This is a genomic window from Kitasatospora sp. NPDC005748 (genome assembly GCF_040630735.1).
GTDB lineage: Bacteria > Actinomycetota > Actinomycetes > Streptomycetales > Streptomycetaceae > Kitasatospora.
In genome coordinates, this window is sequence record NZ_JBEXYD010000063.1 from 1 (window position 1) to 44,504 (window position 44,504).

Annotated in this window: 39 protein-coding genes, 1 rRNA gene and 1 pseudogene; 15 read left to right on the forward strand and 26 right to left on the reverse strand. The window is 73.9% G+C overall.

The features are described 5' to 3' along the window. A 16S ribosomal RNA gene (locus ABZ495_RS30535) occupies positions 1-90 on the reverse strand; the annotation flags it as partial. A 571-nt stretch (positions 91-661) separates the two neighbouring features. Further along, the gene (locus ABZ495_RS30540; RefSeq protein ID WP_359810236.1) at positions 662-1,666 is read right to left on the reverse strand and encodes a stage II sporulation protein M; all 1,005 of its coding nucleotides are present in this window, start codon (positions 1,664-1,666) and stop codon (positions 662-664) included. Positions 1,667-1,896: 230 nt separating this feature from the next. Here ABZ495_RS30540 and ABZ495_RS30545 point away from each other — a divergent pair, with 230 nt between their 5' ends. Continuing rightward, positions 1,897-2,835 (forward strand): RDD family protein, encoded by a 939-nt coding sequence (locus ABZ495_RS30545; protein WP_359810233.1) that lies wholly within the window; start codon positions 1,897-1,899, stop codon positions 2,833-2,835. A gap of 28 nt (positions 2,836-2,863) precedes the next feature. On the opposite strand, the gene ABZ495_RS30550 is transcribed toward ABZ495_RS30545, so the two are convergent. After that, positions 2,864-3,502 (reverse strand): hypothetical protein, encoded by a 639-nt coding sequence (locus ABZ495_RS30550; RefSeq protein WP_329487912.1) that lies wholly within the window; start codon positions 3,500-3,502, stop codon positions 2,864-2,866. A gap of 119 nt (positions 3,503-3,621) precedes the next feature. On the opposite strand from ABZ495_RS30550, the gene ABZ495_RS30555 reads away from it, so the two are divergent. Together ABZ495_RS30555 and ABZ495_RS30560 are read left to right on the forward strand one after the other, a co-directional pair. Further along, the gene (locus tag ABZ495_RS30555) at positions 3,622-4,134 is read left to right on the forward strand and encodes a SigE family RNA polymerase sigma factor (RefSeq protein WP_359810227.1); all 513 of its coding nucleotides are present in this window, start codon (positions 3,622-3,624) and stop codon (positions 4,132-4,134) included. Beyond that, positions 4,131-5,171, forward strand: coding sequence for a hypothetical protein (locus ABZ495_RS30560; RefSeq protein ID WP_359839113.1), 1,041 nt, complete (start codon positions 4,131-4,133; stop codon positions 5,169-5,171). The genes ABZ495_RS30555 and ABZ495_RS30560 overlap by 4 nt, the downstream gene beginning before the upstream one ends. A 66-nt stretch (positions 5,172-5,237) precedes the next feature. Here ABZ495_RS30560 and ahcY read toward each other — a convergent pair whose 3' ends face one another. From ahcY to ABZ495_RS30590, 6 genes are all read right to left on the reverse strand, one after another. Then, positions 5,238-6,686, reverse strand: a complete 1,449-nt coding sequence (ahcY, locus tag ABZ495_RS30565; protein WP_329487915.1) for an adenosylhomocysteinase — start codon at positions 6,684-6,686, stop codon at positions 5,238-5,240. A 319-nt stretch (positions 6,687-7,005) separates the two neighbouring features. Continuing rightward, complete coding sequence (locus ABZ495_RS30570; protein WP_359810220.1) at positions 7,006-7,980, reverse strand: cation diffusion facilitator family transporter; 975 nt, start codon at positions 7,978-7,980, stop codon at positions 7,006-7,008. A 181-nt stretch (positions 7,981-8,161) separates the two neighbouring features. After that, positions 8,162-9,412, reverse strand: a complete 1,251-nt coding sequence (locus ABZ495_RS30575) for an SIS domain-containing protein (protein WP_329487917.1) — start codon at positions 9,410-9,412, stop codon at positions 8,162-8,164. A gap of 86 nt (positions 9,413-9,498) precedes the next feature. Continuing rightward, the gene (locus tag ABZ495_RS30580) at positions 9,499-9,681 is read right to left on the reverse strand and encodes a Trm112 family protein (protein WP_329487918.1); all 183 of its coding nucleotides are present in this window, start codon (positions 9,679-9,681) and stop codon (positions 9,499-9,501) included. 148 nt (positions 9,682-9,829) lie between these two features. Then, positions 9,830-11,215: a phosphomannomutase/phosphoglucomutase gene (locus ABZ495_RS30585; RefSeq protein WP_352289032.1), complete on the reverse strand. Its 1,386-nt coding sequence runs from the start codon at positions 11,213-11,215 to the stop codon at positions 9,830-9,832. Positions 11,216-11,378: 163 nt separating this feature from the next. After that, positions 11,379-11,744, reverse strand: a complete 366-nt coding sequence (locus ABZ495_RS30590) for a DUF3499 domain-containing protein (RefSeq protein ID WP_329487920.1) — start codon at positions 11,742-11,744, stop codon at positions 11,379-11,381. A 162-nt stretch (positions 11,745-11,906) separates the two neighbouring features. On the opposite strand from ABZ495_RS30590, the gene ABZ495_RS30595 reads away from it, so the two are divergent. After that, positions 11,907-12,359: a metallopeptidase family protein gene (locus ABZ495_RS30595; RefSeq protein WP_329487921.1), complete on the forward strand. Its 453-nt coding sequence runs from the start codon at positions 11,907-11,909 to the stop codon at positions 12,357-12,359. 54 nt (positions 12,360-12,413) lie between these two features. On the opposite strand, the gene ABZ495_RS30600 is transcribed toward ABZ495_RS30595, so the two are convergent. The 3 genes from ABZ495_RS30600 to ABZ495_RS30610 all read right to left on the reverse strand — a co-directional run bounded on the left by ABZ495_RS30600 (position 12,414) and on the right by ABZ495_RS30610 (position 18,522). Next, positions 12,414-14,105 carry a DUF5719 family protein gene (locus ABZ495_RS30600; protein ID WP_359839117.1) on the reverse strand — a complete coding sequence of 564 codons (1,692 nt, stop codon included), beginning with the start codon at positions 14,103-14,105 and terminating at the stop codon, positions 12,414-12,416. A 6-nt stretch (positions 14,106-14,111) separates the two neighbouring features. Continuing rightward, a complete protein-coding gene (locus ABZ495_RS30605; RefSeq protein WP_359839119.1) occupies positions 14,112-18,023 on the reverse strand; it encodes a glycosyltransferase family 2 protein in 3,912 nt (1,303 codons plus the stop codon). Positions 18,024-18,249: 226 nt separating this feature from the next. Next, complete coding sequence (locus ABZ495_RS30610; protein WP_148644569.1) at positions 18,250-18,522, reverse strand: WhiB family transcriptional regulator; 273 nt, start codon at positions 18,520-18,522, stop codon at positions 18,250-18,252. A 606-nt stretch (positions 18,523-19,128) separates the two neighbouring features. Here ABZ495_RS30610 and ABZ495_RS30615 point away from each other — a divergent pair. From ABZ495_RS30615 to ABZ495_RS30625, 3 genes are all read left to right on the forward strand, one after another. Then, positions 19,129-19,767, forward strand: coding sequence for a cysteine dioxygenase family protein (locus ABZ495_RS30615; RefSeq protein ID WP_352289044.1), 639 nt, complete (start codon positions 19,129-19,131; stop codon positions 19,765-19,767). Between the two features lie 64 nt (positions 19,768-19,831). Continuing rightward, on the forward strand, positions 19,832-20,791 hold the full coding sequence (cofD, locus tag ABZ495_RS30620) for a 2-phospho-L-lactate transferase (protein WP_329487925.1): 960 nt from the start codon (positions 19,832-19,834) through the stop codon (positions 20,789-20,791). Then, complete coding sequence (locus tag ABZ495_RS30625) at positions 20,788-22,080, forward strand: coenzyme F420-0:L-glutamate ligase (protein ID WP_359839121.1); 1,293 nt, start codon at positions 20,788-20,790, stop codon at positions 22,078-22,080. Before cofD ends, ABZ495_RS30625 begins: the two co-directional genes overlap by 4 nt. A 3-nt stretch (positions 22,081-22,083) precedes the next feature. Here ABZ495_RS30625 and ABZ495_RS30630 read toward each other — a convergent pair. Beyond that, positions 22,084-22,272, reverse strand: a pseudogene (locus tag ABZ495_RS30630) (VapC toxin family PIN domain ribonuclease); the annotation flags it as partial. Between the two features lie 287 nt (positions 22,273-22,559). Then, positions 22,560-23,492 carry a DNA-3-methyladenine glycosylase 2 family protein gene (locus ABZ495_RS30635; RefSeq protein WP_359839123.1) on the reverse strand — a complete coding sequence of 311 codons (933 nt, stop codon included), beginning with the start codon at positions 23,490-23,492 and terminating at the stop codon, positions 22,560-22,562. 54 nt (positions 23,493-23,546) lie between these two features. Here ABZ495_RS30635 and ABZ495_RS30640 point away from each other — a divergent pair, with 54 nt between their 5' ends. Beyond that, positions 23,547-24,038, forward strand: a complete 492-nt coding sequence (locus tag ABZ495_RS30640) for an SgcJ/EcaC family oxidoreductase (RefSeq protein ID WP_359810194.1) — start codon at positions 23,547-23,549, stop codon at positions 24,036-24,038. A gap of 17 nt (positions 24,039-24,055) precedes the next feature. Here ABZ495_RS30640 and ABZ495_RS30645 read toward each other — a convergent pair whose 3' ends face one another. Next, positions 24,056-25,192 carry a peptidoglycan recognition protein gene (locus tag ABZ495_RS30645; protein ID WP_359810191.1) on the reverse strand — a complete coding sequence of 379 codons (1,137 nt, stop codon included), beginning with the start codon at positions 25,190-25,192 and terminating at the stop codon, positions 24,056-24,058. A gap of 104 nt (positions 25,193-25,296) precedes the next feature. Between ABZ495_RS30645 and ABZ495_RS30650 the strand changes: the two genes are divergently transcribed. The 3 genes from ABZ495_RS30650 to ABZ495_RS30660 all read left to right on the forward strand — a co-directional run bounded on the left by ABZ495_RS30650 (position 25,297) and on the right by ABZ495_RS30660 (position 29,268). After that, entirely contained in the window at positions 25,297-26,088 is a 792-nt protein-coding gene (locus tag ABZ495_RS30650; RefSeq protein WP_352289068.1) for a TIGR03089 family protein, read from the forward strand. Between the two features lie 36 nt (positions 26,089-26,124). Then, positions 26,125-27,426 carry an LCP family protein gene (locus ABZ495_RS30655; RefSeq protein ID WP_359810188.1) on the forward strand — a complete coding sequence of 434 codons (1,302 nt, stop codon included), beginning with the start codon at positions 26,125-26,127 and terminating at the stop codon, positions 27,424-27,426. Positions 27,427-27,639: 213 nt separating this feature from the next. After that, entirely contained in the window at positions 27,640-29,268 is a 1,629-nt protein-coding gene (locus tag ABZ495_RS30660; protein ID WP_359839125.1) for an LCP family protein, read from the forward strand. 3 nt (positions 29,269-29,271) lie between these two features. On the opposite strand, the gene ABZ495_RS30665 is transcribed toward ABZ495_RS30660, so the two are convergent. Both ABZ495_RS30665 and ABZ495_RS30670 read right to left on the reverse strand, forming a co-directional pair. Further along, positions 29,272-29,889 carry an acyltransferase gene (locus ABZ495_RS30665; RefSeq protein ID WP_329487934.1) on the reverse strand — a complete coding sequence of 206 codons (618 nt, stop codon included), beginning with the start codon at positions 29,887-29,889 and terminating at the stop codon, positions 29,272-29,274. Positions 29,890-29,954: 65 nt separating this feature from the next. Then, positions 29,955-30,995 (reverse strand): glycosyltransferase, encoded by a 1,041-nt coding sequence (locus ABZ495_RS30670; RefSeq protein WP_329487935.1) that lies wholly within the window; start codon positions 30,993-30,995, stop codon positions 29,955-29,957. 164 nt (positions 30,996-31,159) lie between these two features. Between ABZ495_RS30670 and ABZ495_RS30675 the strand changes: the two genes are divergently transcribed. Further along, the gene (locus ABZ495_RS30675) at positions 31,160-32,719 is read left to right on the forward strand and encodes an LCP family protein (protein WP_359839127.1); all 1,560 of its coding nucleotides are present in this window, start codon (positions 31,160-31,162) and stop codon (positions 32,717-32,719) included. A gap of 112 nt (positions 32,720-32,831) precedes the next feature. On the opposite strand, the gene ABZ495_RS30680 is transcribed toward ABZ495_RS30675, so the two are convergent. The 4 genes from ABZ495_RS30680 to ABZ495_RS30695 form a co-directional block, all read right to left on the reverse strand. Further along, the gene (locus ABZ495_RS30680) at positions 32,832-35,402 is read right to left on the reverse strand and encodes an FtsX-like permease family protein (protein ID WP_359839129.1); all 2,571 of its coding nucleotides are present in this window, start codon (positions 35,400-35,402) and stop codon (positions 32,832-32,834) included. Positions 35,403-35,416: 14 nt separating this feature from the next. Next, entirely contained in the window at positions 35,417-36,199 is a 783-nt protein-coding gene (locus ABZ495_RS30685) for an ABC transporter ATP-binding protein (RefSeq protein WP_359810173.1), read from the reverse strand. A 324-nt stretch (positions 36,200-36,523) separates the two neighbouring features. Beyond that, complete coding sequence (gene ssuE / locus ABZ495_RS30690; protein WP_329487938.1) at positions 36,524-37,078, reverse strand: NADPH-dependent FMN reductase; 555 nt, start codon at positions 37,076-37,078, stop codon at positions 36,524-36,526. Positions 37,079-37,196: 118 nt separating this feature from the next. Beyond that, positions 37,197-37,283 (reverse strand): putative leader peptide, encoded by an 87-nt coding sequence (locus ABZ495_RS30695; protein WP_352297720.1) that lies wholly within the window; start codon positions 37,281-37,283, stop codon positions 37,197-37,199. Between the two features lie 285 nt (positions 37,284-37,568). Between ABZ495_RS30695 and ABZ495_RS30700 the strand changes: the two genes are divergently transcribed. Next, complete coding sequence (locus tag ABZ495_RS30700; protein WP_359839131.1) at positions 37,569-38,915, forward strand: LCP family protein; 1,347 nt, start codon at positions 37,569-37,571, stop codon at positions 38,913-38,915. 143 nt (positions 38,916-39,058) lie between these two features. Here the strand turns inward: ABZ495_RS30700 and ABZ495_RS30705 are convergent, their stop codons facing one another. Continuing rightward, positions 39,059-39,886 (reverse strand): arylamine N-acetyltransferase, encoded by an 828-nt coding sequence (locus ABZ495_RS30705; protein WP_359839133.1) that lies wholly within the window; start codon positions 39,884-39,886, stop codon positions 39,059-39,061. A gap of 155 nt (positions 39,887-40,041) precedes the next feature. Beyond that, on the reverse strand, positions 40,042-40,536 hold the full coding sequence (locus ABZ495_RS30710) for a peptidylprolyl isomerase (protein ID WP_329487941.1): 495 nt from the start codon (positions 40,534-40,536) through the stop codon (positions 40,042-40,044). Positions 40,537-40,759: 223 nt separating this feature from the next. Between ABZ495_RS30710 and ABZ495_RS30715 the strand changes: the two genes are divergently transcribed. Beyond that, positions 40,760-41,374 carry an NAD(P)H-dependent oxidoreductase gene (locus ABZ495_RS30715; protein ID WP_359839134.1) on the forward strand — a complete coding sequence of 205 codons (615 nt, stop codon included), beginning with the start codon at positions 40,760-40,762 and terminating at the stop codon, positions 41,372-41,374. Between the two features lie 179 nt (positions 41,375-41,553). Then, positions 41,554-42,162, forward strand: a complete 609-nt coding sequence (locus ABZ495_RS30720) for a hypothetical protein (RefSeq protein ID WP_359839136.1) — start codon at positions 41,554-41,556, stop codon at positions 42,160-42,162. Between the two features lie 144 nt (positions 42,163-42,306). Here ABZ495_RS30720 and ABZ495_RS30725 read toward each other — a convergent pair whose 3' ends face one another. From ABZ495_RS30725 to ABZ495_RS30735, 3 genes are all read right to left on the reverse strand, one after another. Further along, positions 42,307-42,807 carry a GNAT family N-acetyltransferase gene (locus ABZ495_RS30725; protein WP_359839138.1) on the reverse strand — a complete coding sequence of 167 codons (501 nt, stop codon included), beginning with the start codon at positions 42,805-42,807 and terminating at the stop codon, positions 42,307-42,309. Between the two features lie 100 nt (positions 42,808-42,907). Next, entirely contained in the window at positions 42,908-44,131 is a 1,224-nt protein-coding gene (locus tag ABZ495_RS30730; RefSeq protein ID WP_359810157.1) for a beta-ketoacyl-ACP synthase II, read from the reverse strand. A 276-nt stretch (positions 44,132-44,407) separates the two neighbouring features. Beyond that, positions 44,408-44,504 (reverse strand): acyl-CoA dehydrogenase family protein (locus tag ABZ495_RS30735; RefSeq protein WP_157849844.1); only part of this gene is annotated, 97 nt, incomplete at its 5' end.

Here is a 44,504-nt window from a genome sequence, read left to right on the forward strand (position 1 = left end):
GATCCACCCCGAAGGGCTTCACCGTTCGACTTGCATGTGTTAAGCACGCCGCCAGCGTTCGTCCTGAGCCAGGATCAAACTCTCCGTGAATGTCTGCTCGTAATCGAGCCGCACTCGCGTCGAGCGGCACGGCAACCACCGGAATGGGGCGGCCCCGCGCACTGCGTCCTCGCTAGTGTTTACTTCATAAAGGAATCTCCAACCCCGATCAGACGATCAAGGCCGGGGATGTCAACATATCTGGCGTTGACTTTTGGCACGCTGTTGAGTTCTCAAGGAACGGACACTTCCTTCGGACCGCCTTCCAGCGGGCCCTCCGGGCGCTTCGTTCTTTCGTGTTTCCAGCTTATCAGATCCTCGCGGCCGTTCTTACCGGCGCTTGTTTCTCTGAATTCCCGCTGGGGGGATTTCCCTCGACTTCGCTCCGAAGCTTATCAAAGCTTTTGGTGTGCTCAGTTCCGGGGTTTACCTCGTCAAAGGGCGCGCACTTCGTGAAATGCGATCGCCCTGATTCGGCGGTGTCGTAGACACTAACGCCTCGGACCGGATGTTGTCCAACCAGTCCCAACCGTTGAAACCTACTAGCCCGCTCGTGCCACGTCAATGGTTTGACCGGGATGCGAGAAGAGTAGCAGGTCAGCGGCATGTCGATCACATCGGCTCAGGCCGCGACGGGCTGAAGGTCCGCCCGATCGGCCGCGTCCAGATCACCGGTCTCGCCGTTCGCCGCGGCCTTCCGGCCCAGGACGAGGGCGTAGAACAGGAATGCGACCTCGGCCAGCGCTCCGATCGTGATGCGGGCCCAGGTGGGCAGGCCGGAGGGAGTGACGAAGGCTTCCAGGACACCGGAGACTCCCAGCACCGTCGCGAGGCCGATGGCCATGCCGATGATGGACCGGCCCTGTTCCGCCAGGGCCGTCCCCCGGGTCCGCGGGCCGGGGTCGATGATGGTCCAGCCCAGGCGCAGGCCCAGCCCGCCGGCCACGAAGACGGCGGTGAGCTCCAGCAGACCGTGCGGAATGAGCAGACCGAGGAAGACATCGAGCCGGCCGGCCGAGGCCATCAGCCCGACCCCGAGGCCGAGGTTGAGGACGTTGCTCCACAGCACGAAGAGCACCGGAATGCCCAGCGCGATCCCGAACAGCAGGCACTGCACGGCGATCCAGGCGTTGTTCGTCCAGACCTGGGCCGCGAACGAGCTCGCCGGGCGGTCCGAGTAGTACGCCTCGTACTCGCCGCCGGGCCTGGTCATCTCCCGGAGCGTGTCCGGCGTGGCCAGACTGTTCCGGACCTCCGGGTGGGTCGCGACCCACCACGCGATCACGGCGGTGGCGAGCAGCGAGAGCACGGCCACCGGCAGCCACCAGCGGCGCGAGCGGTAGAGCGCGGCCGGGAAGCTCACGCTGTAGTAGCGCGCGACGTCCCGCCAGCCGCTGGTGCGAGTGCCCGTGACGGCGTCGCGGGCCCGCGAGACCAGGCTGGTGAGCCGGCCCTCCAGGGTGGGGTCGGGCGCGGCGGCCTGCACCTTGGCCAGGTGACCGGTGACGCGCTGGTAGAGGGTGACCAGCTCGTCCGCCTCCTCGCCGGTGAGCCGGCGGTTCTTGGCGAGGGCGTCCAGCCGTGCCCACTCCCCCTGGTGGGTGGCGACGAAGACGTCCAGGTCCATGCGGCAGCTCCATGGTCGGCGCGGGGCGCGCGGGCAGGCGGGGTGCGGACAAGTGGGCCCAGCATGCCAGGGGCGGCGGCCACCCGGGCCGCCGGGACCTCCCTTCCCGAGCGGGTCCGCGGCCCCGTATGTTGACGACTGCAGATCACGGGGTCGTGGGGGCCGATCCGACGGCCTTCCCTCCCCGCGGACCGCGGACCATGAACCACCGACGGGAACGGACGGGTGTCTTGAGCGACCTGGTGACGGGCGAGGCGGTCGTCCTCGGCCTGCGCACGGCGAAGCTTCCGAGCCGGGCGCTGGCGACCGGGCTGGACCTGCTCGTACAGGGCGCCGCACTGGTGGTGACGTCCCTGGTACTGAGCTTCGCCCTGGTCGACCTCGACGGTGCGGCCCTCGCCGCCATCCTGCTCGGGCTGATGGTGTTCTTCCTGGTCGGCCTGCCCGTCATGGTCGAGACCCTCACCCGGGGGCGCTCTCTCGGAAAGGCCGCGCTGGGCCTGCGGGTGGTGCGCAGCGACGGCGGACCGGTGCGGTTCCGGCACTCGCTGGTGCGCGGGCTGGTCGGCTTCTTCGAGATCATCGTGCTGAGCGGGGTGCCGGCGGCGATCTGTTCGGCGGTCTCGGCCGACGGCAAGCGGCTGGGCGACGTCTTCGCGGGGACCCTGGTGGTCCGCGAGCGGGTGCCCGGGGGCGGCGGTGCGGCGAACGCGCTGCCGCCGGTGCACCCGCAGCTGCTGCAGGCGATCGGCGGCGAGCTGGTCGCCCTGGACCTCTCCGCCGTGCCGGAGCCGCTCTGGCTGGCGATCCGCCAGCTGCTCGGCCGGATCGGCGAGCTGGACCCGGCGGTGGCGCACCGGATGTCCGCCCGGCTCGCCGACGACCTCGCCGCGCGCACCGGCCACCCCGTCCCGTACGGGCTGCACCCGGCGGCGTACCTCGGCGCGGTGCTGACCGAGCGCCAGCGGCGGGAGTGGACCAGGGCCCAGGGCTACGGACTTCAGCACCAGCCGCGGCCCCACGTCCAGCCGCCCACGGCACCGGCCGCACCCGCACCCGCGATGCCCACGACACCCCCGGTACAAGCCCAGCCCCAGGCCCGACCCCAGCCCCAGCCGGCCCCCGCCCCGCAGCCGGCCCCCGGCACCGGATTCGCCCCGCCCGCCTGACCCGCGGGACAACCCGGGCGACCGCCCGCTACCGGCCGTCGAACTCGACCGGCCAGGCGTTCGGCGGCGACTCCAACTCCTCCAGCTCCACCCCCGCCGCGGCCAGCACCACGTCCCCCGCCAGGTGCACCACCTGCTGCTCGCCCGTCTCCAGGTCCGCCACCTGGTAGCGCTCGACCAGCAGCGGCCCCGAGTCCGTCGCGTGCGTCTCCACCGCCTCCAGCAGCCAGCCCTGGTCGAAGGTGCGCGGCGCCAGCACCGGCTCGGTGAACGCGACCAGCCGCACCTTGGCGCTCGCCCCCTCCCGCAGCCGCAGCAGCCGGGCGGTGGCGACCAGGAAGGCCGGCGAGCGCCCGGCGAAGCCGTGGGCCCGGTCGTGCCCCTCCACCGCATGCTCCCCGGCCGGGTCGGCCGGGTCGGTGCGCACCCAGGCCACCCCGTCGACCGCCCCGCCGCGGACCTGCCAGCCGCCCGCCTTCAGCTCCGTCCGCAGCGGCCGGGCCCGGGAGTCCAGCGTGAGGTCGAGGGTGCCGAGAACCCGGCCCTCCGGCCCGTACGTCTTGGAGACGTACCGCCAGCCGGCCGGACCGGGCGCGCAGCTGAACCGCTCCTCGCCGAGCAGGACGTGGTCATGGGTGTCGTGGAGCGAGTACCGGCCATTGGGCATGCCCGAGAGCCTACGTGGACGATCACGGTCGTCCGGCATGCAACGTTCGGCGGGGGTGCCCGCATTAGGGGGTGGACGGCGCGGTTCGGCGCCGTCGGTACTACGGAAGGGGGGCAGGGATGGCGAAGACGGCACGCGAAGCGGAGTTCACCGAGTACGTGGCGTCCAGGAGCGGCTGGCTGCGCAAGGTCGCCTACTTGCTGTGCGGGGACTGGCACCGCGCGGACGACCTGGTCCAGGAGAGCATCACCAAGCTCTACGTGAACTGGCCACGGGCCGGACGGGTCGAGAACGTCGACGGCTACGCCCGCAAGGTGCTGGTCAACACGTTCCTCGCCGAGCAGCGGTCACCCTGGTGGCGGCGGACGACGCGCAACGGCACGGCGCCCGACACGGCGAGCGTGGGCGTCGACCTCGACGCCTCCCTCGACCTGCGCGAGGCGCTGGCCGCGCTGCCGCCGCGGCAGCGGGCCACCGTGGTGCTCCGGTACTACTGCGACCTGACGATCGACCAGGCCGCCGAGGTGCTGGGCTGCTCGTCCGGCAACGTCAAGAGCCAGACCTCGCGCGGTCTGGAGGCGCTCCGCGTCTCCCTCGCCGCCCGCCCCGCCACCGCAGAGAGGACGTCATGACGAACAACGAGTACCAGAACCTCACGGGGCGGTTGAGCTCGCTGGCCGACGAGCCCGCCCCGCCGTCCGCCGTCGACACCGCCTGGGCCGTCGTCCGCGGCCGGTCGCGGCTTCGCCGCCGGCGCGGGGCCGCGTGGGGCGCGGCGGCGGCGGTGACGGCGGCGGCGGTCCTGGGCGGTTCGCTGCTGACCCGGCCGGCCGGCGGGACCGCCACGCCGGAGGCGCCGGGCACGCTCGTCGCCGCGAGCTCCCCCCAGGTCTCGTCCGCCGCGCGCACGGGCACCGACCCCTTCTTCACCGAGGCGCGGTTCGGCTGGCTGCCGGACTCGCTGAACGCGGCGGGCGGCATCGGCTACGGCTACGCCGACGCGCTGGGCGCCGAGCACACGTCCGCCAAGGTGTGGACGAAGGGGCAGTCCACGCCGAACCTCTCGCTGTCGCTCGCGCCGGGGAACGCCGAGCCCGCGCACGTCGGCCGGCACACGGTGCCGGCTCCCCCGGTCGACGGGCGTTCGGCCCACTGGCTGGTCTCCGACAACCCGCTGCCGGTCGACCCGGTGACCCTGTCCTGGGAGACGGCCTCGGGCCGGTGGGCGCAGCTGGACGCCTACGCGCCGAAGGAGGCCAAGCCGGAGGAGACGCTGCTGCGGATCGCGGCCGGGGCCCGCTTCGGGCGGACCGACCTCCCGCTGCCGGTCTACCTGACGGGGCTTCCGGCGGCGTTCAAGGTGTCGGCGGTGTCGTTGCTCCGGCCCTCGGCCGTCATCGACGAGCCCTGGCGGGTCAGCCTGGCGCTCACCGCCGAGAAGCTCTCGGTCGACGTCATGGTCCAGCCGGAGACCGCCGAGCCCGCGGTGGCTCCGCCGGGCGCCGACCCGCGGGAGTGTGAGGTGGACAAGGGCGTGCGGATCTGCGTGTCGACCCGCTCCGGGGCGAACCCGGCGCTGGAGGCGATCGGCGGGCTCCCCGGGCTGCTGGCGAAGATCAGGTCCGCGGGTGCCGACGAGGGCGCCTGGACGGTCGACGTCCTGCGCTGACCGGGCCCGGACGCGGCCGTGGCCGGCGTCCCGCGAAGGGGCGCCGGCCACGGCCGTGTCACCTGATCAGTAGCGGTACTGGTCCGCCTTGTACGGGCCCTCGACCGGGACGCCGATGTAGTCGGCCTGGTCCTTGGTCAGGGTGGTCAGCTTCACGCCCAGCGCGTCGAGGTGCAGACGGGCGACCTTCTCGTCCAGGTGCTTCGGCAGCACGTAGACGCCGATCGGGTACTGCTCGGTCTTCGTGAACAGCTCGATCTGCGCGATCGTCTGGTTGGCGAAGGAGTTGGACATCACGAACGACGGGTGGCCGGTCGCGTTGCCCAGGTTCAGCAGGCGGCCCTCGGAGAGGACGATGATGGTGCGGCCGTCCTCCTTGCGCCACTCGTGGACCTGCGGCTTGACCTCGGTCTTCACGACACCCGGCAGCTGGGCCAGGCCGGCCATGTCGATCTCGTTGTCGAAGTGGCCGATGTTGCCGACGATGGCCTGGTGCTTCATCCGGGCCATGTGCGAGGCCATGATGATGTCCTTGTTGCCGGTCGTCGTGATGAAGATGTCGGCCGTCTCCACGACGTCGTCCAGGGTCGCGACCTGGTAGCCGTCCATCGCCGCCTGGAGCGCGCAGATCGGGTCGATCTCGGTGACGATGACGCGGGCGCCCTGGCCGCGCAGCGACTCGGCGCAGCCCTTGCCCACGTCGCCGTAGCCGGCGACGACGGCGACCTTGCCGCCGATCAGCACGTCGGTGGCACGGTTGATGCCGTCGATCAGCGAGTGGCGGCAGCCGTACTTGTTGTCGAACTTCGACTTGGTGACCGAGTCGTTGACGTTGATCGCCGGGAACAGCAGCTTGCCGTCGCGGTGCATCTCGTACAGGCGGTGGACACCGGTGGTGGTCTCCTCGGTCACGCCCTTGATGGTGGCGGCGACCTCGGTCCACTTGTTCGGGGTCTCGACCAGGGTGCGGTTGAGCAGCTCCAGGATGATCCGGAACTCGTCGTTGTCCGCGGTCGACGGGTCCGGCGCGGAGCCGGCCTTCTCGAACTCGACACCCTTGTGGATCAGCAGGGTGGCGTCGCCGCCGTCGTCCAGGATCATGTTCGGGGTCTGGCCGTTCGGCCACGTCAGCGCCTGCTCGGTGCACCACCAGTACTCGTCCAGCGTCTCGCCCTTCCAGGCGAAGACCGGCACACCCTGCGGGTTCTCGGGGGTGCCCTCCGGGCCGACCGCGATGGCGGCGGCGGCGTGGTCCTGGGTGGAGAAGATGTTGCAGGAGCACCAGCGGACCTCGGCACCGAGGGCGGTGAGGGTCTCGATCAGCACGGCGGTCTGCACGGTCATGTGCAGCGAGCCGGTGATGCGGGCGCCGGCGAGCGGCTGCGAGGCGGCGTACTCGGCGCGGATCGTCATCAGGCCGGGCATCTCGTGCTCGGCCAGCTGGATCTCCTTGCGGCCGAACGGCGCCAGGGAAAGGTCGGCGACCTTGAAGTCACCGGTGATGTCGGTCGACATGCGTCTGCTCCTCGCTGATGGGGATGGGGCAAGGCCAAAGGTCCTGGGTGTGCGTCGCGGCACGGCGGGGACGCACGGGTGCGCGGCAACGCCGGGGCCACCGGATCCGCGGCGGGACCGGTTCCCTGCTGCTCAGCACAAACCGTCGGAGGACCTCTCTCCCTCGACCGGTACGCGCCCCCAGGGGACGGACCACCGATCGACCGCCATCAGCAGCGACGTTCTGGCTCTGGTGACGAATCTACACCGGCGGGCCCGGACGGCGGCTCGCTATGACCGTTTTTCAGCCCGCGCACCGCCGCCCCGGGGGTGCGGGTGCTCAGTGCGCGCCGGGCACCGGTCCACCGGGCGTGGCGTACGGGTCGTCGCCCTGCGCCTCCTTCTCGGCGCTGTACACGTCGGGCTCCAGGTAGATCGCCCGGGCGATCGGGACGGCCCGGCGGACGCGGATCTCGGCGGCGTCGATGGCCTGCGCCACCTGCGCGGCGGAGTCCTCCGCGTTGACCGCGATCTTGGCGGCGACCAGCAGTTCCTCCGGGCCGAGGTGCAGGGTCCGCATGTGGATCACGCGGGTGACGGAGTCGTGGTCGACCAGCGCGTCGCGGATCTCGGCCACCACCTCCGGGTGGGCGGACTCGCCGATCAGCAGCGACCTGGTCTCCGACGCCAGCACGAGGGCGATCACGATCAGCAGCAGGCCGATCGCCAGGGTGCCGATACCGTCCCAGACGCCGTCCCCGGTGATCACGGTCAGGCCGACGCCGAAGAGCGCCAGCACCAGACCGATCAGCGCGCCGGTGTCCTCCAGCAGGACGACCGGCAGCTCCGGCGCCTTGGCCCGGCGGATGTAGGCGGGCCAGCCGTGCGCGCCCTTGTCCTTGACGGCTTCGCGGTAGGCGGTGAAGAAGGACCACGCCTCCAGCCCGACCGCCAGCACCAGCACGCCGATCGGCCAGTACCAGTTGTCCAGCTCGTGCGGGTGGGCGATCTTCTCGTAGCCCTCGTAGACGGCGAACATGCCACCGACGCTGAACAGCACGATGGAGACCAGGAACGCGTAGATGTAGCGCTCGCGCCCGTAGCCGAACGGGTGCTCCTGGGTGGCCGCCCGCTGCGAGCGCTTGCCGCCGACCAGCAGCAGCACCTGGTTGCCCGAGTCGGCCAGCGAGTGGACGCCCTCGGCCAGCATCGAGGAGGAGCCGGAGAACGCGAAGGCCACGAACTTGCTGACCGCGATGCCCAGGTTCGCCGCCAGGGCCGCGACCAGGGCCTTGGTACCGCCTTCGGTGCTCATGCCGGTGTGGATCCCTCCGCCGGGGGCCGCTCGGGCGGCCCGCGCTCTGCTCTGTCGGGTGCTGCCTCGGCCGGGTCGCGCCCCGGCCGAGTCCGTCGAGCGCATACGGTACCGGGCCCGCCGCGCCGCGGGGTCGGGACGGCGCCCCGGCCCCGGCCCGGGAGGGCGCCGCGCCGCGGGCTCAGGACTGCGCCGCGAGCCCCAGGTAGACGGCGGCGAAGTCGGTCAGCGCGATCAGGTCGGCCAGCGCGTGCAGCGGGTCGGGCCGGGTGGTGGCGTACTCGGTGAGCCGGACGTCGTGGGCGGCGGCCAGCCGCTGCCCCCGGGTGACCGGGTAGCTGCGCGGACGCTCGTCGTCGGCCGGGACCTCGGCCGGGCCCCGGTCCTCCTCGCCGGGGGCCGGCGTGCCCGGGAGGTGCCGCAGCACCAGCACCTGGAGGTGCAGCGGGTCGGGCTCGTCGACCCGGTCGCGGAAGAAGTCGTCGGGGTCGGCCCCCGCGCCGAGCTGGCCGGCGAACATGCCGCGGTGCGCGGTCAGCACCTGCGGCAGCAGGCCGGCCGGCGCCGGGCGGCCGGCCCGCTCGGCGAGCTGGGTGGTGAACCGGGCGGCGGCCGCGCCGGCCACCGGCCCCTCGGCCCAGAGCAGCGGCACGGTACCGGCCAGCCGGGCGGCCAGGCTCTTGGCGGGGTTGGTGTACGCGGCCGCGTCCGGCCGGCAGCGCACGGCGGCCTCGTCCAGCAGGTCCGCGGTGGCGGCCGGCGCGTCGTAGGGCAGCTGGGTGACGCCGAGCTTCTGGGCCAGCGCCAGCAGCGGGGCGAGGTGGGCCCAGAGCGCGGCCGGGTCCTCGGCCGGGAGGTCGGGCTCGGCCCCCGGGCCGGCCGGGGGCGTGCCGTCGTCGGGCAGGTTGGACGGCACGTAGGGCAGCGGCAGCGCGCGGACCTGGAGGGCGGCCTCGGCCAGCCGGCTGCCGGCGGGGGCGGTGACGACGATGGCGCAGCCGCGCGCGTAGGCCTGTTCGGCGAGGGCGACCAGGCCCTGCTCGCCGCCGTCGGCGGAGCTGATCACCAGCAGGTCGAGCGGTCCGGCCCAGCCCGGGAGCTGCCAGGCCAGCCCGTCGGCGAACACCGGCGGCGCGCTGGCCCGGTCGGTGCGCGGCGGCGCCGCCGCGTCGGTGGGCGGCAGCGGCGCGATCAGGCTGGCGGTGCCGGCCAGCGCGGCGAGGATCTCGCCCGCCGTCAGCGCGCTGCCGTGGCCCGCCACCAGCACGGCGCGCGGTCGGCCGTCGGGGCGCAGCCGGTCCAGGCCGGCCGCGTCGGCGAGCCGCAGGGCGGTGCGGACCCGTGCGCCGGCGCCGGCCAGGGCCAGCAGCGCGCGGTCGCGGTCGGCGCGCTGGAGGGCGGCCGGGTCGTCGAGCAGGGTGTCGTCGAGCATGCGGCGGGCCTCCGGCTGCTGGCAGGGCGCTGGGGTGGCGGGGGCGGGTACGGGTCCGTGCCCCCTGCGGGTCTTGGCCCCAAGGATCAGGCCGGGCGGCGGGCCTCGTCCACCAGCAGGACCGGAATGCCGTCCCGGACGGGGTAGGCGAGGCCGCAGCCCTCACCGGTGCAGAGCAGCTCGGGGTGCTCCTCGCTGCCGCCTTCGGTGAGCGCGGCCCGGCACTGCGGGCAGACCAGGATCTCCAGCAGGAAGGATTCGAGCTTCATGGGGTGTCGGGCTCCAGATCTCGGGGGTGGCACGGCGGTGCCCCGGCCAGGAGGAAACCCTACCGGCCGGGGCACAGGCGGCGTGCGTCAGGCGCGTGCGTCGGGCGCACGCCTCGGGACGCCCGCCGGGGCGTGCGTCGGGCGGGTGTCAGCCGCGGACGATGGCGAGCACGCCGTCGCGCAGCTCCGCCATCCGCGCCGGGTCCTTGGCCTCGACGTTGAGGCGCAGCAGCGGCTCGGTGTTGGAGGCGCGCAGGTTGAACCACCAGTCCGGCCCGGCGACGGTGAGGCCGTCCAGCTCGTCCACGGTGGTGCCCTCCAGGCCGGCGTACGCGGCGCGGACGGCGGCGGAGCGGTCGGCCTGGTCGGCGACGGTGCTGTTGATCTCGCCGGAGGCGGCGTAGCGGTCGTACTCGGCGGTGAGCGCGGAGAGCGTGCCGTCCTGCCCGCCGAGGGCGGCCAGCACGTGGAGCGCGGCCAGCATGCCGGTGTCGGCGCGCCAGAAGTCGCGGAAGTAGTAGTGCGCGGAGTGCTCGCCGCCGAAGACCGCGTCGGTGACGGCCATCTCCTGCTTGATGAAGGAGTGGCCGACCCGGGTGCGGACCGGCTTGCCGCCGAGCTCGCGGACCACCTCGGGGACGGTCCAGGAGGTGATCAGGTTGTGGATGACGGTCGGCTCGTCCTCGCCGGCCGCCTTGGCCCGGGCGATCTCGCGGACCGCGACCAGGGCGGTGATGGCGGACGGGGAGACCGGCTCGCCGCGCTCGTCGACCACGAAGCAGCGGTCGGCGTCGCCGTCGAAGGCGAGCCCGAGGTCGGCGCCGACCTCGCGGACCTTGGCCTGCAGGTCGACGAGGTTCTTCGGGTCGAGCGGGTTGGCCTCGTGGTTGGGGAAGGTGCCGTCCAGCTCGAAGTACATCGGGACGAGCTCGATCGGCAGGCCGTCGAAGACGGTCGGCACGGTGTGGCCGCCCATCCCGTTGCCGGCGTCGACGGCGACCTTGAGCGGACGGATCGCGGTCAGGTCGACCAGGCCGAGCAGGTGGTCGGCGTAGCCGCGCAGGGTGTCCTGGGCGGACAGCGCGCCGGGCTTGACGTCCCGCACGGGCACGGTGACCGTGTCGTCCTCGCCGGTCCAGGACTCGACCAGCTCGCGGATGTCGGCGAGGCCGGTGTCCTGGCCGACCGGCGCGGCGCCGGCCCGGCAGAGCTTGATGCCGTTGTACTGCGCCGGGTTGTGGCTGGCGGTGAACATCGCGCCGGGCAGGTCGAGCTTGCCGCTGGCGTAGTACAGCTGGTCGGTCGAGCAGAGGCCGATCTCGACCACGTCGGCGCCGTAGGCGGCGGCGCCCTCGGCGAAGGCCCGGCTCAGCGACGGGGAGGACGGCCGCATGTCGTGGCCGGTGACGATCGAGGACGCTCCGGTGACCTGCACGAACGCGGCGCCGAAGGCCCGCGCGAGGCTCTCGTCCCACTGGTCCGGGACGACGCCTCGAACGTCGTACGCCTTCACGAGCTGCTTGAGGTCGCGCACTGCGGCTCCACCCTGGTCTCTGTCTGATCGGTGTGCTTCCCGGGGCGGCCGGCCGCCCCCGGGTCACGATACGTCGGGGCACCGCGCCGTCGGGCGGGCGGTAGACGGGCAGCGTACCGGGGCCGGGTGGCCGCTCCTCGCCCGGTGCGGGCGGGGCGGGCCGTCAGTTGTCGGGCGAGCGCAGCACGCGCAGGTGGCCGCGGCGGCCGGCCTCGGTGGACTCGCCGTCGGGGCCTCGGCCCTGACGGGGGGTCTGCGGGCGGGCGGCCTCGCGGACGGCGTTGGCGAGCGCTTCGAGGTCGTCGCTGCTGCGGCGCAGCGGGCCGGCCTCGGCGGCGAGCCGGACGACCTCCCAGCCGCGCGGGGCGGTGAGGCGCTCGGCGTGCTCGGCGCACAGGTCGTAGCAGTGCGGCTCGGCGTAGGTGGCGAGCGGGCCGAGGACGGCGGTGGAGTCCGCGTAGACGTACGTCAGCGTCGCGACGGCCGGTCGGCCGCACGCGGTCCGCGAACAACGACGTACAGAGCTCACGAGGGTGGACGGTACCGCACTCCTCGCCGGGGAGCGAAGACCGCCTGTCCGGAGGGCGTGCCGTGTCGTGCTCCGCGCGCCCGTCCGTGCACCCGCCGCCCTGGCCGTTCGCTGTCGAGGTGGTCCACTTCCGACCGTCCAAGGACTACCCTCGGCAGTGATATGGACAGCTCTGCACCGCAGTCATCGACGGGACCTTCGCGCCGACCGCGCCACCGCGACCGGCACGGCAGGGGTCTGCGCGGCCCGCTGGCGCCTCCGCAGGTGCCGATCTCGCTCACCCGCTCCGAGTTGTTCGACGACTACGTGCGCGAGTCGGTGGAGCGTCTCGAACGGCGTTGGCCACAGCTGATCGAAGTGGAGTTCGCCGTCCAGGAGGTCCCGCTGCGCGAGGCGCAGGGGCCGGACACGGACGGCGGGGTGCCGCTGGGGCAGGTGTCGCCGGGCCGGCAGGGGCGCAAGAGCCAGATCGTGGTGTACCGCCGGCCGGTGGAGATCCGGGCGAAGTCGCGGGAGGACCGCGCCGCCCTGGTGCACGAGATCCTGATCGAGCAGGTGGCGGAGCTGCTGGGGCTGTCGCCGGACGCCATCGACCCGCGCTACGACGAGGAATGACTTGACGACGGAGGGGCGGTACCCGGTGCCGGGTACCGCCCCTCCGTCATCGCGTCAGCGGAGCACGACCGCCGGGTCCTGGGCGGCCCGCGGGACCTTGACGCTGCTGCGGTCGTCGCGGAGCGCCTGGACGGTGAACATCGGGACGTCCTTGGTCGGGATCGCCAGCATCCGGGCGGCGACGACGGGGCCGCCGGAGACGGTCTCCACGGTCAGCGCGAAGGCGCCGTTCAGACCGGTGGGCTCGGGCGCCGGGACGGCGACCGTGCCGCCGGCGGGCAGCTCGACGTCCTTGCTGACCGGGGTGCCCCCGCCGCTGCCGGCCGAGGCGGTGACCTTGACCTTGGCGGCCTCACCGGTGGAGGTGAGGAAGAGCGTGGTCGGCCCGCCGCCGCGGTTGTCGGCCACCGTGGCGCGGGCGCCGACCGGGGCGGTCCCGGTCAGCCAGGCGGCGTCGGACTTGCCGTTCTGGCCCACCCGGTCGATCCGCAGGCCGGCCACCACCGGGGTGGGGTGCTTGTCGTCCGTGGGTGACAGGCGCAGGCCGGCCACCTCGTCCCGGGTGACCTTGCCGAGGTCGACGGCGGCCACCATGCCCGCCTTGACGTGGATCGACTCGTTGCCGGCCGGGGTGAACAGGCCGTTCTTGCCGGAGAGCTGGATCTTCAGGTCCGCGTCGTCCTCCGGCGGCGCCCAGACCACCAGGTGGGCGTTGGCGGTGTCGGCGGGCAGGCCCGGGAGCACCTGGACGGGCGCCGGGGCGGCCGAGGCGGGCACCCAGTCGGCGCCCTTGCTGCCGTCGGCGGCGTGCACGGCGGCGCCGACCCGGCCGCTGCGGGCGACGACGTGCACCGCGAGGTCGGCGACCTGGCCCTTGCTGATGGTGGGCAGCAGGACCGACTGCGAGCTGCCGGGGGCGACGGTGATGCCGTTGGCGGCGTCGTTCTCGATCAGGCCCTTGTCGCCGTACAGCTTGATGTCGACCACGGCCGCGGTGGCCTCGGTGTTGACCAGGCTGACGTAGTCGACCCGGTCGCCCGCGGTGCTGGCGCCGGCGAACCAGAAGCTGGTACCGGCCGGGGTGCAGGTGAGGCCGGAGAGGCCCTGGCCGCGCTGCTCGGTGACGGTGGTGGTCTGGGTCACGGTGAAGCCGGGCGCGAGGGCGCCGGTGGCGACCGCGCCGGTCCCGGGGGCGTTGTCGCTGTTGGCGGCGGGGGCGACCACGGGGGCGCCCGGCTTGGTCAGGTTCAGCCGGGCGTCGCCGGGCGCGGTGTCCTTGGCCGCGACCGGCGCGGCGGAGGCGGCGGCCGTCGGGGCGGACGGTGCCGGAGCGGAGGGCGCCGGGGCGGCGGGGGCCGAGGGCGCGGTGGCGGGCGCCGCCGCGTCGGCGACCCAGCCGACCCCGGCGGCCGCGTCGCCACCGGTGCCGGTGCCGGGCGGGGTGTAGGCGGTGAGGGTGGTCGAGCCGGTCAGGCCCTGGAGCGGCTGCGGGCAGACCAGGGCGGTCCGCTCGACCTGCGCCGAGGTCGCGGCGCCGCCCTGGTCCGGGCCGGCCGCGGTGGCCGGCGGGCGCACCTGGGCGACCCCGAACACCACGGCAAGCACCGCGGCGGCGGCCAGCAGCGACTGGGTCGTCTTCGTCCCTCCGGACGACCCCGCGGGGCCGGCCGCGGCGAACGCGGCCTCGTCCGGTGCCCCGGAGCCGGTCCGGCCCTTGGACTTCTTCGGGAAGGCGGGCTTCTTCATCGCGGGTCAGCTCCCCGATCCGTGGTGGTGCGGGTACCGGCCCGGCCCGTTGGGGTTGTTGGGGTTGTTGGGGTTGTTGGGGTTGTTGGGGTCATTCGGATCGTTCGGGTCGTAGTAGGGCTCGCCCTGCGGCTGCCCCGGCACCCACGGCTGCTGCCCGTCCTGCTGGTAGGGGTCGTAGCCGCCGTACTGCTGGTCCTGCTGGTCCTGCTGGTACGGGTCGTAGCCCTGCTGGCCGCCCTGCGGGTAGGCCTGCTGCTGGTACCCGTCGCCGCCGTACTCCTGGCCGCCGCCGTACGGCGCGGCGGTCGGCTGCTGGGCCGGGTAGGAGCCGTAGCTGTACGGGTCGGCCTGCTGGTACGTCTGGTACGGGTCGGCGTACTGCTCGGCCTCCTGGACGGCCGCGGCCGCCTGGACCGCCTCGACCGGCGGTTCGCCCGCGGGCTGCGGCGGGATCGCGCCCGGCCGGCCCTCGTACACGCCGCCCTCGCCGTCCCCGTCGCCGCCTTCGCCACCCTCGCCGCGTTCGGCCATCCGGCGGGCCCGGCGGCTGCCGGGGGCGGGCGCCTGCGCCTGGGCGGCGGCCGCCAGCGCGGCGGCGGCGACGACCTCCTCGGGCAGGTCGTCGTCCTTGTGGTTGCGGCGGCCGGGCAGCGCCAGCACCAGGACGGTCAGGCCGAGCAGCAGCTGGGCCCAGATCCAGCCGGTGTGCAGCAGGCCGCCCTCACGGGTGACCACCAGCTTGCCGGCGGCGGCCGGGAGCTTGAAGCCCTGCGCCCAGCCGTCGACGGTGGTGGCCTCCAGCGCGGTGCCGTCGAGGGTCGCCTTCCACTCGGGGCCGGCCGCCTCGGCGAGGCGCAGCACCCGGCCCTCGGGACCGGCCGGAACGGCGGTGTCGAGGTCGCGCTCGCCGGACGGCACCGCCACGGGGGTGGTGCCGGGGGCCGTGATCAGGGCGCGGGTCGCGGGCGTGCCGTTGACCTGCCAGAGCGCGGTGCCGCCGTCCTGGTTGGCCTTGACCAGGCCCGGGGTGGTGTCCAGGACGTCCTTGAAGGCGCCGATCGCCGGCTGGTCGACCAGCACGTAGGCGATGCCGTAGTCGGACAGCGCCTCGGCCTGGTCGGCTCCGGAGCCGGCCAGCAGGCTGCCGACCACCTTGTCGAGGCGCTCGGTGGTGCCGGTGGCCGGGTCCACGGTGGACTCGGCCTGGCCGAGCGTCACCCCGGCGCCGCGCACCAGGGTGTAGCGGACCGAGCCGCCCTTCGGGTCGCCGGTGACGACCAGGGTGCGGGCCCGGTCGCTGGTACCGGCCTCCTCGGCGATGAACGCGGGCACCTGGGCGGCCGGGGCCCGGTGCAGCGGGCCGTCGGCCCCGGTGACGGCCCACCAGACGCCGGTGCCGAGCGGGGCGAGCACCGCGGCGGCCACCACCAGGGCGGCGACCGGCTGGCGCCAGCCGAAGGCGATGCCGGCCACCCGGGCGTTGGCGCCGTCGGCGCCGATCGCGGCGGCGGCCAGCAGGGCGATGCCGGCGAGCAGCGAGGCCGGGCCGGCCCAGGCGGGCACGGCCGGGCCGCCCGAGGCGGGGGTCACCGAGGTGCCCGCCACCGCGACCGCGAAGACCAGGCCGGCGCCGGCGGCGCCCCAGGCGGCGAGCACCGCGCGGCGGCGGTCGGCGCGCAGCAGCGCGGCCAGCGCGGCGAGCACCACGCCCGCCGACAGCCAGACCGGCGGCACTCCGGCGCCGCCCGGGTTGACCAGCAGCAGGCCGACGGCGTTCGCGCCGCCGCCGTGCAGACCGGGCAGACCGGCCTCCAGCAGCAGCAGCTGGGGGTGCGAGAGCACCTGCAGCGACCAGGGCGCGAGCACCAGCACCGGCGCGCCGAGGATCACCAGCACGCGCAGCCCGAGCAGCCGCAGCGCGGCCCCGCCGGAGCCGAACGCCCCGCCGCGCACCACGGCGGCGGCGAGCATGGCCAGGCACAGCGGCACGGCCAGCGCCCACGCCAGCGGCACGAAGGCGGTGGCGAGGGTGAGCAGCAGGACCGTCATCCAGACCGGGCGCCAGCCGGGCCGGGCGCCCTTGGCGGCGCTCTCGGCGCGGATGCCGAGGCCGGCGGAGATCGCGGCCGCGCGGGCCAGCGGCGGCAGCAGGACGGCGAGGACGGCGGTGCCGATCCGGCCCTGGGCGAGCGCGCCGGTGGCCGCGGGCAGCAGGGCGTAGGTGGCGCTGGCCCAGGCACGGACCAGTTTGGAGTCGAGCAGCGGCCGGGAGACCAGGTAGGCGCTGACGGCGGCGAGCGGCACGGCGAGGACGACCAGCAGGGTGACCGCGAGGTCGGCGTGGTCGAACAGCGCCCAGGAGAGCACCGACAGCACCGCGAGGTACGGCGGCGCCGCCGCGGTGGAGCCGGTGCCGACGGGGTGCCAGGCGTCCGCGTACATCGACCAGAGGCCGCCGGCGCCGCCGGTGGCGGGCAGCAGCGCGCCGCCGAACAGGGCGCCGGCGCCGAACAGGGCGCGGCAGGCGACCAGCGCGAAGACCAGCAGCGCGGCGAACAGGACCGGCGCCGGGCGACGGGCCAGCTTCTTGATCAGCGTGAACTGCTCGACGACCAGGTCCTCGGAGTCCTCGTCGCCCGGGCCGGCCTCGACCGAACCGTGCCGGCCGGCCCCGGAGTCGTCGCCGCCCCCTATGCCGAGCGAGCCGATCACGCCCTCGACGGCGAGCCGGGCGGTGGCTCCGGGCGCCGGGAAGAGCGAGCGGTCGTCCAGGGCGTCGGCGGCCCGCAGCCGGGCCCGGCGTTTGCGGGCCGCCAGCAGCCGGGGCAGCCGGAGCAGTTCGTGGCCGAGACCGGCGAGTTCGTCGAAGGCCTGCTTCGGGTCCTTGCCGAGCAGGTTGGTGACCACCCGCAGCAGGGTGCCGAGCACCAGCCGCAGCAGGACGTACGGGAAGAGCGCGCCCTTGGAGTTGGCGAGCAGGGTGTAGACGGCGCCGGCCTTGTCCAGCCGGTGCGGGTGGGAGGGGCCGCAGTCGATCGCGCGGCGCTCGCGGCTGGCCGCCTCGGCGTGCCGCAGCACGGCGTCGGGGGCGACCACGACGCGGTGGCCGGCGGCGTTGACCCGCCAGCAGAAGTCGGTGTCGTCGCGCATCAGCGGCAGCGCCCGGTCGAAGCCCCCGAGCTCCTCGAAGACGTCGCGGCGGACCAGCATGCCGGCGGTGGAGACGGCGAGCACCGGGCGGACCTGGTCGTGCTGGCCCTGGTCCTGCTCGCGGCGGTCGAGGCCGGTCCAGCGGCGGCCGGAGCGGGCGATGGTGACGCCCACCTCCAGCAGCTGGCGGCGGTCGTACCAGCTGCGCAGCTTGGGGCCGACGACGGCGGCGCTGGGGGTGGAGTCGGCGACCTGGAGGAGGCGGCGCAGCGCGTCGGTCTGCGGCTCGCAGTCGTCGTGCAGCAGCCAGAGCCACTCGACCGGCTGGGTCTCCCTGGGGCCGCCGCGGCCGAGGTCGTCCTCGTGGCCGAGCGGGTCGCCGAAGTCGTCCCAGCCGCCGGTGACCGGGTCGTAGCCGGACGGGTCGAGCCGGTAGGGGAGGTCCTCGGGGCGCAGCGGCGGGCTGTTGAAGACGGCCTCGCCGACGGCGGTGCCGAAGCCGGCCCGGCGGCCGAGGACGGTCGGGCCGCTCTCCGGGAGCCAGTCGGCGAGGGTGTCGGCGAGCAACTGCGGGGAGCTGTCGGTGGAGCCGGTGTCGACGGCGAGCACCCGCTGGACCTGGCGGTCCTGGCCGAGCAGGCCGGCGAGGGCCTGTGGCAGCCAGCGGGCCCCGTCGTGCGAGACGATCACCGCGGTGACCAGGTGGCGCGGATAGGCGGGCGGCCTGGCAGCGGTGAAGCCGCTCTGGTGGCTGTAGACGGTCATCGAGTGCGCGGGCCCCAGTTCTCGGTGGACACAGCCGGTGAACGGCAACCGGATGGCGCACCACACTAACGGCTCCGGATGGCGCCGCCGTCCGCGGGCCGTGGAGGAGCTGTGCGCACCGGGTCGCGCAAGGGCCCGGAAACACGGAAGCGCCCCACCGTCGCGGTGAGGCGCCCGTCGAGCTGTGCGGTTGTCGGAGGGTCAGCAGGGCCAGGGGCCGCCCCGGTCAGACCGCGCTCTTCTTGAGCCGACGGCGCTCGCGCTCGGAGAGGCCGCCCCAGATGCCGAACCGCTCGTCGTTGGCGAGGGCGTACTCCAGGCACTCGGAGCGGACCTCGCAGGCGAGGCAGACCTTCTTGGCCTCGCGGGTGGAGCCGCCCTTCTCCGGGAAGAAGGACTCGGGGTCGGTCTGGGCGCACAGCGCGCGCTCCTGCCAACCGAGTTCTTCTTCCTCCTCCTCGATGCCGTCACCGATCAACAGCTCAAAGAGCTCGCTCATGTGGCGCGCCTCCTCTGCCCCTATTTGGCGTCCCCGTGGTTGCCGTTGCCTCGTGCGGCGGACGACACGAGAGAAATTACAGTTGCGTCACTCTGGCCCAGTCAAGCCGAGCTCTGGTATTGGGGCCAGGATTCACTCCCCGGCACCAAGCCGTTACGAATAGTGTACATATCTGGACACATCGGACTAACAGCCCGGATCCGGTCGAACCCTTGCAACCCTCCACCACGTGACGCGCAGTCATCGTCACAGGTCGGTCATCGGCCTGCCTTCCCGGCGATCTTCTCATCGAAACCTAGAGGGTGATTTATCACCCCATCGGGTAGTTCATGGCCTATCCCGCCCGATTGCCCCGGCTCATGAGTTGACACCGGAGCGCTCGATGCGGTCTCCTTTCCCACATGTCAGAGTTCACTCGCCCCCGGAGCGGTTCCGCGCTCCGCCGTGCCGTGAACCGCTGTTGTCGCCTCTGTTCCTGTATCTAGGCGCCCGCTGTCCCACCGCGCGCCGCCCAGGAAGCACAGAGGCCGCCCGCGATTCCCGCCCCAGGACATCCCGGATCCGGCTGATCCCTGTCGAACCAGCCGTACTCCGAGGACGACTCCCGTGCGCATGAACCGCATCCGCAAGCGGAACCGCGACCGCAACAAGCTCACCCGCCGTGGCCTCGCGCCCACCACGCCTCCCCCGGCGGCCGCCCGGCCCGCCCGCGGCTGGGCCGACGGACTGAGCGACGTCTCCATCGCCGGCGACCCGCTGGCCTTCCCGCACCTGGCCCGCACCGACCTGCCCGGCCACCCCACCACCGTCGCCGGCTACGCCCGGCTGGTCCGCGAGATCGCCGCCGACCGCGCCCGCTGGGAGCCGCTGGTCCGCTACGACGCGCTCACCCGCTGGTACGCCCGGCTGGAGACCGGCCCCGGCTACGAGGTCTGGCTGCTCAGCTGGCTGCCCGGCCAGAGCAGCGGCTTCCACGACCACGGCGTCTCCTCCGGGGTGATGAGCGTCGTCCGGGGCGAGCTGATCGAGCGCTCCCTCACGCACGCGGGCGAGGGTGCCCGCACCCTGCGCCCGGGCGGGCAGCGGGTGTTCTCCTCCGGGTACCTGCACGAGGTGGTCAACGGCGCGCTGGAGCCCGCCGTCTCCATCCACCTCTACACGCCCGGGCTGACCGAGATGAACCAGTACGGCGGCGGCGCCACCGTCCCCGAGCAGCACCCGCAGGAGCAGGCCGAGGCCCGCTGACGACGGGCGGGCGGCGGCCCGCGGACCGGGCTGACGGCCAGTCGGGCCGTGGCAGGATGGGCGCATGCGCATCGTGGCACTGGCAGGCGGAATCGGTGGGGCGCGCTTCCTGCGCGGACTCAAGGAGGCCCTCGGCCCGCAGGACGAGATCACCGTCATCGGCAACACCGGCGACGACATCCACCTCTACGGCCTGAAGGTCTGCCCCGACCTCGACACCGTGATGTACACCCTCGGCGGCGGCATCAACGAGGAGCAGGGCTGGGGCCGCACCGACGAGACCTGGTCGATCAAGGCCGAGATGAAGGAGTACGGCGTCGGGCCCGAGTGGTTCGGGCTCGGCGACCGCGACTTCGCCACCCACCTCGTCCGCAGCCAGATGCTCACCGCCGGGTACACCCTCAGCCAGGTCACCGAGGCGCTCTGCGTGCGCTGGCAGCCGGGCGTGCGGCTGCTGCCGATGAGTGACGACCGGGTCGAGACCCACGTGCGGATCACCGACGCGGACGGCACCCGGGCCATCCACTTCCAGGAGTACTGGGTCCGGCTGCACGCCGCCGTCGACGCCGAGGCGATCGTCCCGGTCGGCGCGGACACCGCCAAGCCCGCGCCCGGTGTGCTGGAGGCCATCGCCGCCGCCGACGTCATCCTGTTCCCGCCGTCCAACCCGGTGGTCTCGATCGGCACCATCCTCGCCGTGCCCGGCATCCGGGCCGCGGTGGCCGCCGCCGCGGCGCCGGTGGTCGGGCTCTCCCCGATCATCGGCGGGGCCCCGGTCCGCGGCATGGCCGACAAGGTGCTGGCCGCCGTCGGCGTCGAGGCGACCGCGGCGGCGGTCGCCCTGGACTACGGCGCCGACCTGCTGGACGGCTGGCTGGTGGACACCGCCGACGAGGCCTCGGTCGGCGCGGTCGAGGCCGGCGGGATCGCCTGCCGGGCCGTGCCGCTGCTGATGACGGACGTCGCGGCGACCGCCGAGATGGCCCGGGCCGCGCTGGCGCTCGCCGAGCTGGTGCGGGCGTGACCCTGCACGTCCTGCCCGTCCCGGGCCTGCCCGAGATCGACGCCGGCGCCGACCTTGCCGCGCTGATCGCCAAGGCCGGGACGTACCAGGACGGCGACATCCTGCTCGTCACCTCGAAGATCGTCAGCAAGGCCGAGGGCCGGGTGCTGCGGGCCGCCGACCGCGAGGCCGCGATCGACGCCGAGACCGTCCGGGTGGTCGCCCGGCGCGGCCCGGTCCGGATCGTCGAGAACCGCAACGGCCTGGTGATGGCCGCCGCCGGGGTGGACGCCTCCAACACCGCCGCCGGCACCGTGCTGCTGCTGCCCGAGGACCCGGACGCCTCCGCCCGCGCGCTGCGCGCCCGCCTCCAGCAGCTGACCGGGCTGCGGCTGGCCGTCGTCGTCACCGACACCTTCGGCCGGCCCTGGCGCAACGGCCTCACCGACGTCGCGATCGGCGCCGCCGGACTACCCGTCCTGGAGGACCACCGCGGCCGCACCGACAGCCACGGCAACGAACTGGCGATGACCGTCACCGCCACCGCCGACGAACTCGCCGCCGCCGCCGACCTGGTCAAGGGCAAGTCCACCGGCACCCCGGTCGCCGTGGTCCGGGGCCTCGGCCACCTGGTCACCGCCGAGGACGGCGCGGGCACCCGCCCACTGGTGCGCGCCGCCGCGGACGACCTGTTCCGGCTCGGCACCTCCGAGGCGGTCCGGCAGGCCGTCACCCTGCGCCGCACCATCCGCGCGTTCACCCCCGAACCGGTCGACCCGGGCGCCGTCCGCCGCGCCGTCGCCGCCGCCGTCACCGCGCCCGCCCCGCACCACACCACGCCCTGGCGGTTCGTCCTGCTGGAGTCGGCCGCGGTCCGCACCCGGCTGCTGGACGCGATGCTCGCCGCCTGGCAGCGCGACCTGCGCGAGCTGGACGGCTGGGACGACGCGCTGATCGCCCGGCGCACCGCCCGCGGCGACGTCCTGCGCGACGCGCCCTACCTGGTCGTCCCCTGCCTGGTGATGGACGGCTCGCACGACTACCCCGACGCGCGCCGCGCCGCCGCCGAACGCGAGATGTTCACCGTCGCCATCGGCGCCGCCGTGCAGAACCTGCTGGTCACCCTGGCCGGCGAGGGCTACGGCACGGCCTGGGTCTCGTCCACCATGTTCTGCCGCGACACCGTGCGCGCGGCCCTCGACCTGCCGGCCGGCTGGGACCCGATGGGCGCCGTCGCGGTCGGCCGCCCCGCCGAACCGCCCCGCGACCGCCCGGCCCGCGGCGCGGACGCCTTCATCGAGGTGCGGTAGGGGTCAGTGCCCCAGATCGTCCGGCAGCAGCCGGAAGGACTCGTGGTTCGTCAGCGGCCTGATCGCACGGAAGTGCCGGCGATCGACGGTCAGCACCGCCGCGGTCCGGACCTCGGCCGCCAGCGCGACGTTGACCGCGTCCGTCAGCCCGATGTCCAACGCCGGGTAACGGCGCATCACCACCCGGGCCGCACTGAATCGGGACGCGACCTCCGGGACCTCGAAGCGCCCCACGGCACACTTGTCGATCACACCCGGTGGCCCTCGAACGACGGCATGTCGTCCACCTCGTCACCCATCGGGTCGGTCCTGAACGGGTACACGGGCTCGGCGCGCTCCGGCGGCACGATCGTGGCCACGTGGCGGCCGTCCTTGGCGACCGTGACGGTCTCTCCGCGTTAGACGGCGCCTATCACTCTGGCCGTCTGCTGGTTCAGCTCCCGCATGGTTGCTTCCATGCCGCCAAACTACGCCGTAGTTCACCGCCGCCGGTGGTCGTTGGGGGTCAGCCGGGGGCCGTACCGCGGGGCGTGGGTGCCGGTGCTCAGCAGCAGGCGGCAGAGGCGGTGGCGGTGCGGGCGGTAGGGCTCCAGCAGGGCCAGCATCTGGGTGTCGTCGCTGCGGGGGCGGCCGGCCAGGGCCCAGCCGACCAGGTTGGGGAGGTGGTAGTCGCCGACCGAGACCGCGTCCGGGTCGCCGTTGCTGCGCTGCAGGGTCTCGGCGGCCGTCCAGATCCCGATGCCGGGCACGGAGGTCAGCCGGGCGAACGCCTCGGCGTGGTCCATCACCGAGGCCTCCTCCAGCCGGGCGGCCAGCCGGACGGCGCGCACCACGGCGGCGGAGCGCTTCGGGTCCACCCCCGCGCGGTGCCACTCCCAGCTGGGGACGAGCGCCCACTCGCGGGCCGACGGCGCCACCCGCATGCCCTCGGCCGGGCCGGGCGCCGGGGCGCCGAAGTCGCGCAGCAGCGTCCGCCAGCCCCGGTACGCCTCGTCGGTGGTCACCTTCTGCTCCAGGATCGCGGGCACCAGTGACTCCAGCACCAGCCCGGTCCGGGTGAGCCGCACGCCGGCCGCACGCCGCTGGGCCTCCCGCAGCGGGCCGGGCGGCAGCACCAGGGCGGCCGGGTCGTCCTCGACGCCGAGCAGCACGGGCAGCCGGTCCAGCAGCCACTCCGCCCCCGGGCCCCAGGCCCGCGCCTCGACCTCGCCGGCGGCCGGCCTGGCCAGTACCCGCAGCGTGCCGATGCCGGCCGGGGTGCGGGAGGCCCGCCAGACCGCGCCGTCACCGGTGGTCCGGTAGGCCGGGTCGGCCGGGCCGCGCCGCAGCGGCAGCAGGGTGCGGGCCACGTCCAGCGGGAAGCCCGGGCGCCAGAGGCGCACCCGCGCACCGGTCGCCGCCTCGTCCGACACCGCCCCGCGCCTCCTCCGCTGTCCGGCTCCACCGCCTTCGCCGACCATGGGGATATGAACGATACGCGGCTGCCGGAGCTGTCCCACGCCGACGAGGGCGCGGTGCGGGCGCTCTACCACCGGACCCTGGACGGGTGGAACCTGCGGGACGGCGCGGCGTGCGCCGGACCGTTCGCCGAGGACGGGGAGATGGTCGGATTCGACGGAACGAGGTACGCGGGGCGGTCGGTGATCGCCGCCGAACTGGGGCGGATCTTCGCGGACCACGCCACCCCCGAGTACGTCGCCAAGGTGCGGCGGATCCGGGCGCTCGGCCCGGGGGTGGCCGAGCTGGACGCCGTCGCCGGTCTGGTGCCGGACGACGCCGAGGACCTCGATCCCGGCCTGAACGCCCTGCAGACGGTGATCGCCGTCAACGCGGGCGCGGGCTGGCGGATCGCGCTGCTGCAGAACACCCCGGCCCGGTACGACCTGCGGCCGGACGTCGCGCGGGCGCTGACCGCCGAGCTGCGGGCGCTGGTGCCCCGGGTCCCCGGCCCGGTGTAGGCCCCGGGCTCGCGGGTTCAGCGGGCCCAGGGGGCCGCCGGGCGGGCGGCGCTCTGCAGCGCGGCCGCCTGGGTGCGGACGGCGGGGAGCAGCGGGTAGAGGGTGGCGCCGGGGCACTCGGTGGCGACCGCGTCGCGGTGGCCGGAGACGGCGTCGAAGGTCGCGGTGGTGCCCTTGGGGTAGCGGGTGCCGTCGGCGCCGGAGACCAGCTGGGTGCGGCCGCCGGCGTCCTGGCCGGCCAGCCCGAGCTTCCAGGCGGCGAGCCGGGCGAGCCCGTCCGGTACGGCCGGCGGCGGGGTGTCGGTGACGAAGGTGCCGAGCACCGCGACGCCCGCCGAGTCGGTGTTGAAGCCCAGGGTGTGCGCGCCGTGCACCGCGAGCTCGGCGCCGCCGGCCCGGCCCTCGTAGAGGGTGCCGCAGCGGTCGACCAGGAAGTTGTAGCCGATGTCCCGCCAACCATTGCTCCGCACGTGGTACTGGTAGATCGCCCTGATCATCCGGGGCGCGTCGGCACAGTCGTACTCGGTGGCGGTCGCGGTGTGGTGGACGAAGACCACCCGGACCGGGCCGGTGTACTCGACCTGCGGGTCCCGGAGGGACTCGTCGGCGCCCCAGCCGGCCCGGGTGACGACGGCGGGCCGGGCGGCCCGGCGCCCGTCCGGCGGTTCGGCGGGCAGCGTCCGGCCGGCGGCCCCGGCGGCGCCCTGGCCGGGGTCGACCAGGTCGAGCCGCAGGCCGTCCGGCAGGCCGCGGGGGCCGGCGGTGACCTGGACCGCCACGCCGTCGCTCGGACCGGTCCAGAGCGGCGCCGTCGCTCCGCCGCCCGGGGCGTCCGGTCCGTCCTCGCCGTCCGCCTCCAGCACCTGCCAGTCGCCCCAGACGTGGGTGGCGGCGTCCCTGGTGCGGACCCGGACGGAGCCGCCGTCGAGCGAGCGGGCGGGGCCGTTCCAGCCGACGCCGAGCAGCTCGAAGGGGCGGGTGGCGCGCGGCGCCAGGGCGCGGTCGGCGCCCAACGGCAGCGAGGTGACCGAGCCGCCGCCGGCCGAGGTGCGGCGCTGCTGGGCGGGATCGGCGGCGGCCGCGGCCGGAACGGGCTGGAGGAGCAGGACGGCGGTGCAGCCGGCGAGTGCGGCGGCCGGCAAAGAGATACCCATAAAAGGGATGTTCAGGGCAAAACACCGCACCCGCCATGCCACCTTGCGCAGGGTCCGCCACCCCTCCCGGTCGCCCACCCGAAGGCCGTAGGCTGGGGCGCACCATGACTGCGCCTTTCGCTGCCGATGCCCGAACCCCTGTCGAGCTGCTGCACGCATTCCTGCGAGGTGGCACTCCCTCAGTCGACCCCGCGGCTCCGCTGGTCACCTTCTACGACGACGCCACCGGCGAACGGGTGGAACTCTCCGCCCGGACCTTCGACAACTGGGTGGCCAAGACCGCCAACCTGCTCCAGGACGAGCTGAACGCCGGTCCGGGTGACCGCGCCGCCCTCCTGCTGCCCGCCCACTGGCAGAGCGCCGTCTGGCTGCTCGCCTGCTGGTCGGTCGGTGTGACGGCGGTGCCGGCCGGCGACCCGGCCGACGCCGACCTGGTGGTCAGCGGACCGGACGGCCTGGAGGCCGCCCAGGCCTGCGAGGGCGAACGGGTGGCCCTCGCCCTGCGTCCGCTGGGCGGCCGGTTCCCCCAGCGCCCGGACGGCTTCCTCGACTACGCCGCCGAGGTGCCCGGCCAGGGCGACCGCTTCGCGCCGTACTCCCCCGTCACCCCGGACGCGCCCGCGCTGGAGACCGGCATCGACGGCCTGCCGCTGAAGCTGACCGGCGACCAGACCGTCCAGCTGGCCCGGGAGGGCGCGGCCCGGCTCGGCATCACGGCCGGCGACCGGGTGCTCTCCACCCTCTCCTACCAGGACTGGGCGGGCCTGGAGGCCGGTCTGCTGGCGCCGCTGGCAGCCGGCGCCTCGGTGGTGCTCTGCCGCAACTCGGAGGGCCTGAGCGCCGAGCAGTGGGAGAAGCGGACCGAGTCCGAACGGGTGACACTGCGCCTCGGCTAACCCCCGGCTCCGGCCCGGCGGGTAGGCATCCCTGCCATGGCCGAGGACGACACCGAGCACCCCCCGACCGAGAACCCCCCGACCGGGGACGCCCGCGCGACCGCGGGCTCCCCGGACCGGGACTCCCCCGACCCGGAGCCCGCGGCCCCGGACTTCCCGACCAGGCCCCGGCGCAGGCGCCGGCGGTGGCTGATGATCACCGCCGGCGTCCTCGCCCTCCTGCTGGTCGCCTGCGGCACCGTGCTCTGGATCGCCTACCGCAAGCTGGACGGCAACATCCGGACCGACTCCGCCACCGACCAGCTGCTGGCCCGGCTGGAGGCCGAACGGCCCAGCCGCACCGCGGGGGCCAAGGGCGCCGAGAACATCCTGCTGATCGGCAGTGACGACCGCACCGGTGCCAATGCCACGTACGGCGAGGCCGGCGGCCAGCGCTCGGACACCACGATCCTGCTGCACCTGGCGGCGGACCGGAAGCACGCGACCGCCGTCTCCATCCCGCGCGACGTCATGGTCACCGTGCCGGTCTGCGAGAAGCCGGACGGCACCCGGAGCAGGCAGGTGCTGGCGCAGTTCAACTCGGCCTTCGAGACCGGCGGCCCGGCCTGCTCGATCCGGGCCGTCGAACAGCTGAGCGGCATCCGGATGGACCACTACGTGATCCTCGACTTCCACGGCTTCAAGACGATGGTGGACGCCGTGGACGGCGTCGAGGTGTGCGTCCCGCAGGCGATCCACGACAAGGACGCCAAGCTGGACCTGCCGGCCGGGCGGCAGACCCTGCGCGGCGAACAGGCGCTCGGCTACGTCCGCGCCCGGGAGACCCTCGGCGACGGCAGCGACACCCAGCGGATGGGCCGTCAGCAGCAGTTCCTGGCCGCCCTGATCCGCAAGGTCCAGTCGCAGGGGGTGCTGCTGAACCCGGCCCGGCTCTGGCCGGTGCTCGACGCGGCGACCTCCTCGGTCCGGGCCGACGGCGGCCTCTCCTCGCTCGGCGCGCTCTACGACCTGACCCAGGACCTGCGCGGTATCCCGTCCGCCGACGCGGTCTTCCTGACCGCGCCGCGCCGCCCGTACCGCTTCGACTCGGACCGGGACGAGTTCGTACAGCCGCTGACCACCCAGCTGTTCACGGCGCTGCGCGACGACCGCTCGATCACCGTCCGCCCGCCGGGCTCCCCCGACCCGTCGGCGGTGGCGGGCGCGAGCCCGGGACCCTCGGGGGCGGTGACGGCGGAGGCCGGATCGGACCGGGCCGCCGGTGCGTCACCCACCGCGACCACGGCGCCCTCGTTCGAGGGACGCACCGCGGACATGGACGGCTGCGCGATCCATTGACCACCTGGTCAGGGTCACCCTTTTGTGTACAGATCATGACCCGGAATGGCTTTGAGGGAAATTCACCGGAACACGATGTGCCTGGTGAATTGCGGTTCCCGAACATGGCGGAGATCACACCAGGAACAATTCCCGTACTCGACTCGTCTAGTGTGTCCGGGTCGGCGCGCAGCCCGTGCGCCACCCGAGGACCGGTCGGAGGGAGGGAACCCCGTGCAGCAGGACAGCCAGGAGACCGACCCCGCCGACCCGTGGATCCCGCCGGCCCACGGCGCGCCGTACCGGTCCGAGCAGGCCCGGTCCGAGCAGGCCGCGGGCATCCCGGTCCAGCGCCGCCGGACGCCCGGCGCCGCCGCCGAGGCCGCCCCCGGGGCCGCGCACACCGGCGGCCGGGCCGCCCGCCGCCGCCAGGCCGCCGCCGAGCGCCCGCGCCGGCGGGTGCTGAAGTGGACCGCCGGCGTCGGCGCGCTGGTCCTGGTGGCCGGCTGCGGCGGGGCCTACTACGCGTACCAGCACTTCAACAACAACATCACCGCCGTCAAGGTGCAGCTGGGCAGCGAGGCGGAGCGGCCCAAGGCGGCCGGCGACGCGCTCAACATCCTGGTCATCGGCACCGACAGCCGCGAGGGCCTGGGCCGCGAGTACGGCGACGAGGGCAGCACCGGACACGCGGACACCACCCTGCTGTTCCACGTCGCCAAGGACCGCAGCAACGCCACCGTGATCAGCATTCCGCGCGATCTGATGGTGCCGATCCCCGACTGCGAGAACACCGGCGGCAAGAAGATCCCCGGTTCCGCGCGGGCCATGTTCAACGAGAGCCTCGGCCAGGAGGGCCGCGATCCGGGCTGCACCTGGAAGACCGTCGAGAAGGCGACGGGAATCCGGGTCGACCACTTCGTGATGGTCAACTTCGACGCCGTGAAAACGCTCTCCACCGCCGTCGGCGGGGTCGAGGTGTGCGCGGCCAAGGACATCAACGACGCGGACTCGCACCTGCGGATGAGCAAGGGCCGGCACGTCGTCCAGGGCGACGAGGCGCTGGCCTTCGTCCGCACCCGGCACGCCGTCGGCTTCGGCGGCGACCTCACCCGGATCCCGCTGCAGCAGCAGTTCATCAGCTCGATGATCCGCTCGATCAAGAGCAGTGACACCCTGACCAGCCCGACCAAGCTGTGGAAGCTCGCCGACGCCGCCACCAAGGCGCTCACCGTGGACGACGGGATCGGCAGCGTCGACAAGCTGAAGGACCTGGCGCTGGACATCAGCAAGGTCGACACCAAGAACATCACCTTCACCACCGCGCCGGTGCTGGACGACCCGAAGGACAAGGACCGGCTGGTGCTCAAGCAGCCGGACGCCGGGCAGGTGTTCTCGCTGGTCGCCCAGGACCGCTCGCTGACCGGGAACGCCGCCGCCGCGCCGACGGCGGCCGCGCCCTCGCCGACGGCCACCGCCGCCGCGGTGGACACCAAGGACGTCCGGGTCGCCGTGCACAACGGCAGCGGGACGCCCGGGCAGGCGCAGCAGGCCGTCGACAAGCTCCGGGCCCAGGGCTTCGCGAAGGCCGCCACCGCCCCCAACGCGACTGCCACGCCCAGCAGTTCGGTGTCCTACCCGGCCGGCAAGGCTGCCGAGGCGGCCGCGCTGGCCGCCTCCCTCGGACTGCCGGCCGACGCGGTCCGGGAGGACCCGAAGGCCGGCAGCAGGGACGGGCTGGCCGTGGTCCTCGGCAAGGACGTCCTGGCCGCCGCGAACGCCGTCCCGTCCGTCGCGCCGACCGAGGCGCCCAAGGACCTCCAGCGCGTCCAGGCGGACGACACCGACGTCTGCGCCAAGTGACCCTCAGCGCGGGGCGAGCAGGCCGTCCGTCTCACGGTAGCGCTCACCGGTGCGCGGGCAGCGCCAGCCGTCCCCGCCGTCCGGCTCCAGCGGCTCGCCGGCCCGGCCGACCCACTTGATCCGGCGGGCCGGGACACCGGCCACCAGGGCGAAGTCCGGGACGTCCCGGTGCACCACGGCGCCGGCCGCGACCAGCGCCCAGCGGCCGACCGTCACCCCCGCGACCAGCACCGCGCGGCCGCCGATCGAACAGCCCTCCCGGAGGGTCACCCCGCGGGCGTGCCAGTCGTCGCCGCGCTTGAGCCGGCCGTCGACGTCGACGGAGCGCGGGTAGAGGTCGTTGGTGAGCACGGCCGCCGGGCCGATGAACACGCCGTCCTCGACCACCGCGGGCTCGTACACCAGCGCGTGGTTCTGCAGCTTGACCCGGTCCCCGATCCGCACGCCCGGGCCGACGTAGGCGCCGCGCCCGATGACGCAGTCGGCGCCGATCACCGCGTCCTCGCGCACCTGGGCCAGGTGCCAGACGGTCGTCCCGGCGCCGAGCACCGCCCGGCCGTCCACGTCCGCGGTCGCCTCGACCCGGGCACCGACGACGGACCCGCCCTCAACTGTCCCCATGGCGCCCGACGATAGCGTCGGGGCGGGGGCGGTGAGAGCGGGTCGGGGGGATTGGCCGGATCGGGTCAGCGGGCCTCGGCGACCACGTCGGCGGTCGCCGGGGACCGGCTGGCGATCACCCGGCGGGCCAGCGAACGCGGCGAGGTGAGGAAGCCGAAGCCCCAGCTGAGGTGCATGGTCGCGAAGGCCACCGGGAGCAGCGCCTTGGCCTTCGCCGAGAGGCCGCGGCCCTCGACCAGCGCACCGCCGACGATGCCGAGCAGATAGGCGCCGGGCACCGCGAGGAAGGCCGGGTGGACGGCCGCGCCGAGCACCAGCCCGAGGGTCACGCCGAGGAAGGCCGCCGGCGGGGCGAGGTAGCGGAAGTTGACCGAGCCCTTGTGGTAGCGGGTGACGACCCGGCGCCAGCGGCCGTAGTCCTTGTACTGCTTGGCCAGCGCCCGCACGGTGGGCCGGGGACGGTAGGTGACGCGCAGCTGCGGGGTGAACCAGACCAGCCCGCCCGCCTGCCGGATGCGGTAGTTGAGCTCCCAGTCCTGGGCGCGGACGAACTCCTCGTTGTACCCGCCGAGCCGCTCCAGCACCTCGCGCCGGAACACCCCGAGGTAGACGGTGTCCGCCGGGCCCGCCAGGCCGCCGGTGTGGAAGGCCGCGTTGCCGACCCCGATCTTGGAGGTCATCGCGGCGGCGACGGCGTTCTCCCACTCGGTCTCGCCCTCGGCGTGCATGATGCCGCCGACGTTGGCGGCCTCCATCTCGCCGAGCAGCCGGACCGCCGTGGTGATGTAGCCGGGGGTCAGCAGGCCGTGCCCGTCGACGCGGACCACTATCGGATGGCTGGAGCCGCGGATCGCGGCGTTCAGCCCGGCGGGGGTGCGGCCGGTGGGGTTCTCCACCGTCCTGACCCGCGCGTCCTCGGCGGTCAGTTCGGCGGCGATCTGCGCGGTCCGGTCGGAGGACGGACCGAGGGCGATCACCACCTCCATCGGCCCGGCGTAGTCCTGTTCCAGGATGTGCCGGACGGCCGTGCGCAGGTGTCGTTCCTCGTTGAGCACCGGCATGATCACGGAGACCGCCGGCAGCTCCTCAGCAGCCTTGGTGTTCATCGGGGCCAACCGTACCGGTGCGGACCGGTCTCCGTCTTGTCCCGGTCTGGGCGACGTGACGCCCCCGGCGCCGAAGGAACGATTCGCCGCTCGGGCCCACCGTACTCTCCGCCCCCGGCGCGCCCTCACCGGCCCCGGAGCGGGCCGCCCCTACCATCCGAGAGATGCCCGTTTCCCCCCGTTCCGCCCTGCCCGGACGGCGCCGTGCCTGGCCCCGCCGACTGGCCGCCGGCATCGCCTTCGGCGTCCTCACCACCTCCGGCGGCGGCTGGGCGGTCCTGCACGGCCTCGGTTCGATCGACCGGGTGGACGCCTTCAGCGGCGACGCGGCCCGGCCCGCCGACGACGGCTCCACCACCCTCCTGCTGGTCGGCACCGACGAGCGGGAGGGTATCCCGGAGAAGACGCTCAAGGAGGTGCTGCACGCCGGGGGCGAGTCCTGCCACTGCACCGACACCATGATGATCGTCCAGGTCGCCGGGGACGGCTCCCGGGCCAGCGTGATCAGCATCCCCCGGGACTCCTACGTGGACATCCCCGCCCACCGGGACCAGGTCACCCGCAAGGACGTCCCGGCCGGCAAGGGGAAGGTCAACGCGGCGTTCGGGATGGGCGGGCCGCAGCTCACCGTCGCCACCGTGGAGCAGAACACCGGGCTGCGGATCGACCACTACCTCCAGGTGAACTTCGCCGGGTTCGTCTCCGCCGTGGACGCCGTCGGCGGCGTGCGGGTCTGCACCAACAAGCCGCTCAAGGACGACTACTCCGGCCTCGACCTGCCGGCCGGCACCAGCACCCTGGACGGCGCCGGCGCGCTCAGGTACGTCCGCGCCCGGCACGTGGACGGCAGCGCCGACCTCGGCCGGATGCACCGCCAGCAGAAGTTCGTCGCCCAGCTGCTGCACCAGGTGACCGACAGCGGCACGCTGTTCAACCCCGTCCGGCTGGCCCGGCTGACGGACAGCCTGCTCGGCTCGGTGAAGGCGGACAAGGACCTCACCACCGACGACCTGATCACCCTGGCGTCCAGGCTGAGGGAGCTCTCGGCGGGGCGCGCGGACTTCGCGACCGTGCCGCTGGCGAAGCTGGACCACCAGGTGGCCGGCTGGGGCTCGACCGTGCTCTGGGACCAGGCGGGGGCGAAGGCCCTGTTCGACGCCGTGCGGGCCGGGCGGCCGCTGAACGCCGCGGCGGGCGCGGCGGGCCCGGCCCCGGGCTCCGCACCGGCCGGCGAGCCCGAACCGGGCGGGGCCGCCTCCCCCGGCGCCGCGACCACCGGGCCGAGCGCCGCGGCGACCCCGGTCGCCCCGGCCGCGGTGCCCCCCGAGCAGGTGCACGTCCAGGTGTTCAACGCGGCCGGGGTGCCCGGTCTGGGCGCCCGGGTCGACGGCGACCTGCGGCGGGCGGGCTTCGCCACCACCGGCGCGCCGTCGAACGCCCCGGCGGGGACGGCGCCCGGCCGGACGGTGGTCCGCTACGACCCGCGCTGGACCGAGTCCGCCCGGACGCTGGCCGCCGCGCTCCCGGGCGCCGAGTCGACCGCCGTCCCCGGCCTCGGGCCCACCCTCCAGGTGTACGCGGGCGGGGACTACCCGGCCGCCCCGGGCGCGAGCCCGGCCGCGGCCACCGTCGCACCGCTGCCGCCGCCCCCGGCCCCGGCGCCCGCCGCGACCCCGTCGGCCACCGTGGCGGCCGAGAAGGCGTCCGACATCGTCTGCCCGTAGGCCCGCAGGCCCGGGTCTCGTGCTGCCGGGCCGCGGCGCCGGGAACGCCGGCAGGGGCCGGGCGCTGTGACGCACCCGGCCCCTGCCCTCCCCCGATCCCCCGATCCGGGGGTCAGTCCGTCGCGATGGCCGCGAGGACGTTCATCCGACCGGCCCGGAAGGCCGGTACGAGAGCCGCGACCAGGCCGATGACCACCGAGGCGACCAGCGTGACCACGATCGTGCCGGTCGGGACGGCCAGCGTCTCCAGCCCCTGGTCCTTGAGGACCCGCTGACCGGTGATGCCCCAGGCCAGGCCGAGACCGGTCCCGAGGATCGCGCCGAACAGGGCGATCACCACGGACTCCAGCCGGATCATCCGGCGCAGCTGACGCCGGGAGAGCCCGATCGCCCGCAGCAGGCCGATCTCCCGGGTCCGCTCCACCACCGAGAGCGCCAGGGTGTTGACGACGCCTAGCACCGCGACCACGATCGCGAGGCCGAGCATGCCGTAGATGATGTAGAGCAGGGAGTTGACCTGCTCCTGGACGAGGTCCTTGTAGCCGGCCTGGTCCCGCACGGTGACCTGCGGGTACTCCTTGAAGGAGGACTCCAGCGCGGTGAGCGTCCCGGCGACGTCCGAACCGGGCCGGGCCTTGCCGAAGACGACCGCGTCATTGCCCTGGTCGGCGACCGGGACGGCCTTGCCGAGGGTGTCCAGGCCGATGAAGTAGTTGCCGTCGAAGAGCGAGTTGCCCTTGGTCAGGATCACGCCGACCGGCAGGGTCTGGGCGCGGCCCTTGCCGTAGTCGACGCCGATCCGGTCGCCGACCTTGAGACCGTGGTCCGCGGCGTAGGTCTCCCCGACCACGATCGCGCCCTGGCCGAGCGCGTCCGCGCTGCCGGACTTGACCGGGAGCTTGAAGTCCGCGGTGAAGCTCGGCGAGACCGCGGACACGCCCTCCTTGGCCGTCTTGCCGTCCGGGGTGGTGAAGAGCGCCGGTACGAACTGCTGACGGGTGATGTGCGCGATGCCCGGTGTGTCCTCGGCCGCCTTCACCATCTCGGGGGTGAGACCGGTGCGGCCGGCGGAGATGATGTAGTCCGCGCCGACCGACTTGTCGATCTGCTCGTTGGTGGACTTGATCACCGAGGAGGTGAAGACCGAGGCACCGATGACGAGCGCGAGGCCGATCATCAGGGCGCCGGCGGTGGCGCCCGTCCGACGCGGGTTGCGCATCGCGTTGCGCTGGGCGAGCTTGCCGGACGGGCCGAACAGGGCCGGCAGCAGCGCGCCGAGCACCCGGACCACGCTGGTGGCCAGCAGCGGACCGAGGACGACGAAGCCGATCAGGGTGAGCAGCACGCCCAGGCCCAGGTACTGCCCGCCGGTGGCCGCCTTGTCGGCCTCGGCGGCCAGGACGAGCAGGCCGCCGCCGCCGGCGGTCAGCACCAGGCCGATCACCGTCCGCACGAGGTTGGAGCGGCCCTCGGCCGGAGTGCCGTGGTCGCGCAGGGCCGCCATCGGGGCGATCCGGGCGGCCCGGCGGGCCGGGAACCAGGCCGCGACCAGCGTGACCACGATGCCGAGGGCGTAACCGGCGATCGGCACGTCCGCGGTGATCTGGAGGTCCGCGGCGCTGAGGTTCATGCCGATGGCCTTCATCAGCTGGATCAGACCGGCCGCCAGGCCCAGGCCGGCACCGAGGCCGATGGTCGAACCGAGCACCGCGAGGATCAGCGCCTCGATCAGCACCGAGCGGTTCACCTGCTTGCGGCTGCCGCCGATGGCGCGCAGCAGCCCGATCTCCCGGGTGCGCTGGGCGACCAGCATGGAGAAGGTGTTGATGATCAGGAAGCCGCCGACCAGGGCGGAGATCAGCGCGAAGCCGAGCATCGCGTTCTTCATGAAGCCGAGGAAGGAGCCGACGTCCTTGTTGTTCTCCGCCTTCTGCTCCGCCGCGGTCTTCACCTGGTAGCCGCCGCCGAGCGCGCCGAGGGCGTCCGCCTTCAGCTGCTCGTCGGTGCGGGTGCCGTCGCCGAAGGCCTCGACCGAGGTGTACGCGGTGGTGCCGAGCAGCACCTGCTGGGCGGTCGCGGTGTCCAGGAAGGCGAGCGCCGCGCCCGGGTTGGTGGTCTTGAAGGTCGCGATGCCGGCGATGGTGAAGTCGTGCTTGCCGCTGCCGGCGATCACCCGCAGCTTGCCGCCGAGGCCGAGGCCGGCCTTCTTGGCGGTGTCCGCGTCCAGCACGACCTGGTCGGCGCCCTGCGGGGTGTGCCCCGAGGTGATCTCCACCGAATTGCGCGGCGTCTCCGTCCAGTTGCCCGTCAGGGTGGGCGCGCCGCTGGTCGGGCCGATCGCCTTGTTGGTGGCCGGGTCGACCAGGACGGCGTCCTGGGTGAACACCTGCCCGACCGCGGTCCGCACCCCCGGGGTGGCGGCGATCCGCTGCACGGTGTCGACCGGGAGGGTCGCCACCTTGCCGCCGGGGGCGTCGTCGTCGCCGTCGATCCCGGCCTTGGCGGGCTGGACGGAGATGTCGGAGGCGGTCGAGGCGAAGAGCCGGTCGAAGGTGCTGGTGGCGGTGTTGGAGAACACCAGCGTGCCGGACACGAACGCGACCGAGAGGACGATCGCGAGCAGCGAGAGCACCATCCGCCCCTTGTGGGCGAGGAAGGTTCTCAGTGAGGTCTTGAGCAGCATGTCCCGGTCCCCGCTCAGCTCGTGCGCTTGCCGTCGAAACGGCGCATGCGTTCGAGGACGGAGTCGGCGGTGGGGGCGTGCATCTCGTCGACGATGACGCCGTCCGCGAGGAAGAGCACGCGGTCCGCGTAGCCGGCGGCCACCGGGTCGTGGGTGACCATGACGATGGTCTGGCCCAGTTCGTCCACCGAGCGACGCAGGAAGGTCAGCACCTCGGCGCCGGCCCGGGAGTCGAGGTTCCCGGTGGGCTCGTCGCCGAAGATGATCTCGGGGCGGGCGGCCAGGGCCCGGGCGACCGCGACGCGCTGCTGCTGGCCGCCGGAGAGCTGCGCCGGGCGGTGCTTGAGGCGGCCGGCCAGGCCGACGGTCTCGACGACCTGGTCCAGCCAGGCGGTGTCCGGCTTGCGGCCGGCGATGTCCATCGGGAGCGTGATGTTCTCCAGCGCGTTCAGCGTGGGGAGGAGGTTGAACGCCTGGAAGATGAAGCCGATCTTGTCCCGGCGCAACCTGGTGAGCTGCTTGTCCTTCAGGCCGGTGATCTCGGTGTCGCCGATCCAGATCCGGCCGTCGGTGACGGTGTCCAGGCCGGCCAGGCAGTGCATCAGGGTCGACTTGCCGGAGCCCGAGGGGCCCATGATCGCGGTGAAGCGGCCGCGCTGGATGTCGACGTCCACCGCGTTCAGTGCGGTGACCCTGGTCTCGGCCGTGCCGTAGGCCTTGGTCACCTGACGGGCCGAGGCGGCGACGGCGCCGCCGGGAAGCTGGGGGTTGTACACGGCTGCTGCTGCCGTCGTCACTGGATTCTCCTCAGAAGTGGGCCCACCCGTTGACTCCAGCCTCGTCGCTCCCACCTGCCCGCGAAATGGTGCAGGAGAGCGTTCTTGACCGGTAGTCAGCCCCACCCACCCGGTGTGTCCAGGACCCTCCGGTTCACCGGAACCTCGGTCCTGATCCGCACGAGCGGGGATGTGATCCACGTTAGGAGCGGCGAGCGAACCGCTCGTCATCCGCCGGTATGAAGCGGCCCAACCGTAGTTGTACGGGGCGCGGCGCCCCTCCCCCTAGGGGTCGCCGCCACCCTTCTCGGGGTCGGCCCGTACGGGACCGTGCCGCAGGCCCCGTCAGCCGGCGAAGGCCGGAGTGGCGAGCCGCTCCAGCGCCGTCGCGAAGGCCTCCACCACGGGCGTGAGCAGCACGTCCGTCTCGCGCTCGATCACGGTCGCGCCGTCCTCCCGGACGGTGATGTGACGGTCGAGCACGAACCAGCCCTGGGTGATGTGGCCGGCGCCCATCGAGCTGAGCACCGGACGCAGCGCGTAGTCGACGGCCAGCACGTGCGCGGTGGAGCCGCCGGTGGCCAGCGGCAGGACGGCCTTGCCGGTCAGCGCGTACTGCGGCAGCACGTCGAGCAGGGTCTTCAGCAGACCCGAGTAGGCCGCCTTGTAGACCGGCGTGCCGATCACCACGCCGTCCGCCCGGGCGAAGAGCTCCAGCGCGGCGACTATCTCGGGATGGGAGAAGTCCGCCGAGAGCAGGGCGTGCGCGGGCAGACTGCGCACCTCGAACGGGACGACCCGGTGACCTCGGGCTTCGAGCTGCGCGTCGACGTGGCGCAGCAGGCGGGTGGTGCGGGAGGTCGCGGACGGCGAGCCGGAAACGGACAGGACGGTGGCCATGGGTTCACCTCGGGGCAGGAAGCGGGGACGGCGCTACGACAGCGGAGAGCACGCCACGCGGGCGGCGGGAAACGCTGGAGAGGGGTGTGCGGGGAGGAGAGGGTTCGACGGGCGCGCGTCAGCCACGACAGAGCGAACAGGACACACGCTGAAGGTCGACGTGCCGCCGACGCGTGAGGGTCCATCGCTGATCCATGGCAGTCATGCAAACACGCGCTGTTCGAACCGGTCAAGGATCGTTCCGGCTGGTGAACACAGGGTGAGACGGATGGTGAGACGGGCGGCGGGCGGACGGGGGCGGCGGCGGCAGCCGGCGCGGCGCCGTCCGCCACCCTCCGTGGGGCGGCCGTGAGCCCGCCGTGAGCCCGCCGCGCACCCGCGCGGGAACGTGCGGCGGAACGATCCGGCGCGTGCATCAAAACTGCTACAAGGGCCCCGGTGGGGGCCCCGGGGGGAGTCACCGCACCCGGCGTCGGGCATTCTCTCCCACATGAACACGTGGCAGGAGGGCCGCCCGGGCGGCGGTGGCAACGGCGGCGGCGCGTACGGGCGCGGCGGTGGCAACGCGGCCGAGCCGCCGCTGCCGGCTGGGCTGAACCCCCGCGGCCCGGGGGCCCCGGCGCCGCGACAGCCGCAGGACTACGACCAGGCGCAGCCGGCCCAGGCGCCCGGCTACGGGTCCGCGCAGGGCTACGGGCAGCCGCAGTCGTACGGACAGCCCCATGCGTACGGGCAGCCGGGCGGCCGTCCCGGCGTGCCCGCGCAGGGCCAGGGGGCGCCCGGCGGCCCCGGCGCGCCCGGCGGGCCGATAACCCCGGGCGGTACCCAGCCGCCCGCCGCCCGGCCCTCGCGCTGGCCGCGGCGCCGGATCGTCAAGTGGTCGGTGTTCGGCGTCCTGATCGCCGTCATGGTCACCGCCGTCTCGACCTGGTTCTGGGCCGACTCCAAGCTGAACCACGAGAACGTGCTCGCCGACTACCCCGGCCGCCCCGCCGCCGGGAAGGGCACCAACTGGCTGATCGTCGGCTCCGACAGCCGCAACGGGCTCTCCGACTCCCAGGAGGAGGACCTGCACACCGGTCACGCCGGCGGCAAGCGCAGCGACTCGATGATGATCCTGCACATCGGGGACGGCGGGAACACCCTGATGAGCATCCCGCGCGACTCCTGGGTGCCGATCCCCGAGCACACCGGCGACAACGGGAAGCCGGTCAAGGCGACCACCTCGAAGATCAATTCGGCCTTCGCGTCGGGCGGCGGCAAGCTGCTCGCGCAGACCGTCGAGCTCAACACCGGCCTGCGCATCGACCACTACGCCGAGATCGGCTTCGCCGGCTTCGTGGGCATCGTGGACTCGGTCGGCGGTGTCGACATGTGCATCGACCAGGACGTCAAGGACAAGGACTCCGGCCTCGACCTGAAGGCCGGCTGCCAGAGCCTGACCGGCACCCAGGCCCTCGCCTTCGTGCGCCAGCGCCACCAGATGGCCGACCAGGACCTCGGCCGGATGCGCAACCAGCAGAAGTTCCTCGGCGCGCTGGCCAAGCAGGCCGCCTCCCCCGCCACCGTGCTGAACCCGTTCACCTTCTACCCGCTGGTGGACTCCGGCCTCGGCACCCTGATCGTCGACGACGACGCCGGCCTGACCGACCTCGGCTCGCTCTTCCTCGCCATGAAGGACGTCAACGGCGGCGACGGCAAGAGCATCACCGTCCCGATCGCCAACCCGGACTTCCGGACCAACACCGGCGAGTCGGCGGTCAAGTGGGACAGCGCCAAGGCCAAGCAGGTCTTCGACGCCTTCAAGAACGACACCGCCGTACCGGACGTGAAGTGACACCGCCGGCCTCCGTGAGGCGTTGCGACGGGCCGGCCACCATGCGTGGACGTCTCTCGTCACCGCGCTGATCCACCGCCGCCGTCACCGCCTGGGGCTGCGAGAGGACGCCGGCCGGCCGCCGCCCGGCCGGGCCGCCCCGCCTAGGTATCCTCCGGCCGCGGTCGGACGGCGGGCGCCGGGGGCACCGGCAGGCGGTCGAGGGTGGTGCCGAAGTGCTCGCGGTAGGCGGCCAGGGCGCCGGCCTCGTCGAGGTCCTCCTCGGTGCGCACGCCGTCCGGGCCGGTACGGATCAGCCGGACGCCGCCGAGGGTGATCCGGCCGCCGTCCCGGGTGAGCCGCGAGCAGGTCAACGAGCGGGTGAAGTGGGAGTCCGGCGAGGTGGTCTGCCACCAGCAGGTCGGCACGAAGTCGGCCAGCCGGTGGGGGCGCAGGCCGAGCCGGTACTCCGGCCGGCCGTCCAGCAGCACGTCGAGCTCGTCGTCGGCGTGCGGGACCAGGGTGAACTCGCCGCCGGGTTCGCGCTGCGGGCCGTGCTCGTCCAGGCGCAGCGGGAAGTGGCTGAACCGGCCGAAGCCGACGTCGGCCAGCCAGGGCTCGGCCAGGTCGACCCGCAGGGCGAGGTGGTCGAACGGCGGGCCGGGCCGGTCCCCGTCGAAGGCCCGGGCGCCGAGCAGGTCCACCCGGTAGCCGAGCGCCCGCAGCAGCTCGGCGAACAGGCCGTTGAGTTCGTAGCAGAAGCCGCCGCGGCGCCGGGTGACGAGCTTGGCGAACAGCGCGCCGGGGTCGAGGACGACGGGCTCCCCGAGCCCGATGCCCAGGTTCTCGAAGGGCACGGTGCCCAGGTGCGCGCGGTGCAGCTCGGCGAGGGCGGCGGGCGAGGGCCGGCCGGGGCGCCGGGTGCCGATCCGCGCCAGGTAGGCGTCCACCTGGATGTCGGTGAGGCCGTCGACGGCCGGGGGGTGATCCACGGTGTCCATTCCAGCGGGCCGGCGGGGAGCCGGGCCATCGGTCGTTGGACGTAGGGCTCAGGTCGCGCGGCCGGTCGTACCGGGCCGGGACGTGCGAGGAGCAGGAAGTCGGCCCGGCCGACTTCCTGCTCCTGGGCTCGTCAGGGGGTCGGACCTCAGGCCACGATGCCCGAGTCGGCGATGGTGATCTTCGCCGAGGTACGGCCGCTCTGCGAACCGTAGGACTCGATCTTCGTCACGAGGTCGAGGTTCTCGACGACCTCGCCGAAGACGACGTGCTTGCCGTCCAGCCAGTCGGTCACGATGGTGGTGATGAAGAACTGCGAGCCGTTGGTGTTGCGGCCCGCGTTCGCCATCGAGAGCTGGCCCGGCTTGGTGTGCTTGAGGGTGAAGTTCTCGTCCGCGAACTTCTCGCCGTAGATGCTCTTGCCGCCGGTGCCGTCACCGCGGGTGAAGTCACCGCCCTGCAGCATGAAGCCCGGGATGACGCGGTGGAACGAGGAGCCCTTGAAGCCGAAGCCGTGCTCGCCCGTGGCCAGCTCGCGGAAGTTCTTGGCGGTCTTCGGGACGATGTCGTCGAAGAGCTTGAAGACGATGCGCCCGGCCGGCTCGTCGTTGATGGTGATGTCGAAGTAAACGTTGGAACCCATGCAGGGATCATGGCATGCCGCCCCCCGGTACGCGCGACGGCCCCGTAAATCGTCCGGTCGCCGGGCGTGCCGCGGCTCCGGACCGGCCTCGACAGGGGCCGGCGGCGGTGGCCGTCCCCGGCGGCCCGCTCGCGCGGGGAGTCCGGCCAGGTCCCGGGCCCGCACCCCGCCGGGCGGTCCCCTAGCATCGCCCTCAGGTCAACCGACAAGGGGGGAACGGGACATGAGCGTGACGACGGAGACGGGGCGGATCGGCGTCTATCTGGCGCACCCGCGACCGGGCAGCTTCAACCACGCGCTGTTCGACGCCGTGGTGGACGAACTACGCGGACGCGGCCACGAGGTGCTCGCGCACGATCTCTGCGCGGAGGGGTTCGAACCCGCGCTGGCCGCCGGGGAGACCGGGACGGTCGACGCCACGGCGGAGCCGGCCGATCCGCGACTGGCCCTGCACCGGGCGGAGGTGGCCACCCTGGACGCGCTCGTCCTGATCCACCCCAACTGGTGGGGCATGCCGCCGGCCGTCCTGACCGGGTGGGTGCAGCGGGTGCTCGTGCCCGGCGTGGCGTACAAGCTCGGCACGGCGGACGGCGAGCCGGCCGGGCTGCTCCGCGCCGGGCGGGCCCTGGTGCTGAACACCTCCGACACCCAGGAGGAGCGCGAGCGGGCCGAGTTCGGTGATCCGCTGGAGCGGATCTGGGCCGCCTGCGTGCTGCCCTACGTCGGCGTGACGGACGTGCGGCGGACCGTCTTCCGCACGGTGACGGACTCGGCCGACGCCGTCCGCGCGCAGTGGCTGCGCCAGGCGCGGCAGGAGGCGGCGGCGCTGATCGGCTGAGTCGGGTCGGAGCCCCGCCACGAGCCGGAGTGGACGGCGGTGGTCGCCGCGACCGACCGGGCCGCCGTACCAGGGTGGCGGCGCGGCCGTCCGTGCTAGAACCGGCGGCGGCAGCGGGCGCGCACGCGCCCGGCGCCACCGTGCGATCCCATGTCACCGACCGCTTCCCCGGGAGACCCATGTCCGCCGCACGCACCGCACGCACCGCCCGCACCGGCCCGATCCGCCTGCTCCTGGCCGCCTTCGCGGCCCTGGCGCTCCTGCTCACCGGGGCCGCCACCGCGACCACCGCCGCCGCGGCCACCACCGGACTCGACGGGGCCTGGGCGTGCGACGTCCCGGCCGGGTACGTCTACGACCAGGTGGCCATGAACCGGACGTGCAGCTCCGGCAGCTGGAACGCACCGCAGTTCCACCTGCGGACGCCCGTCGACGGACTGACCGCCTGCAAGAGCTCGCCCGGGTTCGTCTACGACGCCATCACCTGGGGCAGCGCCTGCAGCCAGCAGCCCGGCGTGACCTCCAACGCGTACCACCTGCGGACGCCGGTGGACGGCCTCACCGCCTGTATGGGCACCCCGGCGTTCACCTACGACCGGATCACCTACACGAGCGCGTGCAGCCTCCAGCCCGGCGTCCAGGCCACCACCTTCCACCTCCGCAAGCCGGTCAACGGCCTCTGGGCGTGCACCGTCCCGTCCGGGTTCACGTACAGCCAGAGCACCCAGAACACCGACTGCAGCTACACCCAGGGTGTCCCGTCCACCAAGTACCTGCTGCTGGGCTGAGGCCCCGCGCACCGCCGGAGCAGGAAGTCGGCCGGGCCGACTTCCTGCTCCGCACTCTTAACGGGGACGCCTCGGACGGCCCGATCTCCGGCCCCCGACCCCGGCTCGGCGGGCACCGGCGGGCCTGACTTCCGCCCGCCGGCCTCAGGCGCCCGAGGGCTCGGCGCCGGAGAGGTCGAGTTCCGCCACCTCCTGGTCGCCGCTGAGTTCGCCGGTGGGGCGGAACCCGAGGCGCCGGTAGAACGCGGCCGGGCCGTGGTCGCCGGGCACGTAGGTGACCGTCACCCGGTCGCCGCCGCGGCGGCGGATCTCGGCGCAGACCTGCTCGACCGCGAAGCGGCCGTAGCCCCGGCCCTGCTCGTCGGCGGCGATGTTGAGGCGCCAGAGACCGGAGCGGAGCCGGTCTCCGGGCTGGTCGGGCCGGAAGGCGATGTCGAAGAACGCCATCACGAACCCGACCGCGCGGTCGCCGTCGAAGAGCACCCGGGGCCAGGCGGTGTCGCCGTGCGCGTACGCCTCGGCCAGGGACTTGGCGACCGGCGAGACCAGCTGCTCCTGGTCCGGCCGCACCTTCAGTTCGAGCGCGGCGTCGATGGTGGCGGGGGTGACCTTCTCCAGTCGGAGGGTCGGCGATGACGTAGACATGACGGCCACCCTAGGTCGGGCCCGGCGAACCGTCTCCCGGGTTTCGCCGGGCCCGCCCCCCACTGCCCGGAGCCGGGCCTCCCGGGGCCCCCGCCGGACCTCACGGCGCCGGGGTGAAGACCAGCGTCGCGTTGTGGCCCCCGAACCCGAAGGAGTTGGTGAGCGCGGCGGTCAGCGCGCCCCGGCGCGGGGCACCGGTGACCACGTCCAGCTTCACGGCCGGGTCGACGGTGTCGAGGTTCCGGGTGGCCGGGACCACGCCGTCGCGCAGGGCGAGGACGGCGGCGAGGGCGCCGATCGCCCCGGCCGCGCCGAACAGGTGGCCGGTCATCGACTTGGTCGCCGTGACGACCGGGTGGAGCCCGATCGCCTCGACCACCGACTCGGCCTCGACCAGATCGCCCAGCGGGGTCGAGGTGGCGTGGGCGTGCACGTGCGCGATGTCGGCCGGCGCCAGGCCCGCCTCGGCCACCGCCCGGCGCATCGCCCGGACCTGGCCCTCGGCCGCGGCCGCGGTGATGTGGAACGCGTCCGAGGTGACCGCCGCGCCGGCGAGCGTGGCGTGCGCCCGGGCCGACCGGGCCGCGGCGAACCCGGCCCGCTCCAGGACGACCACCACCGACCCCTCACCGATCACGAAGCCGTCCCGGCCCGCGTCGAACGGACGGGAGGCCAGTTCGGGCTCGTCGTTGCGGGTGGAGTGGGCCTTGGCCTGGGCGAACCCGGCCAGCGTGAGCGGGCAGACGCAGGCCTCGGCGCCACCCGCGACCACCACGTCCGCCCGGCCGAGCCGGATGAGGTCCAGGCCCATCGCGATCGCCTCGGCGCCGGACGCGCAGGCGCTCACCGGTGTGTGCGCGCCGGCCCGCGCGCCCAGTTCGATGCTGACCCAGGCCGCCGGGCCGTTCGCCATCAGCATCGGCACCGTGTGCGGGGAGACCTTGCGGACCCCGGAGGCCTCCAGCACGTCGTCCTGCCCGAGCATGGTGAGCGCGCCGCCGGTACCCGTGCCGATCACCACGGCCAGCCGCTCCGGATCCACCTCGGGCGTGCCCGCGTCGGCCCAGGCCTGCCGGGCGGCGATCAGCGCCACCTGCTCGCAGCGGTCCATCCGCCGGGCCTGCACCCGGTCCAGCACCTCGGACGGCTCGACCGCCAGCCGCCCGGCTATCCGCACCGGCAGCCCGGCCGCCCACTCGTCCTCGATCGCCCGGATGCCCGACCGCCCGGCCAGCATCCCGGCCCAGGTCGAGGCGACGTCCCCGCCGAGCGGCGTCGTCGCGCCGAGCCCGGTGACCACCACGCGGTCGTCGTCAGCACTCATCGACCGAACCCCCTGCTTGTTGTGGAGATTGTGAGAGAGCCACAACTCCCCGCGCCGGTGAGCACGGGGAGTCGCGGACTCATCTGCCACTGTGCCAGGGCATTGATGGTCATTCAGATGTGCAGCGCAACCGATTCGACCACGAGCTCTTTGTAGGGTTTATCCATGATCTCAGGTCACCGACTCAGGGTCACCAGCTCAGGGGGCACCGGCTCACGGGTCACCAGCTCGGGGCGCACGAGCTCGGGGGCCATGTGCCCAGGTCGCCGGCTCCGGTCACGGCAGGTTGCGGGCCATCACGATCCGCTGGACCTGGTTGGTGCCCTCGTAGATCTGCGTGATCTTCGCGTCCCGCATCATCCGCTCCACCGGG

What these genes read in the sequence shown, in the direction of transcription:
- ABZ495_RS30695 (WP_352297720.1), bottom strand. Translation starts at nt 37,283, where the DNA reads ATGACTGCCATGGATCAGCGATGGACCCTCACGCGTCGGCGGCACGTC.
- ABZ495_RS30555 (WP_359810227.1), top strand. Translation starts at nt 3,622, where the DNA reads ATGGCGAAGACGGCACGCGAAGCGGAGTTCACCGAGTACGTGGCGTCC.
- ABZ495_RS30640 (WP_359810194.1), top strand. Translation starts at nt 23,547, where the DNA reads ATGAACGATACGCGGCTGCCGGAGCTGTCCCACGCCGACGAGGGCGCG.
- ABZ495_RS30670 (WP_329487935.1), bottom strand. Translation starts at nt 30,995, where the DNA reads ATGAACACCAAGGCTGCTGAGGAGCTGCCGGCGGTCTCCGTGATCATG.
- ABZ495_RS30715 (WP_359839134.1), top strand. Translation starts at nt 40,760, where the DNA reads ATGAGCGTGACGACGGAGACGGGGCGGATCGGCGTCTATCTGGCGCAC.
- ABZ495_RS30600 (WP_359839117.1), bottom strand. Translation starts at nt 14,105, where the DNA reads ATGAAGAAGCCCGCCTTCCCGAAGAAGTCCAAGGGCCGGACCGGCTCC.
- ABZ495_RS30665 (WP_329487934.1), bottom strand. Translation starts at nt 29,889, where the DNA reads ATGGGGACAGTTGAGGGCGGGTCCGTCGTCGGTGCCCGGGTCGAGGCG.
- ahcY (WP_329487915.1), bottom strand. Translation starts at nt 6,686, where the DNA reads ATGTCGACCGACATCACCGGTGACTTCAAGGTCGCCGACCTTTCCCTG.
- cofD (WP_329487925.1), top strand. Translation starts at nt 19,832, where the DNA reads ATGCGCATCGTGGCACTGGCAGGCGGAATCGGTGGGGCGCGCTTCCTG.
- ABZ495_RS30720 (WP_359839136.1), top strand. Translation starts at nt 41,554, where the DNA reads ATGTCCGCCGCACGCACCGCACGCACCGCCCGCACCGGCCCGATCCGC.
- ABZ495_RS30730 (WP_359810157.1), bottom strand. Translation starts at nt 44,131, where the DNA reads ATGAGTGCTGACGACGACCGCGTGGTGGTCACCGGGCTCGGCGCGACG.
- ABZ495_RS30560 (WP_359839113.1), top strand. Translation starts at nt 4,131, where the DNA reads ATGACGAACAACGAGTACCAGAACCTCACGGGGCGGTTGAGCTCGCTG.
- ABZ495_RS30675 (WP_359839127.1), top strand. Translation starts at nt 31,160, where the DNA reads ATGCCCGTTTCCCCCCGTTCCGCCCTGCCCGGACGGCGCCGTGCCTGG.
- ABZ495_RS30570 (WP_359810220.1), bottom strand. Translation starts at nt 7,980, where the DNA reads ATGAGCACCGAAGGCGGTACCAAGGCCCTGGTCGCGGCCCTGGCGGCG.
- ABZ495_RS30650 (WP_352289068.1), top strand. Translation starts at nt 25,297, where the DNA reads ATGACTGCGCCTTTCGCTGCCGATGCCCGAACCCCTGTCGAGCTGCTG.
- ABZ495_RS30680 (WP_359839129.1), bottom strand. Translation starts at nt 35,402, where the DNA reads ATGCTGCTCAAGACCTCACTGAGAACCTTCCTCGCCCACAAGGGGCGG.
- ABZ495_RS30580 (WP_329487918.1), bottom strand. Translation starts at nt 9,681, where the DNA reads ATGAAGCTCGAATCCTTCCTGCTGGAGATCCTGGTCTGCCCGCAGTGC.
- ABZ495_RS30540 (WP_359810236.1), bottom strand. Translation starts at nt 1,666, where the DNA reads ATGGACCTGGACGTCTTCGTCGCCACCCACCAGGGGGAGTGGGCACGG.
- ABZ495_RS30645 (WP_359810191.1), bottom strand. Translation starts at nt 25,192, where the DNA reads ATGGGTATCTCTTTGCCGGCCGCCGCACTCGCCGGCTGCACCGCCGTC.
- ABZ495_RS30595 (WP_329487921.1), top strand. Translation starts at nt 11,907, where the DNA reads ATGGACAGCTCTGCACCGCAGTCATCGACGGGACCTTCGCGCCGACCG.
- ABZ495_RS30575 (WP_329487917.1), bottom strand. Translation starts at nt 9,412, where the DNA reads ATGCTCGACGACACCCTGCTCGACGACCCGGCCGCCCTCCAGCGCGCC.
- ABZ495_RS30725 (WP_359839138.1), bottom strand. Translation starts at nt 42,807, where the DNA reads ATGTCTACGTCATCGCCGACCCTCCGACTGGAGAAGGTCACCCCCGCC.
- ssuE (WP_329487938.1), bottom strand. Translation starts at nt 37,078, where the DNA reads ATGGCCACCGTCCTGTCCGTTTCCGGCTCGCCGTCCGCGACCTCCCGC.
- ABZ495_RS30655 (WP_359810188.1), top strand. Translation starts at nt 26,125, where the DNA reads ATGGCCGAGGACGACACCGAGCACCCCCCGACCGAGAACCCCCCGACC.
- ABZ495_RS30700 (WP_359839131.1), top strand. Translation starts at nt 37,569, where the DNA reads ATGAACACGTGGCAGGAGGGCCGCCCGGGCGGCGGTGGCAACGGCGGC.
- ABZ495_RS30550 (WP_329487912.1), bottom strand. Translation starts at nt 3,502, where the DNA reads ATGCCCAATGGCCGGTACTCGCTCCACGACACCCATGACCACGTCCTG.
- ABZ495_RS30605 (WP_359839119.1), bottom strand. Translation starts at nt 18,023, where the DNA reads ATGACCGTCTACAGCCACCAGAGCGGCTTCACCGCTGCCAGGCCGCCC.
- ABZ495_RS30710 (WP_329487941.1), bottom strand. Translation starts at nt 40,536, where the DNA reads ATGGGTTCCAACGTTTACTTCGACATCACCATCAACGACGAGCCGGCC.
- ABZ495_RS30610 (WP_148644569.1), bottom strand. Translation starts at nt 18,522, where the DNA reads ATGAGCGAGCTCTTTGAGCTGTTGATCGGTGACGGCATCGAGGAGGAG.